This window comes from Lewinella cohaerens DSM 23179 (assembly GCF_000379805.1).
GTDB classification, from domain to species: domain Bacteria; phylum Bacteroidota; class Bacteroidia; order Chitinophagales; family Saprospiraceae; genus Lewinella; species Lewinella cohaerens.
In genome coordinates, this window is sequence record NZ_KB903531.1 from 230686 (window position 1) to 288356 (window position 57671).

General features: G+C 44.9%; 37 protein-coding genes (2 of these 37 only partly in view). 16 read left to right on the plus strand and 21 right to left on the minus strand.

Annotated elements, in window-relative coordinates; genetic code table 11:
• The 3 genes in view from A3EU_RS0100855 to truB are tightly spaced (at most 14 nt apart) and all read left to right on the plus strand, a layout consistent with a single transcriptional unit that may run on beyond the window.
• Window positions 1-258, plus strand: the 3' portion of a protein-coding gene (locus A3EU_RS0100855; protein ID WP_020534222.1) for a DUF3098 domain-containing protein. 69 nt of this gene lie to the left of the window's left edge; only the last 258 of its 327 coding nucleotides appear in the window; its start codon lies beyond the left edge, outside the window; it ends in the stop codon at window positions 256-258.
• 6 nt (window positions 259-264) lie between these two features.
• Window positions 265-1053, plus strand: coding sequence for an undecaprenyl-diphosphate phosphatase (locus tag A3EU_RS0100860; RefSeq protein ID WP_020534223.1), 789 nt, complete (start codon window positions 265-267; stop codon window positions 1051-1053).
• Window positions 1054-1067: 14 nt separating this feature from the next.
• On the plus strand, window positions 1068-1805 hold the full coding sequence (gene truB / locus A3EU_RS0100865; protein WP_020534224.1) for a tRNA pseudouridine(55) synthase TruB: 738 nt from the start codon (window positions 1068-1070) through the stop codon (window positions 1803-1805).
• Window positions 1806-2385: 580 nt separating this feature from the next.
• Here truB and A3EU_RS0100870 read toward each other — a convergent pair.
• From A3EU_RS0100870 to nspC, 4 genes are all read right to left on the minus strand, one after another.
• Window positions 2386-4035: a tetratricopeptide repeat protein gene (locus A3EU_RS0100870; RefSeq protein WP_020534225.1), complete on the minus strand. Its 1650-nt coding sequence runs from the start codon at window positions 4033-4035 to the stop codon at window positions 2386-2388.
• 47 nt (window positions 4036-4082) lie between these two features.
• Complete coding sequence (locus A3EU_RS0100875; RefSeq protein ID WP_020534226.1) at window positions 4083-4487, minus strand: hypothetical protein; 405 nt, start codon at window positions 4485-4487, stop codon at window positions 4083-4085.
• 116 nt (window positions 4488-4603) lie between these two features.
• Window positions 4604-5455, minus strand: coding sequence for a peptide chain release factor N(5)-glutamine methyltransferase (prmC, locus tag A3EU_RS0100880; RefSeq protein WP_020534227.1), 852 nt, complete (start codon window positions 5453-5455; stop codon window positions 4604-4606).
• Complete coding sequence (gene nspC, locus A3EU_RS0100885; RefSeq protein ID WP_020534228.1) at window positions 5452-6582, minus strand: carboxynorspermidine decarboxylase; 1131 nt, start codon at window positions 6580-6582, stop codon at window positions 5452-5454. Before nspC ends, prmC begins: the two co-directional genes overlap by 4 nt.
• Before the next feature lie 408 nt (window positions 6583-6990).
• Here nspC and A3EU_RS35185 point away from each other — a divergent pair, with 408 nt between their 5' ends.
• Both A3EU_RS35185 and A3EU_RS0100900 read left to right on the plus strand, forming a co-directional pair.
• A complete protein-coding gene (locus tag A3EU_RS35185; RefSeq protein ID WP_020534230.1) occupies window positions 6991-12330 on the plus strand; it encodes a PKD domain-containing protein in 5340 nt (1779 codons plus the stop codon).
• Between the two features lie 81 nt (window positions 12331-12411).
• The gene (locus A3EU_RS0100900) at window positions 12412-17676 is read left to right on the plus strand and encodes a PKD domain-containing protein (RefSeq protein ID WP_020534231.1); all 5265 of its coding nucleotides are present in this window, start codon (window positions 12412-12414) and stop codon (window positions 17674-17676) included.
• Window positions 17677-17708: 32 nt separating this feature from the next.
• On the opposite strand, the gene A3EU_RS0100905 is transcribed toward A3EU_RS0100900, so the two are convergent.
• From A3EU_RS0100905 to A3EU_RS0100920, 4 genes are all read right to left on the minus strand, one after another.
• Complete coding sequence (locus A3EU_RS0100905) at window positions 17709-19049, minus strand: transposase (protein ID WP_020534232.1); 1341 nt, start codon at window positions 19047-19049, stop codon at window positions 17709-17711.
• Window positions 19050-19173: 124 nt separating this feature from the next.
• A complete protein-coding gene (locus A3EU_RS0100910) occupies window positions 19174-20379 on the minus strand; it encodes a saccharopine dehydrogenase family protein (protein ID WP_020534233.1) in 1206 nt (401 codons plus the stop codon).
• Window positions 20380-20811: 432 nt separating this feature from the next.
• Window positions 20812-22125, minus strand: a complete 1314-nt coding sequence (locus A3EU_RS0100915) for a hypothetical protein (protein ID WP_020534234.1) — start codon at window positions 22123-22125, stop codon at window positions 20812-20814.
• A 5-nt stretch (window positions 22126-22130) separates the two neighbouring features.
• Complete coding sequence (locus tag A3EU_RS0100920) at window positions 22131-23465, minus strand: saccharopine dehydrogenase C-terminal domain-containing protein (protein WP_020534235.1); 1335 nt, start codon at window positions 23463-23465, stop codon at window positions 22131-22133.
• Between the two features lie 165 nt (window positions 23466-23630).
• On the opposite strand from A3EU_RS0100920, the gene cdd reads away from it, so the two are divergent.
• Complete coding sequence (cdd, locus tag A3EU_RS0100925) at window positions 23631-24119, plus strand: cytidine deaminase (RefSeq protein WP_020534236.1); 489 nt, start codon at window positions 23631-23633, stop codon at window positions 24117-24119.
• Here cdd and A3EU_RS28950 read toward each other — a convergent pair.
• Both A3EU_RS28950 and A3EU_RS0100935 read right to left on the minus strand, forming a co-directional pair.
• Complete coding sequence (locus A3EU_RS28950) at window positions 24092-24646, minus strand: zinc ribbon domain-containing protein (protein ID WP_044085357.1); 555 nt, start codon at window positions 24644-24646, stop codon at window positions 24092-24094. The two genes, cdd and A3EU_RS28950, sit on opposite strands and share 28 nt — an antisense overlap.
• A gap of 20 nt (window positions 24647-24666) precedes the next feature.
• Window positions 24667-25278 (minus strand): hypothetical protein, encoded by a 612-nt coding sequence (locus tag A3EU_RS0100935; protein ID WP_020534238.1) that lies wholly within the window; start codon window positions 25276-25278, stop codon window positions 24667-24669.
• Window positions 25279-25369: 91 nt separating this feature from the next.
• Between A3EU_RS0100935 and A3EU_RS0100940 the strand changes: the two genes are divergently transcribed.
• Together A3EU_RS0100940 and A3EU_RS0100945 are read left to right on the plus strand one after the other, a co-directional pair.
• Entirely contained in the window at window positions 25370-26371 is a 1002-nt protein-coding gene (locus A3EU_RS0100940) for an OmpA/MotB family protein (protein WP_020534239.1), read from the plus strand.
• 212 nt (window positions 26372-26583) lie between these two features.
• The gene (locus A3EU_RS0100945; RefSeq protein ID WP_020534240.1) at window positions 26584-28083 is read left to right on the plus strand and encodes a hypothetical protein; all 1500 of its coding nucleotides are present in this window, start codon (window positions 26584-26586) and stop codon (window positions 28081-28083) included.
• 21 nt (window positions 28084-28104) lie between these two features.
• Here A3EU_RS0100945 and A3EU_RS0100950 read toward each other — a convergent pair whose 3' ends face one another.
• Both A3EU_RS0100950 and A3EU_RS0100955 read right to left on the minus strand, forming a co-directional pair.
• Complete coding sequence (locus tag A3EU_RS0100950) at window positions 28105-28758, minus strand: hypothetical protein (RefSeq protein ID WP_020534241.1); 654 nt, start codon at window positions 28756-28758, stop codon at window positions 28105-28107.
• 116 nt (window positions 28759-28874) lie between these two features.
• The gene (locus A3EU_RS0100955) at window positions 28875-29729 is read right to left on the minus strand and encodes a hydroxymethylglutaryl-CoA lyase (protein WP_020534242.1); all 855 of its coding nucleotides are present in this window, start codon (window positions 29727-29729) and stop codon (window positions 28875-28877) included.
• A gap of 494 nt (window positions 29730-30223) precedes the next feature.
• Here A3EU_RS0100955 and A3EU_RS0100965 point away from each other — a divergent pair, with 494 nt between their 5' ends.
• Complete coding sequence (locus A3EU_RS0100965; protein ID WP_020534244.1) at window positions 30224-30718, plus strand: GNAT family N-acetyltransferase; 495 nt, start codon at window positions 30224-30226, stop codon at window positions 30716-30718.
• On the opposite strand, the gene A3EU_RS0100970 is transcribed toward A3EU_RS0100965, so the two are convergent.
• Window positions 30719-31654, minus strand: a complete 936-nt coding sequence (locus A3EU_RS0100970) for an aspartyl protease family protein (RefSeq protein WP_083937201.1) — start codon at window positions 31652-31654, stop codon at window positions 30719-30721.
• 645 nt (window positions 31655-32299) lie between these two features.
• Window positions 32300-33667 (minus strand): phosphoglucosamine mutase, encoded by a 1368-nt coding sequence (gene glmM, locus A3EU_RS0100980; protein ID WP_020534246.1) that lies wholly within the window; start codon window positions 33665-33667, stop codon window positions 32300-32302.
• A gap of 119 nt (window positions 33668-33786) precedes the next feature.
• Here glmM and A3EU_RS0100985 point away from each other — a divergent pair, with 119 nt between their 5' ends.
• The 7 genes from A3EU_RS0100985 (at window position 33787) to A3EU_RS0101015 (ending at window position 42512) form a co-directional block, all read left to right on the plus strand.
• A complete protein-coding gene (locus A3EU_RS0100985; protein ID WP_020534247.1) occupies window positions 33787-34383 on the plus strand; it encodes a phosphatase PAP2 family protein in 597 nt (198 codons plus the stop codon).
• Between the two features lie 256 nt (window positions 34384-34639).
• On the plus strand, window positions 34640-37456 hold the full coding sequence (locus A3EU_RS0100990) for a TonB-dependent receptor (protein WP_020534248.1): 2817 nt from the start codon (window positions 34640-34642) through the stop codon (window positions 37454-37456).
• A 30-nt stretch (window positions 37457-37486) separates the two neighbouring features.
• Window positions 37487-39094 carry a T9SS type A sorting domain-containing protein gene (locus A3EU_RS0100995; RefSeq protein WP_020534249.1) on the plus strand — a complete coding sequence of 536 codons (1608 nt, stop codon included), beginning with the start codon at window positions 37487-37489 and terminating at the stop codon, window positions 39092-39094.
• A 140-nt stretch (window positions 39095-39234) separates the two neighbouring features.
• Window positions 39235-40689, plus strand: a complete 1455-nt coding sequence (locus tag A3EU_RS32310; RefSeq protein ID WP_020534250.1) for a DUF389 domain-containing protein — start codon at window positions 39235-39237, stop codon at window positions 40687-40689.
• A 57-nt stretch (window positions 40690-40746) separates the two neighbouring features.
• Window positions 40747-41382: a bifunctional nicotinamidase/pyrazinamidase gene (pncA, locus tag A3EU_RS0101005; protein WP_020534251.1), complete on the plus strand. Its 636-nt coding sequence runs from the start codon at window positions 40747-40749 to the stop codon at window positions 41380-41382.
• Between the two features lie 5 nt (window positions 41383-41387).
• A complete protein-coding gene (rlmH, locus tag A3EU_RS0101010) occupies window positions 41388-41861 on the plus strand; it encodes a 23S rRNA (pseudouridine(1915)-N(3))-methyltransferase RlmH (protein ID WP_020534252.1) in 474 nt (157 codons plus the stop codon).
• A gap of 6 nt (window positions 41862-41867) precedes the next feature.
• On the plus strand, window positions 41868-42512 hold the full coding sequence (locus A3EU_RS0101015; protein WP_020534253.1) for a rhomboid family intramembrane serine protease: 645 nt from the start codon (window positions 41868-41870) through the stop codon (window positions 42510-42512).
• Window positions 42513-42561: 49 nt separating this feature from the next.
• On the opposite strand, the gene A3EU_RS0101020 is transcribed toward A3EU_RS0101015, so the two are convergent.
• From A3EU_RS0101020 to A3EU_RS0101060, 7 genes are all read right to left on the minus strand, one after another.
• A complete protein-coding gene (locus tag A3EU_RS0101020; protein WP_020534254.1) occupies window positions 42562-44016 on the minus strand; it encodes a lipase family protein in 1455 nt (484 codons plus the stop codon).
• Window positions 44017-44263: 247 nt separating this feature from the next.
• Window positions 44264-45982, minus strand: a complete 1719-nt coding sequence (locus A3EU_RS0101025; protein ID WP_020534255.1) for a TonB-dependent receptor — start codon at window positions 45980-45982, stop codon at window positions 44264-44266.
• Between the two features lie 84 nt (window positions 45983-46066).
• On the minus strand, window positions 46067-49180 hold the full coding sequence (locus A3EU_RS0101030) for a tetratricopeptide repeat protein (RefSeq protein ID WP_020534256.1): 3114 nt from the start codon (window positions 49178-49180) through the stop codon (window positions 46067-46069).
• A gap of 209 nt (window positions 49181-49389) precedes the next feature.
• Window positions 49390-50676, minus strand: coding sequence for an ornithine--oxo-acid transaminase (gene rocD, locus A3EU_RS0101035; RefSeq protein WP_020534257.1), 1287 nt, complete (start codon window positions 50674-50676; stop codon window positions 49390-49392).
• Window positions 50677-52372: 1696 nt separating this feature from the next.
• Window positions 52373-54760 carry a choice-of-anchor B family protein gene (locus A3EU_RS0101045; RefSeq protein WP_020534259.1) on the minus strand — a complete coding sequence of 796 codons (2388 nt, stop codon included), beginning with the start codon at window positions 54758-54760 and terminating at the stop codon, window positions 52373-52375.
• Window positions 54761-55078: 318 nt separating this feature from the next.
• Window positions 55079-55510, minus strand: coding sequence for a hotdog fold thioesterase (locus A3EU_RS0101050; RefSeq protein WP_245569321.1), 432 nt, complete (start codon window positions 55508-55510; stop codon window positions 55079-55081).
• A 1814-nt stretch (window positions 55511-57324) separates the two neighbouring features.
• Window positions 57325-57671: the 3' portion of an ArnT family glycosyltransferase gene (locus A3EU_RS0101060; RefSeq protein WP_020534262.1), read on the minus strand. Its footprint extends 1504 nt past the window's final position; only the last 347 of its 1851 coding nucleotides appear in the window; the start codon falls outside the window, past its right edge; its stop codon occupies window positions 57325-57327.

Here is a 57671-nt window from a genome sequence, read left to right on the forward strand (position 1 = left end):
CCTGCCACTGCCCGCACCCGCGGTAGTAGTACCGCCTCTACCCAACGTGAACTTACCTTTAATCGCGACACCTATATTTGGATGGGCGTAGGTTTTGCATTGGTATTAATAGGGATGATGCTCATGAGTGGCGGCCACATGCCCAACGCTGATGTTTGGGAGGAAGATATTATCTATAGCTTCCGCCGAACCGTTTTGGCTCCTATCGTAATTCTCGCCGGTCTGGTTGTAGAAGTATATGCAATTTTCAAAAAATAATTCTTCTTGGAATTTTTACAAGCTGCCCTGCTTGGTATCATTCAGGGATTAACCGAGTTTCTGCCGGTGAGTAGTAGCGGGCATCTAGAGCTCGCGAAATTCTTTCTTGGAGACACCAGTGCCGCCGAAGAAAGTTTGCTGATGACCATTGTCCTTCATTCTGCTACGGCCTTGAGTACTATTGTCATCTTCCGAAAAGACATTGTGGAAATCTTCCGAGGACTCTTTGCTTTCGAAAACAACGAAGCAAGTCGTTTTAGTGGGAAGATTATCTTATCCATGATTCCAGCTGCACTGGTCGGACTTTTGTTTGAGGATGCCATTGAGCAATTGTTTGCCCAACAAATCCCACTCGTAGCAGGTATGCTGGTCGTTACTGGCCTCTTGCTATTTATGGCAGATCGGGCTAAAATAACGGATAAAGAAGTTGGTTGGTCACATGCCTTACTCATAGGTGTCGCTCAAGCCATCGCCATTATTCCTGGCATCTCGCGTTCCGGGGCTACTATTAGTACCTCTGTATTACTTGGTATTGATAGAGAAAAAGCAGCACGCTTTTCCTTTTTGATGGTCGTTCCACTGATCCTGGGCAAGATCGCTAAAGATGTCTTGGATGGTGATTTTGTGGAAACACCTAACCTCCTTCCGCTGATGATTGGCTTTGCAGCAGCTTTCATTACGGGCTTATTTGCCTGTCAATGGATGATTAAACTTGTGAAAAACAGTCAATTAACCTATTTTGCCATCTATTGCTTTATCATAGCTGCTATCGCCATGCTAGCTTGGGCGCTTTAACCAGATAAATTAGGATGAACGAAACTGAACCTCCTTCCATAAAGTCGATGGATTTTCAAGCGGGTACGACCCTCTTGGTGGATAAGCCGCAAGGCTGGACCTCTTTTGATGTTGTGAATAAAATCCGGCATCGACTAAAGCGGATTACCGGCATTAAACGTATCAAAGTAGGCCATGCAGGTACGCTTGACCCACTAGCTACTGGCTTGCTCATCATCTGCACAGGTAAGTTCACCAAAAAGCTTACCGACTTTCAGGGATTAGGCAAAGAATACACAGGTACGTTCCACCTTGGTGGTACCACCCCTTCCTACGATTCTGAAACAGAAGTAGATCGCGAATTCCCCTACGAGCATATCACACCAGAAAGTCTGGAGGCTGCTCGCCAGCAATTCCTGGGCACCATCCAGCAAGTACCTCCCATGTTTTCGGCCATCAAAGTAGATGGACAGCCGCTCTACAAGCGCGCACGCAAAGGAGAGGTCATTGAAATCAAGGCACGTACCGTCCACATCCAGGAATTTGAACTTACTAATATCGAGCTACCAGATGTTAGCTTCCGCCTACAATGTTCGAAAGGCACTTATGTCCGATCGCTAGCTCACGACATGGGGCAAGTACTCGACAGTGGTGCCTATCTAACCGAACTTCGCCGCACCCAGGTAGGAGACTTCCGCATCGAAGATGCCTGGAATCTAGAGGAGCTAATTGAGCAACTGGAAGAACGGATTATGGGAATGGATGTGGTTTAGTATTGGTTGGTTGGTTTGATAGTTGGTTGGTTTGATAGTAACAACCTGAGGTCGTAAATACTTCGACTTTATAGTGCCAGGTACGAGTAATTCCCTGCATTCGGCAACCTAACCCTTACACCATTCCAACACTTACACCTTTACACCAGAACTGACTTCCCACTTTGAGTGCCGGGTGTTTTGCGTGCGAGGTGCGGGGTGCGAACTTTTACACCTTTACACTTTTCCAACATTTACACCTTTCCAACTATGACAAGGGCGCTCCCCCTCCCGCTGGTCGGGGCCACTCGTTATTCACTCGGCCCTTCCGTTGGTCGGGCTCCCCGCGTCGCGGGGCTGGCTACTACCCCTAGCGCGGGGGACTGATTGGTCCTACAACTTCCTCCAAAGAACTCCCACAAGGCCAAATTAATATATCACCACCATAGTAACCAGTAGTATTGTTGCTACTAGCCCCATCAAAATGTGTCCCTTTGGAGGGACCGATCCACAGGATCGAGGGAGGGCTGAAAGAACAACTCTGATCACCGAAGATCCCTATACCCTTTACTAAGTACCTCCGACCTCATACTCTAAGACTTCACCGCTCTTGCTTATCCATCTCGCTTTTCAATATTTCCAAATTTCTAATCACTTGCTGCGTGTTCGGGTGTTGATCTCCCAAAGATTGCTGTAGGATTCCGATGGATTTTTCGTAAAAGGCCAAGGCCTCCGCGTAGCGCCCCTGGGCCTGATACAGCNNTGCAATATTGTTGTAGGAAGTCGCCAAATCTGGATGCTCTGGGTCGAGCACCGCTTCCCTAATCTCAATCGCTTTTTGGTAATAACTCAAAGCCTCGTCGTAGCGCCCCTGGGCCTGATACAGCAGGCCAATATTGTTGTAGGAAGTCGCCAAATCTGGATGCTCTGGGTCGAGCACCGCTTCCCTAATCTCAATCGCTTTTTGCAAATAACTCAAAGCCTGGTCGTAGCGCCCCTGGGCCTGATACAGCAGGCCAATATTGTTGTATAGCCTTCCTATATTTTGGGAAGACTGATGGCCGATAATGCTTAGTAGCTGCTTTCCATAGGGGATTAGCGGAAATTGCTCCACTGGGTTTTGGCCAGCATGATAATCCGTCGCGCTGATGAGTTGTGCCACTAATGGAGCCACGTCCTCTTCTTGGATATCCAGCTGGGTGAGTACTACGTCTAAGACAATGCGGTGCATTTTGTAGGCATCGACCGCTTCATCGGTCAGTAGCCACCCTTTTTCTTGTAGCCGCCGCAGGGAATCCTCTAATTGTTCGATTGTTTCCTCCGTGTTTATTTGTAATAAGTCCTGCAACTCATTAAAAGTATGGAAGGTAGGTGGGAGGCATACCAGCTGTTTAAATAAGCTTATTTCTTCTTCGGATAAGTTTTGTAACTCAAAGATGGAGCAGAGGTAGGGAAATATCTTTTCGATATTTTCATTTCTGCTGTGGACTACACTGGTGATATTGATGGTCTTACCCAACGCTAGTCCTCGCTCCTGGATATTTTTCCATAGCTTAGCAAGGGGTAACGTTCTCCTCTTGCGGGTGGCGGTTTTAGCCAGTAGCTCAATGGTGAGGGTATGGCGTTCTACTGCTTTAATGATCTCCAGTACTAAAGCATCATCCTGTGTGTGATTACAATGTGCGTAGAATAATTCAAGCGCACTTGCCTCGTCGAGAAAAGCGAGGTTAAAAGTGGCAGAAAAACTCAATTCTTGCCGGGAAGTAATCAGTACACGCCAATCGCCTGGCAAATGGCCACGGTATGGCTGTAAACGTTCATCCGCATTATCAATAACCAGCAGGCAGCGGCCGCCGATATTACTTAATTGATTTAAGATGCGGTAGGCATCCTTATCAGGCTCGCCAGATACAGAGATCACGCCCAGGTTTTCGAGCAATAATTCGTCGGTAAGGATGGCTTCAGGAAAGTCTCCCAGTTGTTCTAACCAAACGATATGATCGTATTGGTCTTTGTATTGATCCAGGTAGGCAATGGCCAAGGTCGTTTTGCCAATGCCTCCCATTCCATTGACCAGTACCACATTCTTGCTGGTCTCGATCATCTCAGCGAGCTGCTGCAGGTCCTTCGCTCTACCAATCAGTTTTTCGTCAAAGCGGGGGTAATTCGTTAGCCACTTTGGCAGCTCCTTTTGCGGCTGGTTGATGATGGTGGCTGGGCCATACACCACGTTTCCGGCATCGCCTTGCACATTAACGCCCTGGTTCGTCCCCGAGAAGTTGCGAGGTTCAGCTTTCGTCAGCGCTTTTTTTTATCCATCCCCGTGCCGATGTTTACCGGGCCTTGGGGTTTGTTGACCACAACCCCTGCATCTCCACCTACATTGACCTCACTGTTTTTAGCGCTTTGAGATGGTTCCCCTTTATCTCGCAAGATGAGCACCGCAGCCGCACAGAATATCCCGAAGGCCACAAAGGCCATTAACTCAAAATGGGCAGGTTTATCCAGGCCCAATAATTCAAATAGTGCGTCAGCAAACACAGTCGTAATACCAACCAGGATGGTAAAAGCCGACAGCAGGTAGAAAACGCCCATACGTTTTCCATACCCAGGGGCAGCGGCTACTTTAGCGCGGGTGTCTAGCCATTTCCAGCCGAGCACTACCACTCCCACAATAATCAGGATTATTAACACGGTGTTCATGGGAGGAAGATACGGATAATCGGGATAATTAGAGGAAAGTGTTTAGTGAGTGGTTCTTTTTGCCTCCTGCTGAACAGACGGTGAAAGACATCGAAAAGGCAAGGAACGCTATAGCGCTAATCCAGCCCCACCTCCCCTCGCCACATCCGCCATTTCCCCTGCAAATCCTTGCGCAACTCCCCATTGTTAAAACCAAGGGCAGTAGCTAGATCAGCCACCTCTTCCGCATTAAATTCATTGCACTCGAAGAAGAGTATACTTCCGGGTTGTGCTTGCTGAATGGCCAATTCCATGATCGTTCGATAGAAGATCAGTGCATCATCGTCTTCAACAAACAACGCTAAGTTTGGCTCGTAAATTTTCACCCCATCTGGCATTAATACCGCCTCTTTATGCGGAATGTAAGGAGGGTTACTGATAATGATATCAAATTGAGGCAGGTCAGACCAAGTGGCTGTATCCAAAACATCCGCTTGCGTCCAGTGGATGTCCAGCCCTTGATGGATACCATTCTTGTGGGCAATGGCCAAGGCTTCTTCACTCACATCTATCGCCCACACTTCAGCAGCGGGCCAGTTTTTCTTGATCGCTAGCGGAATGCAACCGCTGCCGGTGCCAATGTCAAGTATTTTCGGGCTTTGAGCCGTTTGTTTTTCTTCTAACACCCACTCCACCAGCTCTTCCGTTTCTGGGCGCGGAATGAGTACACCTGGGCCAACCTTTAGGCGTAAGCCGTAGAAATCAGCTTGTTGGGTAATGTATTGAACGGGCTCTCCGGCCAGCAACCTCGCTTTACTGCTCGCTAACAATTGTGCTTCCTCAAGCGAAAGTTCTCGATCCCGGCGGCCACGGTGCCAGCCAAATAAGTCTTCAAAAAACAGGCGGGCGATAGATTGAGCCTCCCCCTCTCCCACTGTTGCCGACAAGTCGGTTACCAAGCTACGATATGCGGTCAACATACTGCTCATCCCAGGCGGTTTTTGAAATCTTCATAATTGAACGTACGCAGCACTTCAAGCTGCCCAGAAGGACGCAGCACTGTGATATCAGGATGTTTAACGCCGTTGAACATAGACGTTTTCACCATCGTATAATGGATCATATCCTCCAGAATCAACCGATCACCGATCTTCAGGGGCTGATCGAAACTGTACTCCGTCATATAATCTCCGGCCAGGCAACTTACTCCGCCGAGGCGGTAGGTAGGCTTGCCTTCTACAGGGTCTGTAGCATTGCGTACAGCAGGCCGGTAAGGCATCTCCAATGTATCCGGCATGTGGGCCGTAAAGGAGACATCCAGAATAGCCGTTTTGGTGCCATTATTCTCAATAATGTCCAATACTCGTGAGAGTAAAAACCCCGTCTGCCAAGCAATCGCACTCCCCGGTTCCATGATAACCTGTAGGTGAGGGTAACGACTTTTGAAGCCTTTCAATACCTTAACGAGGTGTTCGCGATCATAATCAGCACGCGTCATGAGGTGACCGCCGCCAAAATTCACCCACTTCAGGTAGGGAAAGAAGGTGCTAAATTTTTCTTCGAAAGCAGCTAACGTCCGCTCAAAAGTAAAACTGGAAGATTCGCAAAGCGTATGAAAGTGTAAACCTTCAATATGATCCGGTAAAATGTCCGGAAGGTTAGGCCGGGTTTCTCCCAACCGCCCAACCGGTGAAGCCGGGTTGTACAAGTCTGTTTCTACCTCTGAATATTCAGGATTTACACGTAGGCCAAAGGATACATCACTCGTCTTGATCAGCTCTTCATATTGAAGGTACTGACTGATGGAGTTAAAAGTAAGGTGGCTACTGTACGTTAATAATTCCGAAAATTCTTCCGGTAAATACGCCGGAGAATAAGTGTGTGCCTTCACGCCCATTTCTTCAAAAATAAGACGTGCCTCACCTAATGAAGAAGCCGTAGCGCCACTAAGGTATTTACCTACCAGAGGAAACATTGGCCACATAGAAAAAGCCTTGAGTGCCAGAATGATATGAATATCCGCAGCGGCTTGCACTGCCGCTATTTTTTCCAGGTTGGCAACTAATTTCTCTTCTTCGAGAACAAAAGCGGGAGAGGAAAATTGACTTACATCCATTGCTTATTCGCAGGTTTTTTAAGATTTACCATAAAGGTAATAATATCCCTATAGCTCGCATTTTTATTTGAAGCAAAGCAGCGATTTTACACCTGGCAGGGTCTTACTGGTACCCGTCCCCAAAAAACCAAAATTAAATTAATCTTTGTTTTTGTTACGACAAAAGTAACAATAGGTCGCTCGTGTAATATTGACTCGTGAGTGGTTCAAACCTTAAGTCTCTGACCATTAAGTCGCCGGAATTTTGGCTTCTAATAAAGCTTGAAAACGCAGTCATAGCCAAAGCTATGGCGAGTATTTCAGGCGAAATTAGAGGCCAAAAGAACAAGACTTGGGTGGTCAAGGACTTAGGAGCTGGACCACTAGCTCTTCTCTGACTATTTTTCTACGTCAATAAACAACACTACTATGTTTTGGAATCAACTGACAGGTCGCCTGTCTTCAGGTTACGCTCATGCTTATCGGTATTGTTTGCTGGTCATTTTACTCACGCTATTGGGTGGGAATGATTTGTTTGCGCAGCCTAGCAATGATAGCTGTGCGGTGGCGCGGGAGATTGCTATTCCTTCTGTATTTGGACAATCTTCTACTTACCAGGGAAGCAATCTAGGAGCTAACCCCGAGCTTCCTCTTTATTATCAGGATTGCTCTCCGGGAGGCGGCTTGTTCAGTGGTTTTGGGGCTGATGTATGGTATACCTTTACCGCTCCTAGCAGTATGTGTATCTCGATTGAAATTATTGGACTCTCAGAGCCTGAGTTCAACCTCATAGAAGGTAGTGTTTGTGGGCAGGGATTAGAACTGCTTTGTGCAAGTGGTAATAACCCAGGCTATGTTTACGAAACAGCTGAAGTAGATGCTCAGAGAAATTATCTATTAAGAGTCAGTGGTGGTACTTTTTTGGATGAAGGCAATTTCTCCTTGAGAATAACGAAAATAAATTGTGCAGACAATGAAGACCCGAACAACCCTACCTGTTTAGTAAGTGGTAGTTTTACACTTACCCCACCACCGAATCAACCAGGCAATACCTATGAGCCTGGTCAACGGGTAAATATTTGCTACACGATTGAGCAATGGGATCCTATCGGCGACAACTGGATACATTCGGTAGAAGTCTCTCATGGGTCAGGTTGGGATTATTGGAGCCTATTATCTGGTTTTCCATCTCCTAGTTGTAATGACATCGGATACTGGGAATGGTATGACTCTTGGTATCATTGTGCCAGCGGCACCTACCAGGGTCCCGGATTTGCTTACGAAAGCCCTATGGGGCAAGAATACGCCAACTCATATTCTGAGTGTACAGATGTTTACGGTAATTATGACCCCGACCACCCCTACAACTACTGGGATGATTGGAACCCCGGCAATAACTGGGGGGATGGTCAGGGTCAGTGCACCAGTGTACCACCTATCCCGCGCAGATTCTGCTGGTCAATTCGTGTCGATGATTGCCCTCCAAACCCTTCGTCCTCTTCTTTAGATTTAAGTATCGAAATCAGGGTAAACGGTGATGGAGATACAGGTTCGTGGATTTATGACTTTTGCGATGACGACCCCGACGAGTACATTTCCTTACAGGTAGAAAACACCGAATGTAACGAAGAAGACTGCAACTTCTGGATTGCCGCTATTGACGAAGAGAACATCTCCTGCCCAGGGGAGACGGATGGTTTCCTGGTTGTAAATAGTCCATCTTCTGAGATAGGCCCATTTAATGTTTCAGTATACACCCTTAATGATGAATTACTTTACTACTATCCTGATGTGACCATGCCCTTTGTTTCACCCGCAGAATTAGACACGGGTTATTACGGCATCCTCGTAGAAGCCCTCAATGCTTCTTCCTTTAACTTTTGTAATACCGGCGTCATAGATATTGTCCATGTAGACTATCCTTTCGAGGTGCTGCCTCGGGTGCTCGAAGGCTGTAGCCAGGACAGCATCCAATTACGCGGAGCGACGTGGCCCGTTTTGGAAGCCGCTACCTTCCGCTGGAATGGGCCCAATGATTTCAACAGTACCCTACAAGATCCTTTTGTCTACGAAGAAGGAACCTACTTCCTTACTGTCAGAGATAATGGCTGTAGGATCAGTGACTCCATCATCGTTTCCTTCCGAGATTCACTACCGCTCGAAATCGACTACTTTATCGGGCCACCTTGCGCGGACAACCGTTTACAACTCACCGCGACTGGTGCAGCGCCTGGCAGTAGTAATTACCAATGGTTAGATGCCAATACCGGCCAAGTACTGACCCCTTCCTATTTTCCAAGCCAAAGCCTATGGGACTTTGGACAGATCGACGATGACTTGGCACTGCGGCTCGTAGGCTACAACCCACAAGGGTGTAGCGATACACTGGATTTTACAGCCAATTACCTTGAGGCACCACCATTCGTTTATGAGTTCACCGTGGATGATTGCTCCTCAACGGTTGGGCAAGTAAGTTTTCCGGATAACAATGGAGAAACCATCGTCTTATGGGCTGACCTCCAAGCACCAGAAAATCCAAGAACATTTGACAACCTCACCCCCGGAGAAGAAAATACCATTTCTGTGCTTGTCACCTACAATGACTTGAGCTGTACGTACGAAGACAGCGTCACCGTCATTGGGCCTGGGTTGGCATTGACTTCCCTAGACACCATTGTTTGTCCTGGTGATTCGGCGCTGCTTGTGGCCAGTCAGGCGGATAATTACCAATGGAGTACGGGAGAAACAACCTCGAGTATTTACGTACCTTCCATACCTGGATCAAGCTCCATATACAGTGTTACCGCTACTGATTTTTATGGTTGTGAAAGAGTAGAAGAGATCAGCATTCTTTCGACGAACCTTGCTATTGCTCAATTCACCTACACCAACAACGGACTAACGTACCAGTTCCAGCCTACAGCACCAGAACATGCGGACACCGAATACTTTTGGGACTTTGGCGATGGTAATACCTCTACAGCATACGCGCCAGAACACACCTTCTCGCTAGGCAATAACTTTGAGGTAGAATTAACGGTGACTACTCGCTGCGGGCTTGACGTCTTTACCGAATCCATAAACCTCCAACAGCCGCCACAAGCAAATTTCACCACCGATATTTCCCAAGGTTGTGCGCCGCTGACCGTCACTTTTATTAACCAAAGCCTGAATGCCGATTCCTATCTATGGAGTTTTCCTGGTGGAAGTCCTAGTTCATCAACAGAAGAAAATCCGGTAATCACCTACAATATTACGGGAAATTATCAGGTTCAACTGATGGCTACCAATGAAGTAACCAGTGTCGTATTGACCACATTCAGCGCAGTACAGGTAGCTGGCTATCAACCGGTGGGCAGTATTTCCTTCAACACCAATCAGCTACAAGTACAATTTACCGGCAATCAAAATTACGCCACCAGCTACCTCTGGAACTTTGGTGATGGTACGACCAGCAGTAGTCTGAGTCCACAATACACCTACGCTACCAGTGGCACCTACGACGTGAGCTTGACACTTACCAATGCCTGTGGAAGTGTAGTCATTACCGAACAAGTCACGGTTCAAAGACCCGCTCCCGAAGTTGTCTTTACGGCGATAGACGCAACGCAAGGCTGTGCACCACTGACCGTCACTTTTCTCAACCAAAGTATCAACGCAGTTAATTATCAATGGACATTCGCAGGTGCTACCCCCAACACCTCTACTGATGAAACCCCAACAGTGACCTATGACTTACCAGGTAGTTACGCCGTACAACTTATCGCCAGTAATGAAAGCGGAATTACAACCAGCAGTCAAGAAAATTACATAGAGATCTTTGCAGGGCCCAGTGGCAATTTCTCAACGACTACAGGTGAACTTACTGCTCAATTCACCAGTACCACTAGCAACGTAGACACTTACCTGTGGGATTTCGGCGATGGTACGACCAACTCCTCTGCTCATCCATCGCACACCTACACGGCCAACGGCACTTACACCGTGAGTTTGACTATCAGCAATGAATGCGGTACAGCGGTGATTACGCAAGAGGTCACCGTTCAGCAGGCCGCACCAGAAGCAGGCTTCTCCACCATAGAATCTGCAAGCGGCTGTGCACCACTGACCGTCACCTACCTCAACCAAAGCCTGAATGCCGACACCTATGGGTGGACTTTCCCTGGCGGCGTACCTGAAACTTCTACCCTACCCAACCCCACCGTCACTTACCTTGAGGCGGGCGTGTATGATGTGACTTTAGTGGCCACAAATCAAACAGGCAGCAGTACCTCGGAGACGCAGAGTTTTGTGGAAGTATTTCCTTCCCCTGCGGGGAGTTTCAGCTACACTAGCGACTTTCTGACTGCTCAGTTTTCAAGTTCCGTCACGGATACGGATAGCTATTTATGGGACTTCGGTGATGGTACTACGAGCACCGCCCCGAACCCTAGTCACACCTACAATATTAGTGGAACTTACGTTGTGAGCCTTTCCATCACTAATAATTGTGGAACAGTAGTGATCACACAAGAAGTCGGCGTAATGCGGCCAATCCCGCAAGTGAGTTTCACCACCGAAGACCCACAACAAGGCTGCTCGCCATTGACGGTTAACTTCATCAATCAAAGCGCTAACGCCAACTCCTATTTGTGGGTGTTCCCAGGAGGTGAACCGGGGAATTCTACGGAAACCAATCCTACGATCACCTACCACACACCAGGCATTTACGACGTACAACTCAACGCAACCAACGAAACAGGTACCAATACCTTAGTCGCTCAGTTTTTTGTAGAGGTTTATCCTGAACCCAACGGCACCTTCACACACGTAAGCGACTTTCTCTCAGTGCAATTCACCAGCATGGTCAATAACACAGATAGCTACTTGTGGGACTTTGGCGATGGAAATACGAGCACAGCAGCCAACCCTTCGCATCTATACTCCGGCAGCGGAACCTACGAAGTAAGCCTGAGCATTACCAACGAATGTGGCACAGTAGTCATTACGGAAGACGTCAGCGTTATGCGGCCATTACCGCAGGTCGCCTTCACTACAGAGGAAGCCCCTCAGGGTTGTGTACCACTCAGCGTCAATTTTATCAATGAAAGTATTGATGCTGATAGCTACCAATGGCTTTTTCCTGGTGGTGACCCCAGCAGTTCTATAGAAGAAAACCCTACTGTTATCTACAACGAAGCAGGCAGTTACCCTGTGCAACTCACTGCGGGTAACGAAAGTGGAGAACTTCTCTTGGAGCAACTGAATTATATTGAGGTTTTTCCACTACCTTCTGCAAGTTTCACCTTCGTCAACGATATGCTAATGATTTCTTTCACCAGTTCAGCGATGAATACAGACAGCTATTTATGGGATTTTGGTGATGGAAATACCAGTACAGAAGTCAGCCCGATACATACTTACGCTCAGGCAGGAGAGTACCAGGTAAACCTCATGGTCGAAAACGAATGTGGTTCCCTCAGTATAAGCAACACTATCATGGTTATTGCTACAGCTGTTGTAGACATCAACGAGCATACCAGCTGGTTGATTTACCCTAACCCCAGCAGTGGTTTGCTTTGGTTAGAAGTAACAAATTGGCCCAAACAAACGGATAATCAGGTAACTATTTTCAATGCTTTGGGGGAACAAATGGGACAAAAGACTATAAAGTTAGCTCCTGGCAATTCCCGAACACCTTTAATATTAGATTTACCTTCGGGTGTCTATTGGTTACGGCTAGATCAGGTCGCATTTCCAGGAGCCGTGCAAAAAATAATTTTACAATAGCCGCTAGTGTCCTGTCAAACCTAAAGATTCTGGTTGACAAACCACTAGCAAATGCTATTAAATATTTAAAACAACTACACTATGCTCGTGAATCTACTGACAGGCCTTCTGTCACAAGATCGTCCTTATGTCCATCGGTCTCTTTTGCTTATAATTTTACTGACATTATTAGGAGGAAATAATTTATTCGCACAGCCTACCAATGACAGCTGTGCTGTAGCACGCGAGATTTTTTTTTCTTCCCAACCTGGGCTAACCTACTCCTTCGATGGTAATAATATTGGTGCAACGCCGGAATTACCGATATACTACATGGACTGCTCTCCGGGAGGACTATTCAGTGGGTTTGGCGCTGATGTATGGTACAAATTTACACCTATTGAAAATACTTGTATCTCTATCAGTGTCACAGGATTGAATGCCCCCGAATTCAATGTGATTGAAAATGCAAGTTGCGGTCAAGGCATAGAGCTCATTTGCGTCAGCAGCAGTGATGGCAATGCCCAGGGAGATGTTGAATTGAACGCTGGCGTCACTTATTTCTTGCGAATTAGCGGCGGTAGCAACAGCGATCAAAACAACTTCAACTTCACCATTACAACCCTCTATTGTAGTGAGATAAACAATTCTACTGATCCCAGTTGCTTGGTAAATGATCGTATTTCATTTTCGCCCCTTCCCAGCCAACCAGGCAATACCTACCAACCCGGGCAGGAGGTTAATATTTGCTATACTATTGAACAATGGTATCCTGTTTCCGACAACTGGATACATTCGGTAGAAATCTTCCACGGTGGTGGTTGGGACCTCTCCTCCCTATACTATGAAATACCTCAAAGTTGCAACTTTCAAGGAGGTTGGGAGTGGTATGATTTCTGGGTAAGCTGCGCTACCGGTGAGGCTTTTGGACCTGGATTTGCTTATGACGGTACTCAAGGGCTGGAATGTGGAGGCTTCCCCTTCGATGGCGACCCCGGCAACAACTGGGGTGATGGTCAAGGCCAATGTACCGCTGTCCCTCCCATTCCTCGTGAATTCTGCTGGACCATCACCGTCGCAGATTGTCCACCAAACCCTACAGCCTTTGACCTCGATTTAAGTATTGAAATTCGAGTAAACGGTGATGGTAATTCTGGTTCATGGACTTTCAATACTTGTGATGACGAACCAGATGAGTTCCTATCCTTGAATGTCGACAACAGCCTTTGCAACTTAGAAGAATGTGCCTTTTGGTTCGCCATCATTGACGAACAGCCCATCTCCTGCCCTGGAGAAATGGACGGCTTCCTGGTGGTAAACAGCCCATTTACAGACCTGGGTAGTTTCGATGTATCCGTATTTAGCCTCGATGATGAATTGCTTTACTCCTACCCCGGAGTGACGATGCCCTTTGTTTCTCCTGCCGAATTAGATACTGGTTATTATGGCATACTCGTAGAAGCGCCCAGTGCGCCTTCTTTAGGCTACTGTAATACCGGCGTTATAGATATTGTTCACGTTGACGATCCTTTCGAGGTATTGCCCCGAGTGATAGCAGGCTGTAGCCTGGACAGTATCCAATTGCGCGGAGCAGTGTGGCCCGTTTTGGAAAACGCTACCTTCCGCTGGGATGGGCCCAATGATTTCACAAGCTCAGAGCAAGATCCTTTCGTCTATGAGGATGGCACCTATTTCCTTACGATCAGAAAAAATGGCTGCCGAATTAGTGATTCCATAATGGTCTCTTTCCGAGATTCACTACCGCTGGAAGTCGATTATTTCATCGGAGCGCCCTGTGCCGACAACCGCTTACAACTGACTGCAACAGGCGGCAGCAGTTATCAATGGTTGGAGGCCAATACCGGCCAAGTGCTTAGTCCTTCCTACTTCCCCAGTCAAAACTTGTGGGATTTCGGACCAATCGACGATGACCTTGAATTGCGTCTGGTCGGGTACGATCCCCAAGGATGTAGCGATACGCTCGACTTTACAGCTAATTACCTTGAGGCACCTCCATTCGTTTATGAGTTCACCGTGAATGATTGTTCCTCATCGGTTGGACAGGTGAGTTTCCCGGATAATAATGGAGAAACCATCATCTTATGGTCGGACCTCCAAGCTCCAGAAAACCCAAGAACCTTTGATAACCTTAACCCAGGAGAAGAAAATGTCATTCCTGTTATTGTCACCTATAATGACCTGAGTTGTACTTACGAAGACAGCGTCACAGTCGTTGGGCCTGGATTGGCGTTAACTTCCCTAGACACTATTGTTTGTCCTGGTGATTCGGCCCTGCTTGTGGCCAGCCCGGCGGATAATTACCAATGGAGTACCGGCGCCACTACCGCAAGTATCTACGTACCTGCTATGCCAGGGTCAACCAATATCTACAGCGTTACTGCTACTGATTTTTATGGCTGTGAAAGATCGGAAGAGATCAGCATCCTTTCGACCAACCTAGCTATTGCTGAATTTACCTACACCAACAACGGATTAACTTACCAGTTCCAGCCTACAAACCCACAATATGCGGATACCGAATACTTTTGGGAATTTGGTGACGGCACTACCTCTACGGAATATGCACCAACACACACCTTCCCCGTAGGCAATAATTTTGATGTTGAATTAACGGTGACTACTCGTTGCGGGCTCGACATCTTTATCGAAACCATTGGCCTACAACCACCACCACAAGCAAATTTCACAACCGATATTTCACAAGGTTGCGCCCCGTTAACGGTAACCTTTATTAACCAAAGTATAAACGCCGACACCTACCTATGGAATTTCCCCGGCGGAAACCCCAACTCATCAACAGACGTAAACCCGGTAGTTACCTATAATTCACCAGGCGATTACCAAGTACAACTGACCGCTACCAACGAGATAAGCAGTGTAATGTTGACTACTTTCAGCGTGGTTCAAGTAGCAGATTTTGAACCTACAGGTAGTATTTCCTTTGATGCAAATCAACTCGACGTCCAATTTACCGGAACTGAAAATTATGCTGACAGTTACCTTTGGGACTTTGGAGATGGTACATCTACTAGTAGCAGTTTAAGCCCACAACACACTTACGGCACCAGCGGTACTTACAATGTAAGTTTGACACTTACCAATGGCTGTGGCACCGTGGTCATTACCGAACAGGTTACGGTCCAAAGACCCGCTCCTGAAGTGGTATTTACGACTTTGGATCCCACTCAAGGCTGTACACCACTGACCGTCACGTTCCTCAATCAAAGTATAAACGGGGTTAATTATCAATGGACATTCGCAGGTGGTACGCCCAGTACATCCAACGACGAAAACCCGACAGTTACCTACGATTCACCCGGCACCTATGCGGTACAACTCATCGCTAGCAATGAGAGTGGAATCGCAACCGACAGTCAAGAAAACTACATAGAAGTACTGGCAGGGCCCAGTGGCAATTTCTCAACGACTACAGATGAACTTACGGCTCAATTCACTAGCACTACCAGCAATGTAGACACTTACTTGTGGGAATTCGGGGATGGCATGACCAGCTCCTCTCCTAATCCATCACACACCTACACGGCCAATGGCACTTACACCGTAAGTTTAACCATCAGCAATGAATGTGGCACAGAAGTTATTACGCAAGAAGTCACCCTTCAGCAACCAGCACCACAAGCCGCCTTCACCTCCGTAGCGTCGACAATCGGCTGTGCGCCACTGACGGTTACTTACGTCAACCAAAGTGTCAATGCGGAATCCTATGAATGGACTTTCCCTGGCGGCGTCCCTGAAACCTCTACCCTACCCAACCCCACCGTAACTTACCTTGATGCGGGCGTGTACGATGTGACCTTAGTGGCCACCAACCAAACAGGCAGCAGCACATCTGAGATGCAGAGTTTGGTAGAGGTATTCCCCTCGGCGGCAGGAAGTTTCAGTTACACCAGCGACTTGTTGACCGCACAGTTTTCAAGTACAACCACGAATACAGATAGCTATTTATGGGAATTCGGTGATGGCGAAACCAGTACCGATCCAAACCCTAGCCATACTTACAATGTGGGTGGAACGTACTCCGTGAGCCTTTCCATCACCAATGATTGTGGAACGGTCGTGATAACACAGGAAATCGGTGTAAACCGGCCAATTCCTCAAGTGAGTTTCACAACAGAAGACTCGCAACAAGGCTGTGCACCACTGACCGTTAACTTCATCAATCAAAGCACTGACGCCAACTCTTACATGTGGGTATTCCCTGGTGGCGAACCGGGCAACTCTACCTTAGAAGCCCCTACGGTTACTTACTCAACACCAGGCATTTACGACGTACAGCTTAATGCAACCAATGAATCTGGCACTAATACACTGGTTGCTCAGTTTTATATTGAAGTTTACGCTCAACCAAGTGGTGAATTCTCTTACACAAATAACCTTTTAGAGGTTCAATTCATGAGTGATGCTGAAAATACCAGCAGTTATTCATGGGACTTCGGCGATGGGAATACCAGCATCATTGCCAACCCTGTTCACACCTATGAAACAGGAGGTACTTACACGGTTACTTTGGAGTTGACCAACGAATGTGGTACGACTACCCTCACGCAAGAAGTAGGCGTTATGCGCCCCATTCCTTCGGTAGCATTTACCACTGAAGGGCCTCCAGAGGGTTGTGCGCCCTTCAGCGTTACTTTCCTCAATGAGACCACCGATGGTGTGAGTTACCAATGGTTATTCTCCGGTGCTGATCCGGCAACATCTGAGGAAGAAAATCCAACCGTCGTTTACAATGCCCCCGGCATCTATTCCGTAGAATTGACTGCCACCAACGAATCGGGGAACAGTGTCCTTACACAAACAGATTACATCGAGGTAGGCGCTCCTCCGTCAGGTGATTTCACTGCTGAAAATGATCTTTTAACAGTAGCGTTCACTAGCACCATTAGTAATGCTGATACTTACAGTTGGCTATTCGGCGATGGCAATAGCAGCCTGGAAGAAAACCCCGTACACATCTACCTCGAAGCTGGAGAATACGAAGTAATCCTGACAGTAGGAAATGAATGTGGAACGGTGGACATCACCGATACCATCAACGTAATGACGACCAACCTGGTGGAACTAGGCCTCCAATCCGCTTGGCGTCTCTACCCCAACCCTACACGAGATAGGGTCTGGCTAGAGGTGATCGACTGGCCCGCTATCACCGATGGTAAAGTTACCATCTTCAACGCGCTGGGAGAACAAATGACACAACAAAACATTAGTTTACCAGGCGGAAATTACCGTACTCCGCTAGCGCTAAACCTACCGGCTGGCGTCTACTGGCTCCGCTTAGACACCGACTCCTTTGGAGGAGGAATGAAGAAGATAGTGGTGCAGTAATTTTCAACTAGCACTACAAAAACAAACATGAGTCATCCCGAATTTTGATAAAATAGGGCAGCCAGACAATGATGAATGGCAAGACGTAACCTGTAGAGCGGTATCGAAGCATTTCGGTATCGCTCTCCTGTTCTATGACACCACCGCCGAAAGAATAGATTTATCCAACTTCCCCAATTTCTGAGAATGCTCAGTAAAAAGTCGTAGACTAACATTACAATAGCCATTAACTTCATTCGATTATCCCAAAACCACAATCGAGGAGATTGCATAGCTAGTTCCGATTTGCAGAATCGAAAGCCTTGTTCTGCTTCCCATCGGTGGATATAACTAAACATGACTTCCCATGCTTGAGCAGCTGTTTCAATGGGTAAGGAGGTAAGCAAATACATAGGGCCATTATAATTGTGCTTATCCCTTACAATGATTAAATATAGCTGATTTTCAGGGTATTCGAGGTGATTTACAGCAGCCCATGCGATAGAGACTTTTTTGAGTTTCTTGCGGTTTTTGTCCTGCACTATTTTACTGCGTACTCCTTTGAAAGATCGCGCTAATAAATGGGTTTTCTTAGCCCCCTTGACAGCGTGATTTAGTAGGTGATTTTTCTTCCATCGAATAACAAAATGTTGCTCAAATTTNAAGAGGTATCTAAGCATTTTTTCGTTAGCATATCCCCGGTCAAAGACATGAAGTACGGCGTTTCCTACTTGTTGATTTATCTTTCGGAGCAAGCAGAAAATAATATTGTCAGGATCTTCCTTGTGCTTACCTCGTGTCGTCCACCAAGTCATTTGACATACACTAGGAACACCACCTAAGTGAGATAGGAAAACACCCGTCCAGTTAAATCCAGGAACACAAATACGTTTAGAAGGAGGATCATAATAGCCCGGTCTTATTCTCGTTAGCCTTTTCGCTTTACTGCTAAATACACTACAAAGACCTTCGGAAAACCAACTTTCGTGTTTTTCAATACAGCTATCGTCCCATAACATCAGTGGGCGTTTACCATCAAGACACAAGGATTTTATCCGACTGGCGCTACGATTAAATAAGAAATCATCAATCAAATCCGATGACCACTTTTTACTACGCAGGAGATTGCTAATTCGTTTAGTACCAGCGGGAGCGTGATCCATTCCACATATATACCCACCTAACTCACTGAGCAACAATCCCATTGCGCGATCTCTAAACAACAGAATAGTCACGAATAAATCAAAAAAGGTTCGTACTAAACGTTTATCAATCTGTTCGTCTAATTGATGACGAAAATCAAAAGTGTAGCGATCTATTTGATTTAATAAAAAGGAACTCGCGTTTTGAACACTGCTAGACTTTGACTTACTTTGTAGTATCTCTAAAAACATAGGCCTTTTGAGTTGTTCTTGAAGTGTGGTTACTCCTCGAATTTACTCAAAAGGCCTTTTTTGTCAAAACCGACTAAAATTCGGGATGACTCATGTTTCTATTTAAAACAATAAACCAAAAGCTTTACAGCTCCAAGTCCACATCATGTTCCTCGTGCCATTCCAGGCCGTGCTTGCCCAGTACCTCCAGGAATGGATCTGGATTGAACTCTTCAACGTTCTTCACGCCGACACCGCCCCACTTACCAGTCACCACCATCATAGCGCCCGTCATCGCAGGTACGCCCGTGGTATAACTCACGCCTTGGGCACCGGTTTCCTTGTAAGCCGCTTCGTGGCTACAGTTGTTCCAGATGTAGTAAGTCTTTTCTTTACCGTCTTTGACACCACGGATACGACAGCCAATGCTCGTCTGGCCTGTATAGTTTTCGCCCAGATCACCGGGGTCAGGCAATACCGACTTCAAGAATTCCAACGGAATAATTTCCACGCCTTTGTGCATCACTGGCTCAATACCAGCCATACCTATGTTCTGAATAACGCGCAGGTGGGTCAGATACTCATCACCAAAGGTCATCCAGAAGCGGGCCCGCTTGAGGGTAGGGAAATTTTTCACTAATGATTCCAGTTCCTCATGGTAGATGAGGTAAGAATTCTTGGGGCCTACATCCGGGTAGTTGAGCACCTTCATAATTTCGTGGGGCTCCGTCTCTACCCACTGGCCATTTTCCCAGTAGCGGCCTTTTTGCGTCACCTCACGAATATTAATCTCGGGGTTAAAGTTGGTCGCAAAAGCCTTGCCGTGATCACCAGCATTTGCATCAACAATGTCCAGATAATGGATTTCGTCAAAGAAATGCTTGGCCGCTCGTGCAGTAAAAATACTGGTAGCACCAGGGTCAAAGCCACAACCCAAAACGGCGAGTAAACCTGCCTCTTTGAAGCGCTCCTGATAGGCCCACTGCCAGCTATACTCAAATTTGGCTTCGTCTTTAGGTTCGTAGTTGGCCGTATCCAGATAGTGTACACCTGCCTCCAGACAAGCATCCATGATCGTCAAATCCTGATAAGGAAGTGCTACATGAACCACCAATTTGGGCTGGTACGAACGAATGAGCGCTACCAATTCCGGCACATTTTCGGCATCCACCGCAGCTGTTTCTATATTGGTATAACCTAACTGCTGCCGAATATCTTCTGCAATAACGTCGCATTTAGATTTGGTACGGCTAGCCAGCATAATTCCCGAGAAGACGTCCGGATGTTGAGCACATTTGATAGTCGTCACCCGACCTACTCCCCCGGCACCGATAATGAGTACTTTAGACATGTAAATTATTCTGTTTGATGGTTGTTGATTAGACCTACAAAACTACACATTTTCCTCCGGCTTACCCACTTCTCAAAAATTAGGATCAATAGATTTTGTTCTGATTATTTGGGGCCATGCCGGTATTCGCATTGCTGCGCAAACGCTCCTACGGCACCGGGCTGTCCACCGCTCTATCGAGGAGGTTACCATCCCTTGTCCTTGGTCCCTACCGGGCCCCGCGCTCCGGCCTCACGGCCTGCGCACTAAATTAGGTTTATACAGCGGCTGAATTCGTAAATACGCCCTGAGATCGTACATTAAAAACCAAAAGACCAGTTAACCAATCTTTTGGTTTACTGCCCTTCTTAAGTGCCCTTATAATCTCTCGTATGGTTCAAACCCCGAAGTAGTTAGAAAACTACCTTAAGTGCCTTTGGTGGTAAAAAACCCCTATAAAACCAAAAAATAAGCACCTAGCAGCACTACGCTATAAAATAGCCACCACTGCCAAGGCGTATAAACCCGCCACGAAAGGGCATATTTCTTTTGTACATAAAAGATCAGTAGTGCCTTCTCTGCACTAAAGGCGAACACAGCTGCCAGAGCAACACCATTTAACCCTAGCAAAGGCACCAACAGGAAGCCCAACAACAACTGCAAGCAAAAGCTCGCCACTGCAAAGAAAGGAATCAAACGCGTATCCTGCTTGGCCACCAAGACCGTGCGCGCAAAAAGCAGGTGAGCAGAGGTCAGTAACAAGAAGGTGCGAAACAAAGGGACACTATCCTGGTAATCCGCCGAAAACACTAGCGGAAACCACCAATGCGCCGTAAGAAGCAGTAAGATCGTGAGCGGAAATAGTAAATGATAAAGTTTTACAGACTCTTCTCGAAGGTCTTTTAGCCCATTTTCAAGATGATGGGCAATCGCTGGAATCAATGCACTCCCCAATGCACCAGCTAATGCCGAAAGCAAGGGAAGTTCACGGGCTCCATAGCGGTAAAGCGCAAAAGCCTCCGTATCACCTGCAAAGAAATAACCCACTAACCAAGGCCCTAAAGATTGATTCAACCCCGCCACCAGCGCATAAAGCCCCAGCGGCCAAGAAATTAGCCACCAACTATTGAGTATTGCACCAGACCAACGCCAACGGCCATGCTGAATGACAAAAAAAAGCAACCAGCACCACTTGAGTATTCCAACTACCGCCAGCGACCAAAAACTATAAGCAAAATCATAACCAAGAAAGAGCGGTAAAGCCACCGCTAACATCTGGGCACCCGCACTGAATGCACCATACAAAACCAAGGTCAGTTTGCGGTTGGTAAGCAAGTAAAAATGCTCCTGCAAGCTCGCCGTCAGATTGGTAACCAGAAAGACGATAAAAATACCTAAATAAGGAAGGGAGCTACGTTGCACCAACAAAGGCAACAAAAAACTATCTGCCGAGAGCAGTAATAGCGCTAAGCCTAAACCTACGCCCGTAAACACAACAAAAGACTGAAAGAAAAGCTGTTGCTGTTGGGGAGGTGGTAGCGTCGGGTACTGGCTCAATAAACCTTGCATGAAGCCAGATACCCAGAAAAAGGTAAGCAAGTAGCCCAGATAGGTAAGCATTTCATAGTTACCTACCTGGGCTACGGACAATGGAGCTTTGGCCAAAGCCACCGCAATAACAATAAGCCCGCCCTGGCGCATCAGCTGAAACAACTGGAATGCACGAGCGTTGGTCAAGCTATTCTCAATGGTAGCAAATCGGCCCAATAATTTTATTTAAGTATTTCTTCCTGTTCTGTAAATTCTACCCCATAGTGCTTGAGCTCTTCAAGAACGGGTTCGTAAACCTCTTTCATAACAGGGATCTGTACACCCGTAGACTTGATCTTGCCTTCTGCAATAAGGCCTACAAAGATTCCCATCGGCAACCCGACCAACCGAGCCATAGCTGTATCATCTTCACCATCTCCCTTCATCACCATGGAGGAAATCAGCTTATGCTTCTTGCCATTCAGCGAGTAGATAAACTCGTGCTGCATAATGATCATGTCCTTATCTGTAGGCTCTAGTTTCCATTTTTCCAGCAGAAGATTTTCCAAAATCAGGGCTGGCGTGGCATTTGGAATCTTAATCTTGCGTTTGCTAAACAAACCAAGCCATTCCAGTTTCTTCATTACCTCTGAATTGGGCTTCTCCTTGATCATGCCAGCAATACGGTCTTTCACAGAGCTATTCCCTTCGGGCGCAAAAGCTTCCATGAGGGAATGGTAAGTTAGTTTATCACTATTGAGAATAGGAAAATCTGCATCTGTTAAACCAATCTTGACAAGTGCATTCCAGGCCGCAGAATAACCAGGGTATCGGATAGTACCTCGCAAAATTGTAGGAATATTCTTAAGGCCATATTGTTCGCGATACAAGAGACTGTCACGATTAGCGTAAACTTCAAAAGGCCCCATCCCTGGCACCTCTATATTCCACGTCTTACGAAACAAGCGATTGTACGGGATAAACTTGTACTTCTTCTTACGTAAATACTGGGCGGTGCCTTGGCCTGCGAGTACGACGTTGCGTGGATTCCAGGTAAACTTGTAATGCCAGGGGTTGTCGTCGCTTTCAGGGGCTACTAGGCCGCCAGTGTATGAACGGAACGAAAGCAACTTCCCTCCTTTTTCTTTGATTTCATCGATCTTTTGCATCGCCGACATGTGATCAATTCCCGGGTCGAGGCCCATTTCCCCCATAAAAATGAGTTCACGATCACGAACTTCATCTCCCAGGCTGTACATTTCTTTGGAAACATAAGAAGCCGTGATGAGATGCTTATTGAGCTTGATACAATCCTGAGCAACTTCTACGTGTAAATGGGCTGGCAATAACGAGACGACTACATCAGCTCTGCTAATGAGTTCTTTACGGTCGTTGACTTTAAGTACATCTAGCCAAGCGGGGCGGCCATTAGGATGGCCATTTACTTTTGCATCAGCCAAAGCAGGATCAGCATCTGCTACAGTGACAAACCACCCTTTTTGCTGGGCCTTTTCGAGTACGTAATTGATTAATGCGCCGGAAGAGCGGCCTGCACCTATGATGAGGATGCTATTCATATCTGAACAGTATTTTTTTTGAGGATATCAGGCGTAAGATACTACCTTTAGGAATAATATGGTTGACTTAGTTTCGTTTTTACGCTAAGTCTACCATAATTAATACTGGTTTAATACAGTCTCTAAGAGCGCTTTATTTTATGCAGCCCACTATATAAGAATCTTATGCCCGACCACAACCACAGTCTTCAAGTTAACTGGCAATCTGTTAATGCAGAAGCACTACCTCAAGCAGATCAAATACTGTTAGCCGCAGCAGCGGAAGCATTGGACAAAGCATACGCTCCCTATTCAAATTTCCATGTTGGGGCCGCAGTTTTGCTCGACAACGGCGAAATCCTTTCAGGCGCCAACTTCGAGAATGCGGCTTATCCGATGTGCCTGTGTGCCGAACGCAGCACCTTGGCAACTGTCATTTCCACTTATCCGGAGGCTAAAATTTTGCAAATGGCCATTAGGGTTAGAAACCCTCAAAAGCCTGTTTCACAACCAGCTGCTCCGTGTGGGGCCTGCCGCCAAGTGATGGTCGAAGCAGAACATCGGCAAAGTGGTGACATCAAAATACTGCTGCAAGGTGAAAGCGGGCCAGTATATGTATTGGCCTCCGCCAAAGTTCTCCTCCCCTTCTATTTCGACGGATCTTTTTTAGGGTGATGATAAACGCCAAGATGGGTATTGTGCCGCCCCTCCTCTCTGTCAGCAAAAAACTTTTTGAGGGTAAACACCGAGGAGGTAAAGGCAATCTCTTCCCAGGGAATTTCCGCTTCGCTAAACAATTGAGTTTCTGAACTTTCAGGGCCTATTCCGTACTTGCCATCAGTGAGTTCAGCCAGAAAATGAATATAAATCTGGTTAATCTGAGGCAAGCTATACAAGCTGTGTACTCCACGAATCGTTACGCGAGCTTCTGCCTCTTCCCATACCTCTCTTATTGCTCCTTCTTCAACAGTTTCTCCGTTTTCGAGATAACCACTAGGGACATTCCAGTACCCTTCCTGAGGGGCAATAGCCCGGCGGCAAAGCAATACTTTATCTTCCCATATCGGCAGGCACCCCGCTACAATATTAGGATTGGAATAATGGATCGTATCACACGATTTACAGACAAATCGTGGGCGATTATCACCTTTAGGGATTTCTAAGACCGGGCCTGGGGCTCCACAATGGCTACAGTAATTCATTGGTTCCATGGTTCCAGTACTTACTCCACCACAGTTATTTGTCCATTCTCACCAGAGAACTGGAGTAACTCTTCCTTTACATTAATCACCTCAAAAGCAACCGGGCGGGCTTCAAAGCGAACATCTACTTTGGAGCCTGCTTTTACCTTTGGTGTAAAACAAATATCAAACAAGTGAGCATCAGCAGGAAGTGTGACCCCTCGCAACGACTGATGTATCCAACTAAGGGCTACCACCCCTAACTCGGAATGCGTATCGCCGAAATTCTGTGGCCCAAGGTCTGTCAGTTCCAGCTTATCGACTTTAACATATTCCAGCTCTTCGGGCTCCCAACGGATAGAAAACTGCAAGCCGATTAAATCCGCAAAACCAGTAGCCGTAATCGGCAGACAGGTTTCCTCGCCTGCTTTGACCTCGCCTTTGCCCATTACCAAGGTAAGCGTTTCATTGATGATAGGATTCCTTGGCGAAGAAGGAGCCTGTTGGTCGCCAGAAGCAGGTGCAGCTGTGCCAGAAGTTGTTTTAGCCATCTGCTCGACCTCTGCTTTTGCTTGTTCGCGAACGGCATTGTCTCCTCCACATTGAAAGAAAAACATGGACATAATCAGGAAAGAAAGCAATTTCATAAACATATATACACAGGATTTTATGCCTCAAAAGTAAGAGGAATTTGCTACATAATGCTAATTTCGCTATACTGTAAACTGAAATAGAGCATTACCTATGAAAATTTTCACCATACTCGCTGTCTTAAGCACCCTATTGGCTTTCTCTTGTGTTCCCCAGCAGCAATACGCGGAGCTGGAACAAACTTTGGAATACTACAAAGGAGAAGCACTGGCCACCGATAGTATCCGTGCCGTCAATCAGGCCATAGAGTCTGACAACAACCAAACGCAGGCTGAATACCAAACCATGACCCGCAAGTTGGAACAATTAACGGCTACCAACATTAGCCTGAATCGCAACTATCAAGATGTTGTTCAGCGTTACAACAACCTGGTAGGTGATAATCAAAAGGTATTGGCCACCACCAGCTATGAAACTCAAACCCTGGAAGCAGAATTGGCACTCCGCCAGGAAGAACTAGACCGTAAAGAGCGCTCACTGACAACGATGGAAAGCCAGCTACGAAGCAGAAATGCAGAACTCCAGCAAATGGAAGCTCGTGGAGCTTATAATTCGCCCACTGGTTATGATGCAGTCCCCGACGCTCGCTACAATCAATTAAGCGCAGAAAAAGCAAGCATCGATCAACAGCGGGCAGCACTCGTAAATTATTTCCAGCGCGTATTGGTAGGTTTCCCTAATGACGAAGTTAATATTGAAACGAGCCTAGAAGGCGTGGTACTCACGCTAAACCAAGCCTTGCTTTTCCCGCAAGGAGAATCAAACGCCGTACACTGGAAGGGCCGCCAAGCTTTGCAGCAAATTGCCGTTGTACTTCGTGACAACCCAGAGCTACCTATCCTGGTTATCGGGCACGTAAACCCAAGTAGCAATATCGACTACGATTGGGAAGTGAGCGTAGACCGCGCACTAACAGTCGCTCGTGATCTGGCAACCTTTGGTGTTGATGCAGGGAGGCTTACGCCTTCCGGAAAGGGCAGTAACCAGCCCATCGTACCCGCTACCAATGCCCGCGCACAAATGGTCAATGGCCGTACGGTTATTGAAATTCCATTGGCGTATTTGCAGTTGCTGAATAGTTTAGGAGGAAATTAGAAGGTGTTTGGTACTGGGTACAATGTACTAGGTATTAAGTATGATACTCCGAGACCAGAGGGTGCAGATTCAGACGTGCCTTTTCACCTATATGGTATCAGGATCTCCATGGCACCTCTCCGAGGTCTTTACAGCACCTCGGAGAGGTGCCCCATTGGTAGCTATAGTCCTTTCATTAACCTATTCGACCTCGGAGAAGGTCGCACAATATTATGCGCAGTAAAGACCACCTCTTTCACCTGATCAAATCTTTGTCCAAGTCGGAGAAGCGGTACTTTACCCTGGATGCCAAAAAGAGTGGCCGCAAACAAAGCCGTTACCTGACACTCTTCAAAACCATCAACGATCAGGAAGAATTCAGTGAAAAGCCGCTCAAAAAGCTGTTTGGCTCCAAACTAGGCGATGATAAAGCACGACTTTACGAAGCGATCCTCCGTTCCATGCGGGACTATCAGAGCAAAAAATCCTATAAAACCCGCATTAAAGAATTATTGACGGATGCCAAAATCCTGTTCGAACGCAAGCTCTACGAGCAGGCCGAAAACCGATTGGCAGAAGCAAAGGACTTGGCTTTGGAATTGGAGGATCATCTGGCGGTGCTGGAAATTAATCTAAGGCAGCGGCAACTGATGCGTGGTTCACTAGACCGTGATTATCAGGAGCAAGTAAAAGAGCTTACCAGAGAAAAAGATTATCACATTGAAATATTGACCAAAGAATTCTGGCTACATGATAATTATGATAAGCTCTCCATCGATTTTCTTCGTTACCCACAGCGGCTAGCAAATGAAGAAATTTCAGTGCTTGCTGAAAACTATCGAGAAATCCTTAGTCTTGAGTCTAGTCAACTCCAATCCTTTCACGCCAAATGGAGACTTCATCAATTTCTAGCGCTTTTTTACCGTCTAAAAGGAGACAGTGAGCAAGTGTTCAACCAATACCTACAAACGGTAGAAACCTGGAGAAACCACGACAAATTGATTTCGGAAAATTTTGTCCTCTATGTTGGTGACTTTTCTAATCTCTTGTCTGCTACCTCTAGAAATCCTGACATCTTTGATTCTCTTCCTCGCTTGCTGACTGAACTAAAAAGCCACGAGGCACCCAATTATCAAGGTAAAACCTTACTCTTTGAAAGAATTGCTATTTATGACTTGATATATTTGCTAAACAAGCCAACAGAAGATATCAATGAGAGTTTACGGGATCTCACCAAGGGAATCAAACAATACGACCTTACTCCAAGCTCGCATCTTAGTATTCATTTCAATACGATCTTACTACTTTTTCTCAATGATAGATTTGAAGAGTGTATGGAATGGTTGGAGAGTTTGAAACCGCTATTACGCAAAAACCTTGATTTAAGGAGAGATATCCATGAAGGCAGCCAAATCATCTATCTTTTGGCTATACATAGTCTTGGAGACTTTGATAAAACAGAAAACACACTTCGATCAGTAAACCGCTATTTTAGTAAGCTACAGAAATCAAATCTATTTTCTTTCTACAAATTAATAGCGAACAGTATCCAAAAACTACAAAAGAGTAGTTCAAGAAAGGAAGAGAAAGAAGTGTTAATTCAGCTAAAGGAACAAATATCAAGCTTACCAAGACCAGTGCTAGCTGGTCTTGACGAGATTTCACTTCTATGGATTGAAAGTCAGGTTTTGGATAAGAGTATAAAATCTTTAAGGCTGCAAAAACGCAGTTAGCAACTCTTGCTTAAAAGAAAGTTATACCAAATTGGTTAAAACCAGTTCATCTTCTGCCCAATTTATCCTTACTACTTTTTTGTTATCTAAATCAAACATTTGCTCAGAACAAGTGCCATCATCAGGAGCTTCTAAGTGAATAACCACATCATCAACGCCAATAATACCCAGCGCTTTATGTTTGGAATTATAGCTAAGGTTATACTGGCTATTCTCCCCAGCCTTAAACGTATACTTTTTGTCTACCGGGCGAGTACGTGCTACTTCGCCACCTTCAACAGCACCTGCTACACCAAGGTCGGGAGCATCCTGTGGAACAGGTAGCGTACTACCTGTAGCGACTACCAGTTGGTCACCAAGCAAGCCCACCAACACCCCTTGCGGCACGGTAAGATCAAAAGAAATCGCCCGACCATTGTCGATCAGGTAAAGGGTTTTCATATCCGAACTGAGGGAGATAGAATTGAGCATAAATGTAGTGTGTTTGTCCTTGTTGCTGAAAAGCACGTGAAAAGTATCAATGGGTGCATCACCAGGTGAAGGTAGGCCATCATCAGGATGATCTAACTTGGGAGCCATCGCAGGTTGTGGAGGCTTACTCGGGGTGTTTTTTGTAACGATGGGTGGCTTTTCACCACCTGCAAACCAACGTTTAATACGATCCCAAAAACTCATAGGGGTAGCGTGCTATTAAAAAAATCATGGCCTTCTCTGGCCCGGGAACAATAATTCAGCCAAAGGTAAAAAAAATGACCGCATAATTTTTTCATTTTTTCTTAGCGCGGCTTGGCCTAATGTGACGGAAAAACATTGGCAGCCTCCAGATATGCCTGACCAAACAATTCGACATTTACCCCCGTGGATTGCTGCTGCTCTTCAAAAAAGTAGACCAGGTGTTCCATTGGCATATTTCCCGTAAGGTCATCTTTGGCCATTGGGCAGCCACCGTAACCACGAATCGCACCGTCAAAACGTATACATCCCGCATCAACAGCAGCGGTCACCTTCTCCTTCCAAGCATTGGGTGTAGTATGAAAATGCGCACCGATCTCAAGTTCAGGATAAGCAGGGATCAACTCATTAAAAAGATAGGAAATACTAGGCGGCTTGGCCACCCCTATCGTATCACTAAGCTGAAAAATTTTGATATCTAATTGTGATAATTGTTCCACCCAGTGCATGATGGTCTCTGCGTTCCAGGGGTCGCCATAAGGGTTACCAAAACCCATCGAGAGGTAAAGCACCATCTCTTTATCGTGCTGTTTGCAAAGCGCCTGGATTCTTTTCACCCTTTCCAGGGATTCCGCTATCGTAGCATTGGTGTTCCGTAATTGGAAGGTCTCTGATACCGAAAAAGGATATCCCAGATAACTAATTTCGGGAAAAGCCACAGCAGCTTCCGCTCCACGTTGATTGGCAACAATCGCCAGCAACTTGGTTTTTGTACTGGACAAATCAAGCAAAGAAAGCACCTCCGCCGTATCTTTCATCTGCGGAATGGCTTTAGGGCTTACAAAGCTGCCAAAATCAAGGGTATGAAAGCCGACTTGTAAGAGTAAATTCAGATATTTGGCCTTGGTTTCCGTGGGGATGAAAGTTTTCAAACCTTGCATTGCATCACGGGGGCATTCGATCAATTTGATCATAAATGGGTTATACTTGTTAGGTTTTCTAAAAGTTATCAGAAATACTAAAGTCTTATGACTAAAAATAAAACGTTTTTAACCATAATCGGGTTTCTTTTTGTTGTAATTGGTTTTTTAGCAATTTTTCTAAACTTCGTTGGAGTCGACTTTGCCTTTCTTTATTGGCTGAGGTCCTTTGGCGGCCTAGGGGCCTTTATGACCAAAATCTTGATAGTCCTTACCGGGTTCGTTCTCGTTTATTTTGGCCAAGTTGATTTAGATAAGGAAGAGATATAGGGAAATCGGAATTGGGAGGTGGGAAGTCGGAATTAATAGAACACGCGTACAAAATGAGAAATGTTTCCAACAATTTATTAGTGCGCATTAGCTTGGTTCTTCTCTGTCCTTAAGAACCAACAATATTTCCGACTTCCCACCTCCGATTTCCGACTTCAAAGCATACACCTCTTGTAAGGTTAGTTCGCTGTGCTAATNCTCCATCAAATAATAGAACCATGTCTAATCCTATCATTCGCCCTATCCAGGTTACTGATAACAAACGGGTAGCCCAAATTATTCGTCAGGTAATGACCGAATTTAGTTGTGTAGGGCCAGGTTTTTCTATCGAAGATCCTGAAGTAGATCAAATGTACGAGGCTTACCAAAGTAAGCAAGCTGCCTTTTTTGTTGTTGAACACTTCGGGGAGGTACAAGGTTGTGGAGGCTTCGGGCCACTCTCAGGTGGAGATGGTGTTACTTGTGAATTGAAGAAAATGTATTTCCTTTCTGAGTTACGCGGCTACGGAATGGGGAAACAATTGCTCAATCATTGTATTGATACAGCTACCCAGCAGGGCTACCAAAGAATGTACCTCGAAACGGTGAATCGTATGATTTCCGCCAACGCACTTTATCAACAAAGAGGATTTCAGCCACTAGCAGCGGCTGAAGGAGCCACAGGCCACAGTAGCTGTGATACTTATTATGCCTTAACATTGCGCAAAAAGTAATCACCTAAGTGCTTGCTCCGCCAACGGCCAAAGTAATATTTCCTGATTAGGATAATCTATTGCTACTCGGTAGTTGGATAAAAACTGGTAACCTAATAGCCCATCAAGAGAGGATTCTTCATCCATATTAAGGTGAGACAGGTCCAAAAAGAGAAACTTACTGGAGAATTCAAAACTTCCTGCTTTTACTCCTTCCAGATAGGCGGCCTCTACCTTTTGAATGCCTTGATCTAAACCCTGAATTTCTTCGGTAGGTCTTTGCTGTAATGTGCTAGCCAAATGAATGGCACAAGCTCTGTCTAGCAAATTAGTGGCGGCTCCTGTATCTATTCCTAAACGGAAGGATTTACCTGCGATTACCACCTCAATAACCGGAAGGTGATCGTACAACTCAAATGGAATACGTGCGGAAGGTGCTGCTAAAGCAACATTCATCCTGTTTTTTAATAACAAGAGTTGATTCCGCTGGTAATCAATAAAGAGGGTATTATTTTTTAAGAGTTCGTAGCCAATCATTCCTTCAACATCAGCATCATGCAATTTATCCAGGTGGCTAAGATCAAGTGTGATAGCTTCTATGTTACGAATAGTGCGGTTTGCCCAAGAAAATTTCTTCACCGGCTTTACACCAACAACTACGCCCTGCGAACAGGACTGCGCTTGATAATCATCGGTAATATCTTTTGGAATCTCGTTTATCACTAAACCAGGCGCCCCCGTATCGAGAATAAAATCTCCGGATTGGCCATCAATTACACCTTCCAGGTAAATCATTCCCCGTTCGAGCTTAAAGGAAAGTGTAATAAGGTTATCGGTGATCACCATTTCCTCATTGATGGGGCGAACAGGACTGTTCAGATAAGCGATACTACGCTGGCTATGCAGCATGCTACTCCCTAAAAGGATAAAAAATACTATTTGCCATAACTGTCTCATATTCCTGTTCTTCTTGAAAAAAATCGGTAAACATCGCTTTGAACAGTGTTTCGTTTACACAAAGATAACTAAATATACACTTTAATTTTACTATTAGTTAACAATGAATTAACATAATTAGTTTCAATACAGTAACTTTTAGATAATAATGGCGCTTCCCCCAACGCTAGGCCGGCAATTTCTTCTCATGCGTTCTAAGCTCCCCCAAAGCAAGAAATTTGCTTGATTTTCTGGTCTTTTTCACCCCAAAGAAGGACATTTAAGAAGGGAGGATACTGATCCGATAGATGGGAATAAACACGAGGGGGGTATGACGGAGGAAAACCTACGCTACACCGAAGGAGCTAAACCAAAAGATTAGTTAACTGGTCTTTATGTTTTTAATACCTGATCTCGGATAGGTCAAGTTTAACCACTGCCATATAAACTTAGCGCGCAGGCCTTTAGGCCGAAGCGCGGTGCCGGGACGGCGCAAGGACAAAGGATGGGCAGGAGCGGTAGCGACCGACAGCCTGGTGCCGTAGCGGTGGTTGCGCAGCAACACCGCTACCGGCATGGCCTATAGAAATTACAATGCATTCGCCATTATAGCCACTACTATTCGCATAAATACATTCATGCATTTACACAACACTAACAGCGTCTCTAAAAGTCAGCTTTTACCCGAGCTACCAGCGCATTTACAGCTTCTACGCTATTGGCTTCACCATAAATGCGTACGATAGGTTCGGTATTTGAACGGCGCAAATGAATCCAGCCTTCAGGAAAATCCAACTTTAGGCCATCGATGGTATTGATAGCGGCCTCGTGTTGGTATTTCTGCTGGATATGCTCCAACTTTTTCTCTACATCCAAGCTTGGTGAAAGAGCGACTTTGTCTTTAACCATGAAGTAATCGGTATAAGTTGCGCGCAACTCATTGATAGACTTGTCTGCCCACACCATATTACTGAGCACCAGGGCGGTGCCAATCAGTGCATCACGGCCAAGGTGTAACTGGGGGTCGATGATGCCACCATTTCCTTCGCCGCCAATGACCGCCTGCACTTCTTTCATCTTGTTGACAACGTTCACTTCTCCTACTGCTGCTGCATAATAGGTTTGCCCATGCTTGTTGGTGATATCGCGTAATGCACGACTGGAAGACAGGTTGGATACCGTAGGTCCAGCCTGGTGTTGCAAAACATAATCGGCTACCGCTACCAGAGTGTACTCCTCTCCTATCCATGTTCCACCGGGGCCCACAAGTGCGAGACGATCAACATCGGGGTCAACAGCGATGCCCAGGTCGGCCTTGCTTGATTTGACCTTTTCGCAAAGTTCCGTTAAATGCTGGGGCAAAGGCTCGGGGTTGTGCGCAAACTGACCGTTCATCTCAGCATTCAACACTTCTACCTCACAGCCCAGGGCCTTGAGTAGAGCGGGAATGGCCAAAGCACCGCTGGAATTAACAGCGTCTACAACGACCCTAAAGCCTTTTTCTCTGATTTCGGCAGCTTTCACCAAAGGATGAGCAAGGACTTTTTCGATGTGATAATCCAACAAGTCATCATTTTGTACGTAAGTGCCCAAGTCATCTACGGCAGCATAATTTACCGCCCCCTGATCTAATAGTCCCAGGAGGGTCTTGCCATCCTCCGCAGAAATAAATTCTCCGGTTGCATTGAGTAATTTCAGCGCGTTCCACTCTTTGGGGTTATGGCTAGCAGTAAGGATGACCCCCCCCCCTGCATGGAGGTGAGGTACTGCCATTTCTACGGTAGGAGTCGTAGAAAGGCCCAAATCGACAACGGAAATCCCCAATGATTGCAAGGTTGCGGTTACCAGTTGGGTCACCATCGCTCCCGAGGGGCGGGCATCTCTGCCTATAACGACTTTAGGAGCAGCTCCGGTTTGTAGCAACCAACTCCCATAAGCAGCTGTACATTCTACAATATCCTGAGGAGTCAAATTTTCTCCTGCTTTTCCACCGATGGTTCCCCGAAAACCGGAGATAGACTTTATAAAGGCCACGTATTTCTTTTTTGTTAGGAACAGCACAAAACAAGTTGAGTCTTTGTTTTTGCGCAATACTTAGGTCGGCAAAGATACCCGGACTGTATTTATTAGCCAACAATTTTTATGTTTGCATTATGGAGCAACTTATTCAACTCGACTATTCCCTATTTGAATGGATTCATCACGGCTGGCAACATCCCTGGCTAGATGCCATAATGCCCTATTGGCGGGAAAAAACCACCTGGATTCCGCTTTATCTACTGCTCGCAGCCGGGTTGATTTATAAATACAAGTTGCCAGGTCTGTACTATTTACTCGCGCTGGGAGTAGCCGTAGGCATAGCTGATTTTAGCAGTAGCCAATTGATAAAAAAATCCGTAAAACGCCCACGCCCATGCAGAGAAACTGCATTGAGCCAACCTACTCGAGACGTTGGGGTGCATTGTGGAGGTGGTTATAGTTTCACCTCCTCTCATGCGACCAATCATTTTGCGGTTGCTATTTTTCTTTTCCTGGGATGGGGGCGTCGTTGGAAAAAATGGAGATGGTTGCTTATCTTCTGGGCAGCCAGTATTGCACTTGGGCAGGTTTATGTAGGGGTACATTACCCGCTTGATATCACCTGTGGGGCGCTGCTAGGCAGTTTCATTGGCTGGGCTGTATACAGAATATATGAGCGGCAAAGGTGGCGAATACCAGATTTTTGCGACAGTTCTGTGCCAAAAGCATAAATATTAATCACATTTTTAAGTACAACTCGTTAAGTTAATTGTATATTGAGTAGTCTATACTCAAACGGCAAGCTAACTGATCAAGATTGTTTTTTACTGGCCTCTTTTACCGCACCACTACCCTATCTCATTGAACAACAGCGCTCTGGGTTTATATCTTAGTATTATTTTTAAAATATAAAACCATCGTTAGCGAAAATTCACTAATTTGCCGTCGTAAGCCGAATTATTGACTTATTACGTACCTTATCAAAGCATGAAATTTCTACTACACTCACGTTTATTGTATTTTATTCTCTTTTTGGGGATAGGTGTTTTTGCCTCAGCGCAGACCGTTGTCCGCGGAGAAATTATTGATGGTGTTACCCGTGAACCCTTGATTGGAGCCAATGCCATCATTAAAGGGACCTCTGAAGGTACCGTCACTGATCTCGATGGAGCCTTCTCTTTTCCTACTACAGCCACTCCTCCCTTTACGATGGTTTTCTCGTACATCGGCTTTGCAGACGCAGAAGTGTTGGTAGAATCATTGGTGGAACCTCTCAAGATAGAATTATCAGAAGGCTCGGTTACGATAGCAACCGTAGAAGTCAAAGGGCGCCGTATTGGTGAACGCCAGCGACAGTCGGCCTTGACGGTAGAAACGCTCGATAATATTGCCATAAAAGAAACACCAGCCGCTAGTTTTTATGACGGCCTGGGGGCATTGAAGGATGTAGACCTTACAGCAGCCAGCCTTGGCTTTAAGATTATCAACACCCGTGGATTTAACAGTACCAGCCCGGTTCGTTCTTTACAGCTGATTGACGGGGTAGACAACCAATCTCCTGGTTTGAACTTCTCGCTCGGCAACTTCCTGGGTTCTTCTGAATTGGATGTCAATCGGGTAAACCTGATTGTGGGTGCGAGTTCTGCATTTTATGGGCCCAATGCCTTCAATGGCGTGATCAGTATGGAAACCAAAGACCCATTTTTCCATAAGGGACTTTCGGCTATGGCCAAAGGTGGCGACCGTTCTTTGTTTGAAGGTGCGCTCCGGTATGCGGATGTTTTTGGTAAAAACAAAGGCATTGGCTACAAGATTAACTTCTCCTACTTTCAGGCAGATGACTGGGTAGCAGATAATTATGACCCAGTTGATGATACGGATACAGGCGTAGACAATCCTGGCGGTTTTGACGCTGTTAACATTTATGGTGACGAATTTACCAGTGGCAGTGATTTCACTAATATCCTCCAGCTTCCTGGTCTTGGTATTATTCACCGCAAAGGCTACCGCGAGATTGATGTTGTTGATTATGATTCAGACAACCTAAAGCTTGGTGCAGCTGTACATTTCAGGCTCAAGCCAAGTATGGACTTAGGCTCCCCTACCCTTATTGCGGCCTCTAATTATAGTACAGGAACTACCGTTTATCAAGGAGACAATCGCTACAGTCTGAGGGGCATTCAGTTCTTCCAGCATCGCCTGGAATTAAAAAAACACGATACTTACTTCCTGCGCTTTTACGTCACCCACGAAGATGCAGGAGATTCTTACGACCCTTACTTTACCTCTCTACTACTCCAAACCAATGCCAAGGAGAATCGTTTTTGGCGAAATGCTTACAGTGCTTATTGGAATAACCAAGTGATGCCCCAAATGCGGGCGATAGAAGGTTTTCCTAGTATTTCTCAATTCCCTGGTGATCCGGTTGGTTATCGCGCAGCTTTAGCAGAATTCCTCGGGCAGCCAGATGTTGAAGCATCCCTTTTCGAGTGGCACAGTTTAGCTCAGGAAGCGGCACTAGTTGCAGATCCTATTGCTAACAATGCTGTAGAATTTTACGAGCCAGGTACTGCCCGTTTTGACGAAGAATTTGATCGAATTACTAGTCGCAACCTCAACAGTGGTGGAACCCGTTTCTTCGACAAATCAGCACTCATACACGGCCAAGGAGAGTACAAATTCAATGACCTCGTTGCTCGCGGCAATATTACTGACCTCGATTTACTAGCTGGTGCCAGTTTCCGTCGTTACACACCAAATTCCGATGGTTCTATTTTGTTGGATACCATGGGAAGAGATATTGATACCCAGGAATTTGGCATCTACGGTGGAGGTACCCTAGAGCTAAAGAGCAAGCTGAAAGTTAGTGCGTCCTTACGCTTGGACAAGAACCAAAACTTCGACTATCTCTTTTCACCAGCGGGTTCGTTGGTTTATAGCCCAACCGAAGTGACAACTGTACGTGCATCTTTTTCCGCTGCTGTTCGTAATCCTACCCTGGCAGATCAGTACTTGAACTACAATGTAGGCCGAGCCATCCTTTTGGGCAATCTAAACGGCTTTGATAGCCTCGTGACCGTAGAGTCACTATCCAACGCCCTTAACGCCAATGATCAAAACCAGCTGGATTACTTCAACGTAGCTCCAATTCGGCCAGAAAAAGTAAAGACCGTAGAAGCTGGTTTCCGTACAACCCTCTTTCAGCGGCTTTATTTGGATGCGACCTACTACTACAGTTTCTATACCGACTTTATCGGTTTCAATATCGGAGTAGATACCCGTTTTGACAATACCTTTGGTACACTGGTATCCGCTCAGGCTTATCGAGTTGCAGCCAATGCCACAGAAGAGGTCACTACCCAAGGCTTCTCTATTGGTTCTAACTACTACTTTGCCAACTATTTTGTGTTCAACGCTAATTACTCGTGGAACAAATTGAATACCATTACGGACGATCCAATTATTCCGGCCTTTAATACGCCAGAACACAAGTACAATGTTGGTATTTCCGGAAGAAATGTTCCACTGAATCTGGGGCTCTTCCGTGTCCCTAATTTTGGCTTCAGTGTCAATTACAAATGGATTGAAGGCTTCATTTTTGAAGGATCACCACAGTTTACCGGAGAGATTCCTTCCTACGACCTTTTGGACGCCCAGATCAATTGGCAGGTAGCCAAATTGAACAGTACCTTCAAGCTAGGTGCTTCAAATATTCTCAACAACGAAACTTTTCAGACGTACGGTGGGCCCCGCATTGGGCGCCTGGCTTACTTCTCTGTTTTATACGAATTCAAGAAAAAATAATTTATCAATTTAACTGCATTAATCTTAATTATGAAGCAATTTAACATTCTACTTATCTTATTCGTCTGCGGTGTTTTCACCAGCCTTCAGGCTCAAGACACCCGTTATGTAGACGAAATTTTTACAGACGTTACGGTAACCTCTAATGTGGTCTATGCGAATAACTATACCGTGCTCACTGGAACTCCAGCTTTGTCTCCCATTACAATGGATGTTTACACGCCAGATGGAGACGACAATACCGAGCGGCCTACTGTACTTTACATCCACACCGGTAGTTTTCTTCCTCAGTATTTCAATGGACAGGTTACTGGTGGCAAACTAGATTCTACCGTCGTTGAAATGTGTACCCGTTTGGCCAAGCGTGGCTATACCGCCATTGCGCCTACTTATCGTCTGGGTTGGGCACCTACCGCTCCTGATCAGAATATCCGTACATCTACCCTACTTCAGGCTTCGTATCGCGGTATTCAGGACATGCGTGCTTGTGTACGCTACTTGCGTAAAACTGCTGCGGAAGATGGTAACCCTTACGGTGTTGATTCCGATAAGATTGTAGCCTGGGGTCAAGGTACTGGTGGTTACTTATCATTGGGTATGGCAACACTGGATGATTATGCTGAAATTTCAGATTTAGACAAATTTATCGATACCGAAACTTTCCAGCCTTACGTGGTAGAAAGTGTACACGGAGATATCTATGGCTTGGTAGAAGCGCAGCTTAACAGCCCTAATACACCTGGCTATTCTTCAGATATTCAATTTGCCGTAAATATGGGTGGTGCCTTGGGTGATACCTCTTGGATTGATGGCGATACGCCTGAGTTCAACGAGCCTCCTATCATTGGTTACCACGTAGTTAGTGATCCTTTCGCTCCTTTTGGAGACGGCCCGGTAATTGTGCCTACTACTCAGGAATTTGTTGTTCAGGTAGCAGGTACTCGCCTATCTGTACAGGTTGCTAACGAAAAAGGAACCAACGACCCCCTAAATGCTGTAAACGGACAAATGACAGGGCTAGCTGCTGGCTTGGAGGCATTCACCAATGCTGCTGCGGGGGTTCCTGTTGATCTTTCAGCCTTAGGGCAATCACCTACGACACTGACTACTCCTCACATGTATCCGTTTGTTGTAGACGGACTGGGATCTGGTCCATGGGACTGGTGGAGCAAGCCATTGCTAGATGTAATCATCCCTCAGGTAAATGGTGTATTCGGTACTGATTTCAATTCTGACACCCTGCACTTGAACGGTTTGATTACCAACCCAGATATGTCGGCTGCGAAAGCACGTGCATACCTTGATACCGTTATGGCTCACTACATTCCACGTGCGTGTCAGGTATTACAGTTGGAAGAATGTGCCATCGTTTCTTCTGAAGAGATTGCTGACGATAGCCTTATTGGTCTAAGTGTAGCTCCTAACCCAGCTACCGAGCGTGTATTCATCCGCACCAATGCTACCTACCCAATGGAAGCTATCCAGGTATTTGACATTAACGGACGCTTTATCCGCGCCCAGAACGGCATTGATAATCATCAATACGAACTTGAGCGAGGGAATTTACCGGCAGGCACTTATCTTGTCAAAGTCAAATTTGCCGAAGGAGTTAGCGTGAGGAAGATAATCTTCCGCTAAAGCTTAAAGCTAAATTTTAGCGAATTTAGAAATAAGAGACGCCCGGGAGTAGAAATACTCTCGGGCGTTTTTTTTGTAAAATCACAAAATTTCAACACTAATAGTTAATACAATCTCTAGATTCTGCTACTTTTACTCTCATGGAGAAACCAAATCAATCTTTTAACCCACAGGAAGAACGCCCCGGGATTGCGACTTCTTTTAGGCTATTAGTGCAAGATATTCGAGAATGGATCATCGATTTCATAGACCTCAAGGAGGGCATGGATCGAGAAGGAACCGTTATTGCTATCAAGTCGGGAAAACTCATGCGAGGAGCGAATGCATGGATGCTTATTTGCTCCATCATGATTGCTTCCCTCGGTCTTGACCTCAACTCTGAAGCCGTAATCATTGGAGCCATGTTGATTTCACCCTTGATGTCTCCTATCTTGGGAGTTGGCTTGGGGGTCAGTATCAATGACCGGGAAATGCTGCTACTTGCTATTAAGCATTTCCTCATTTCCATTTTTATAGCACTCCTTACAAGCACACTGTACTTCTGGCTCACGCCACTGGGTACTTTTACCGATATGATCGAGGCAAGGACAGCTCCTACTTTTCTCGATGGGCTTGTTGCTATTTTTGGAGGCCTGGCTGGTATTATTTCCATTACCCGTAAGGATAAATCGAACGCTATTCCGGGCGTAGCCATCGCTACTGCCTTGATGCCTCCGCTCTGTGTGACAGGATACGGCATTGCCAATGGCAATATGGAGATTGCACTCAACTCCTTCTATCTGTTCTTTCTCAACTCCTTTTTTATTGCATTAACCTCTTACCTGATTATCCGTTTCTTACAATTCCCCTACAAGGAACACCCTAATCAAAAAGAATCTTTAAGGGCGAGGATTGCTGTCGTAGTCTTTAGTTTAGTAATTATTATACCCGGCACTTCTATCCTCCGTGAGGTTATTCAGGATTTGCAGTACAAGCAAAATGTCAAAGCTTTCGTTAAGGATCAATTTGACAATGATTGTATTGATTACAATGTTTTCAATATCACTCCTGACTCCAATATACTGGTCGTACAACTCATCAACCGAGACGTTCCTGACAGTATGACTAATAACTACAATACCATGTTGGCGGGTAAATACAAGTTACCAAACACCTATTTTCAGGTGATTCCCGACTATCGGATTAAGTTAGGTGATATTGAAAAAAACGCGATAGGCTCAGGGCAGCTTACCCAAGTCAAAAGTCAGTTGGAAGAACTGCGTAATTACCAGCGGGAGGAAGCAGTAAGAGATAGTATTACCCGCTTACAAGAACAATTGAAACCCAAACTTGATTCTTTACAATTTGTTCGACTTTCTTCCACGCTACATCAAGCAGAACAGTTCAAAGTTCTTGATACACTTGCCTACGGACAAACTCAGATTATTGATTTTACACAACCAGCGCAAACCATCCCTATGTTTATCGCTCACTGGTCTAACCGGCCGGGGCCACGAACTCGGCAGCGCCAGGAAGTCGCTTTAACAACGTTTATCAGCAACTATATCAAGACTTATGACCTTCAAATAGATACGTTCGTTGTACATTCTTACTAATATAGCGTGGTGTTAAACAACGATAAGTATTGCGCAAACAAAACAAATTGAATCTACATGAATCTTACTCCCCATAGTGCACTTCTTCTGATTGATTTACAAAATGACTTTTGCCCGTTAGGAGCACTACCTGTTGAAGAAGGTAATCTAGTTATCCCCATTGCGAATGCCCTTATCCCACATTTTGACACCATCGTTGCTACCCAAGACTGGCATCCTGCTAATCACGGCAGTTTTGCGGCTAACCATCCCTGGCGCAAGCCAGGGCAAGTGATTGATTTACATGGGCTTCCTCAGGTACTCTGGCCGATCCACTGCGTGCAGGATAGCTTTGGAGCAGAATTTGTACAAGAACTAGATCAGGAAAAAATCACCAAAGTCTTCACTAAAGGCACTGACCCTACCATCGACAGTTACAGTGGTTTTTTTGACAACGGCCATCGAAAAGCGACGGGCATGGGCGACTGGCTTAAAGAGCAAGGTATTGACACTGTTTACGTCATGGGCTTGGCTACCGATTATTGTGTTAAGTTTACAGCCCTTGATGCCCTTGAGCTAGGTTTTACAACTTACCTCATTGAAGATGCTTCACGTGGTGTAAATTTATCTACAGGCGATGTAGATAATGCCGTTGCGGAAATGTCTGAAAAAGGCGTAAAAGTGATTCATTCAACCCAAATCCTCAAAGCTTAATTATTGTGAAGGTAGAATGCTGGTTTATAGGAAAAACGGCTGACCGCTATCTGCGAGAAGGCATTGATAAGTACGCACAGCGTCTACCTCATTACCTTCCTTTTGAAAAAGTGATCCTCCCCGATATTAAAAATGCGGGCAAACTCAGTTCTATACAGCTCAAGCAAAAGGAGGCAGAGTTGGTCCTTTCCCGGCTCAAACCCCAAGATGCCCTCTTTATCCTTGACGAAAAAGGGAAACAATTAACGTCTGAGGATCTTTCGCAATGGGTTGATCAACAACTCCAAGGTTTTCATCGGCGCTTAATTTTCCTGGTCGGTGGTGCTTTTGGTTTCGATGATGCCATTTATCAACGGGCTAACGGGAAACTTTCGCTGTCCAAAATGACCTTTTCCCACCAGATGGTTCGGCTCTTTTGGTTAGAGCAATTGTACCGTGCTATGACCATATTAAAAAACGAACCTTACCACAATCCTTAAATTACTATGTCTATATCGTTAACGCTGGTCTTAATTATTCTGACCTGCCTCATTTCTTACCAGGCTTTCAACAACCCTGAGATGAAGGCCAAATTGCTTTTCCGCCCGGTTGATATCCGTAATGGAGAATATTATCGCTTCTTCACCAGTGGCTTGATTCATGGAGATTTTTCCCACTTGCTTTTTAACATGTGGGCACTCTATATTTTTGGCGAACTCGTAGAGAATATTTTCACCACCTATCTATTTGGGCCTATCATTGGCCCAGTAGCTTTTTTACTCTTCTACTTTAGTGCGGTAGCAGTAGCCAGCCTCCCCTCCTACTTTCGTCATCAGGATAATTACGCTTACAGTGCACTAGGGGCTTCTGGAGCTACGTCAGCTTTATCTATGATCTTCATCATGTTTCTTCCTTGGGAATGGTTCGTTTTCCCTCCCCTGCCAGGTATCTTACTTGCGGTAGGCTTCCTATGGTACTCTTCTTATATGGACAAGCAAGGTAGAGACAATATCGGCCACAATGCCCACCTTTCAGGAGCTATCTATGGTATCGGTTTTATTATCGTAGCTAGCCTTTTATTGAAACCAGAATTGCTAACCTATATGCTCCAGCAATTGCTCGCTGGCCCACAGCCTTTTCCTGGGTTTTAGATAGGTGCTCTCGAACAACTGTCAGTTGTTCGAGAGCACTAAATTTATTTTAACTGCCACATTTACAAGTGGGGTTCTTTGACTTCATGGTTTCATGTACATTCGTCAAAAAAGCATTTAATATATCTACACCTTCTTCCGCATTACCTCTAACCTTTGTATCGTCAGTAGGAGCTGCAGTATATTCAGCAACAATAGACTTCAATGAACTATATTCCCCCTGAAAGAAATAATCGATATACGCAGTAGTATGTTCTTCTGCCATTTTTGCTAAAAACATGAGCAAGCGGAGGTTCACGTCTTGTGCATTAGAGGAACCCACCTTACAAAGTGAATTCAATTTTGTCAAATTAGGAATAAGAGTGTAAGGGACGGAATAGCCATCTACTTTCGATATTTCCAACATACTCGCAGTGAAAAAATCTGCACAGTCATCTAATGAAGCAGGCGTGAGCGACTTGGTAAATACATGGTTTTGTCCAATAGGAATAGTGTAATTACCATTTACAGAAATGGTTTTAAGGTACTCTCCAACTAAGCTGACTAAAGGATTCTCCTCGATTCCAAACTTGCAATAAGACTCTTCCTCATAAATACTGCAAATTTTATTCAAGCTATCTATCTGCCATACGTGAGGAACAACATCTAGTGCATTGTTATAAGCATGGTAATTCTCTGCCTTTAAATTCTGAACAAGATTTTGTGCAAATGTAGAATCACCAGCTGTTGGCCCAGCATAGACCCATGCTTCTACGTTTACATTAGCTCCTAGTTTATTGTTAAGATAACCTGCATATACTTGGGTTAGTGCTCCTCCTAAACTGTGCCCAGCCACTGATATAACCGCAGTAGAGTCTTCACTTATTTTTTCCTGCAAAAAGGATAGTAAAGTTATGCCTTGAACTGAATCTTTTAATGCAGTTAGTTGCTCTAATCCCAAGAGTGAACCTTTAGATATTTTGCCACCAGTAGTAGGGTTATTGACAGTACCCTCATTAACATCCTCATGTAACCAATCATATTCTGAAATCGCATTTGTTCCTGCTATCCCAACATAATAATGACTCACTCCACCAACTTTTGCATAAGTGCAATAAATTAAATTCTCTATTATATAAAAATACCCGTCATCTGTGTCGTCTTCATAAGTAATATTAATGGCTGGACCCCAAACACGTGTTGATTCTCCGATAGCAGTTGCATCCTTGATTGCATTATCAATTCGCGTTTCAGCTAAGCCCCTAAGGTATTTAAAGGCATCTTCTCTAGCCTTAAAATCACTCGAATAATATTGGTCATTAGCACAATCAGCCATCCAGGCATAAAAAAACTGCCGAACGGCCTCTTCACTAGGCGGCGGGGTAGCAGGCCCCAATTCTGTAATCTCCTCTCCTTCCTGTGGGTCCGTAATGGTAGTCGCAGGGTCACAAGCGGTGAAAAAGATAATGCCAAATAGTAAAAAAAAGAATGTTTTGTTAAAAACAAAGGGTGTTGGATTTTTCATTGTTGTTGAATTATATGGGTTGATAAACTAGTGCTATACCTCTTTGGTACAGCAGGTTTATCTATTCATGTCCAATGAAAGCTAAAAGGTAAGTCTAACGAATAATTACCTGCAAATTCGTTGAACTCAAAAAACAACTACTCGCGTCCTAAGACGCAAAATCCCAAATCCTGTCACGACAAGATTTGGGATTTCAAAGGACAAACAACTGAGTTCTTTCAATCAGGCTAAGTGGTAAAGGTCTTTTCTAAAACCGCGCACTCACTCCCACCATCGCATTCAAGCCCAGCGTAGGATAACGGAACCAGCGCTGACGATTATTACCAGCCAGGTTATTCAACTGTACCCAGGCCCCAATGTTTTTGGTGATATAGTATTCGCCCATAATACTCAGATCAAATAAGGCATTGAGGTTGTCTACCTCTCCGGCAGTATTCCGGTAAGGCACGCCATTTTCAAGGAAGAAGTCTGCCTTGAGAGAAAATTTACGCTCTGGTGTTGTATAACGTGCTCCGGCATTAACCGTAAAGGAAGGAAGGTGCCACGGCTTCTCTTCCCGCTCCAATGAAAAGAAGTTCTGGCTTACAGAACCCGTCACCTCTAGCCCTGTGAACAAGGGCATCATAACAGTACCCTTAATCGTAACAATCGTAGCGGTATCGTACTGTACATCGAAACGGGGGATGCTTTCCAGCGGGTCGTTCAGCTGAAACAAAGCCAAGTCATCGATCGCCTTGTAACCAATTTGCCCTTGATAGGTAATCCCTGCAATTGTTCCTTTTACACCACCGTAGTATTCCGTCCATTTAGAGTTACGAATTTCCATACGAGAACGTAGAAAAGGGTTATACTCAATCAGGTTACGAAAATTGTTCTTAGTAAGTGAACCATTCGCTCCTACGTAAGCAGTAAGTGCTCCTTGAACAATGTTTGCACTGGCTTCCAGATTTGGAAAAAGCGAAAAATTATCCTCAAAAGAAGTGATATTCGCACCAATTTTTACCTGAAAAGCATCACCATGATAAGTATAACTAGGCTCCAGGTAGAAATTATTGAGGGTCTGCTTCATCGTATCGCGGAAGGTTGAAAAATCCGTTTTAAGCACAATACTCAATGGGTGTTTTTCATCAAACCACTTGGTCCCTTCCAATGTCAGCAACATCCCATTTTCACGGGCTGCGTAGTTATCGTCCATTAAATAAATATCGATCCCAGCACGGTAATTGAAATCCGCCTGGGTACGCTCACCGTTAAAGATATCAAGACCGAAATCAAAAATACTGAATCGCTGACGTACCTCTTCATCGGTAAATGAATACAGCATGGTATCCAATTCTTCATTGATATCATTATAACCATAGTAATAAACACCATTATTCTCGTAGCCAATCTCTCCATTTACGGCAAAGCCCTGGTCAAAATAAAAGGTGCCATCCAATCCTAAACTATTGTTACTATACCGTTGGTTTTCAACCTTCTTCTTGTTGTTTGCAGTATGTCGCATCAATTCTATACCGAAGTCAAAATCCTCATTCTGGGTAATATCGTAGGATAGCTCTCCGTAAAAAGCATTAGGATACCCTCCTCCCAAACGGGCATAACCATCATAAATTTCTGGTGGCTTCTCCGTACGAAAAGCCAAAGGCCGGATACGAGGCGCAAGATATTCAACAGCCACATCTTTGGACACTACATTGTAATTTAGTCGCCGCGTAGTAGAATCTAATGGTGGTAATTCCGGGCGGACACTAATGCGGTTTGCTTCGGCTAAACGCGCTTCAAAATTCTTAACGACATCTACTTGGCCCGAAGGCAGATCGCCCTGAGCCGCAAGGCTAAAGCAGAACAACATTAAGCAGATACTTCCTATATATTTCATGCTAATTAATTCTAATAAATGAAAAAGAAAATTCCGTTCCTGAGGCTTAGGAACAGCACGAAAATAAAATGAGATTCTGTTTTTCATAATAGTTGAATAAACGATTCATTTAAAGAGTTTTAACTATTTGAAAAACCTGAAAAGAATCGCATTTTATTTTCTGCGCAATACTTAATTACCCCCTCCTTCAAATTGAAGTTGATTAGGATCAGAATTATCAAGGCGACTTCCTTGGTCAATCATGGTATTAACCCGATTAAGCTTCTGGCGTGCTTCTGCAACCAGGGTTTGATCTTCATTGTAATTCTCCAACAAAGCTTCCAAGGCTGCTCTACCATTGTAGAGGTCGCCTTGTTCCACAAAAATATCGGACAGCAAGATCACACTCTTTGCCACCCAGAAAGGATAACCTGAACTCTCACGGTTGGCCGCCAGCGTCAGCTCTTTAGCCTTGTTCAAATCTCTGCGCTGGTAATAAATAGAAGCTCTCAGGTAGCGGGCCTCGGCAGTCTGTTCATTATCGCTTAGACGGATTGTCTCATTAAGCGCTGCCAATGACGCAGTGTAATCACTTCGATCATAAGCAATTTTACCAATGTAGAAATTCGCTGTCGCTCGTTGCAATTCAGTAGCACTCGGGTTACTCGACACTTTATTTGCAAGTGCGTAAACCGCCTGGGAATTACCAATCCGGTAAGCAGAACGCATGCCTCCCAATTGGGCCTCAAAACGCAACTCTTCGGTATCCGCAACCTGCTCCAAACGCGTATACAAATCGTAGGATTTATTGAAATCCTGGGCGTGGTTATAAGCGATAATTGCTGCCTTCTCCAAACCACGCAGGTAATATCTGCTTGGTCCTTTGGAAACTACCCAATCATAGTGGACCAATGCTTGGTCGTACTGGCGAAGCACAGCATGGCTCTCTCCTTTGTGATAATGGGCAGTAAGCACATTGATACCATTAGGAAATTGATTGAGATAATTCTGGTAGCTCTCTACAGCACGCTGATAGTTTCCGTTCTCATATTGTGTCTCTGCTGAGCGGAAAAATAAACTATCACGCGAAAAGTCATTAAAGTTGTAGTCGGGAATCGTTCGCAAAAATGCTTCCAGCAAATCTGGCCGCCCCATATCCGAAACATAAATCTCGTCCAGTGCTGCTAATGCAACATTAATCTCTTCAGGACTAGGGTTGTTGGCAAAAACCTGCTTGTAGTAATTAATGGCAGCCTCCTGATTTCCCAGGTTATAGTTAATTAAACCTAGTCGCAAATAAGATGGCACCACCAAATCAGAGCTATTGCGGTATTGACTAACCAGGCGTCGTAATGGTTCAATGGCCCTGCTTGTTTGCCCAATTTCTTGATAGGTAAGCCCCAACTGGAAAAGAGCATCGTCTGCATATTCAGAATTAGGATAATCGGAAACAATTTGCTCGAGCGCTAAAATCTTCTGAGCATTACGGTTGCGCAGCCCCTCCAACAAGGCTTTTTGATATAATGCATAGATAAAACCACTGTACTGATTGTTTACCGCTTCGTCATAATACTGAATCGCCTGATTGTACTGGTTACGCTTAAAGTAAGCATCTCCAGTACGCAGAACGGCATCACCAAGCATTTCGTCACGTACCGCCGGGTTGGCGATAAAAGAACGGTTGCGTTTGATTCCTTCTACCGTAGCACGGAAATAATCCAGCGCAGCAGGGAAATTATCCTGCTTCAAGTAGTTGTAACCCTGCAAATAATTACCTGTGAATAACGACGATTCATCTGGCAATCCTGTTTGGCTTTTAGCCAAGGTAAGAAACTGACTGTTCAATCGAATACTTTCATTGAAGTTACCATCACGATGAGCGATATCTGCTAACCAATAAAGGGCTAGTGCCTGGCTTCTAGTATCAATAGGAAACTGTAACGAACGATTAAATAGGGTCTTCGCTTCTGCTGGATTATTTTCCTGCAAAAGCTGAATACCACGCAAAACGAGTACTTTCTGATGACTCTCTTGTAATTGTGGTGGCTTATTGGGCATCGCGTCCAAAATGGTCAACGCTTGTTCGTAATTGCGGTACGACAAGAATATCTCCCCCATCAAGGTCTGAGCTTCAACGTAATAAGGACTGGTTGGCGTAATCTTCTGGAAAGCATCAATGGCCTCCTGCGGGTCTTTCATCTCGTAGGCTAGCTTGCCATAGTTGAAATTAGCCTCTTCTGCCAACGCAAGGTCATAATTCATCCGCTTGGCATTACCAAACGAAGCACGTGCCAATGAGCGGTCTCCTGTGCGGAGGTAAGCTTCTCCGAGGTAGTAATTAGCAGCCTGGCCCATTTCGTTATCTTGTCCACTTACTTCCTGCAAATTGCGGATAGCCTTAGCGTAATCTCCTGTTTTATACTGAGTATATCCCAACTGATAAAACTCCTCCGCCCGCAAGCGACCAGAACGATCAGCATAGTACTCTAAATAGCTCAGTGCTTTGGTATAGTCTCCTTTCTCAAAATAAGCTTGACCTACCAGTTGATAAATTTCTTTCTGATTTTTCAGGTTCGGCTCTGACAAACGTGGTTCTGCATACGCGATTAACTCATCAAAACGGCGTTGAGCGAAATAAATCTGAGCCGTGTAATACGGAATATAATCATCATACTTACTCGAACGCTCAACCAAACGGAACTGCCGAACAGCATTATCATAGTCACCTTCGTAGAAATAGCAAAGTCCCAAGTAGTAATTTGCAGGGTAATAAAACTCCGTTTCCAGGTCTTTGATTTCCCTGAAATTAGTCTTGGCTTCCCCAAAATTTTTCTTTACAAACTGAGCATAACCCAGCTTAAAACGAACCCCGGCCCGCTCTTCTCTTGACAGTCCTGAAGTAGGCACTTTACTGAGATATGAGATAGCCTTATCATAATCCCTGTTATCAAAATAGTAATTGGCTATTTCAATCAGTGCTTGATTAGCAATGGGGTCAGGAGAATAGTTTCTAATAAATTCCAAGATGAGCTTCTCTCCGTCTGATTGCCCTAAGCGGACTGCGGATTGAGCATAGCCTAATTCGGCTTTGGTTTTTATTAATGGGGAATCAGCTTCGTTGACTTGACGAAACTCGTCTATGGCATCGCGAAATTCGTTCTGGGCCTTGGCGTAAAGTCCATCATCAAAGAAAAGCTCCCCACGCTTATAGGCCTGGTAAGCTTCGGTATAGACGGTGGTCTCTTGTGCGGCTATCCAGCCTGCGAAAAACACGGCCACCAAAAAGGGCAACAATCGTTTCAGCATTGGTGGTGTAAGTTGGTTGATAGTAGTTGATTTTGTAAAGCGTACAAGGTACAAATTACAATTAATCTTATGAAGTTGCTTAATGTTTTGCACGCAAGTAAGCGAGTAATCATCAGACTGCCTTATAAACGCAACAAAGGGGGCAGAATGTTGTATTCTGCCCCCTTAAGAGGAATGGTGCATTAATAAATTGCGTTTCTATGCGTAAGTTATTTGGCGAATTTACCCATTACCGTGGCTATGATATCGCAACACTCCTCTAATTGCTCCTCCGTCATGACCAATGGTGGCGCAAAACGGATGATATTTCCATGGGTAGGTTTTGCTAACAAACCATGTTCTGCCAGACTTACGCAAATATTCCAAGCGGTTTTACTCTCCGGGCTATCATTGATGACCACCGCGTTAAGTAAACCTTTACCTCTTACAAGGTTTAACAAGCCAGGGTATTGCTCTACAAGGTTTTGCATCCTTTCACGAAAACGTTTTCCTAGTGCCCGGGCATTTTGCGTTAGTTTTTCATCACGAATAACTTCCAGTGCTTCCATCGCTACTGCACATCCTAGTGGATTGCCACCAAAGGTACTTCCGTGCTGTCCGGGCTGGATTACCTCCATAACACGATCATCAGCCAATACGGCAGCTACTGGATATACACCACCAGAAATAGCTTTTCCTAAAATCAAGATATCTGGACGGGTGTAAGTAGCCTGTTGCTCACAGTGGCTCTGGCAATTACAATCGCCACACACCCGCAAAAGTGCTCCTGTCCGACCAATACCCGTCTGGATTTCATCAGCAATAAATAGGATATTGCGCTCACGGCATAGCTCCGCAGCAGCGGCCATAAAGCCTTCATCTGGCACAAACACACCGGCTTCGCCCTGGATAGGTTCTACCAAAAAGGCAGCAATCTTATCAGGCTCGTTGTCCAATGCTACCTTTAAAGCAGCAAGATCATTATAAGGTACCGCTTGGAATCCAGGGGTGTAAGGCCCAAAATTTCCTTTAGCATCAGGGTCGCTAGAGAAAGAAATAATGGTCGTCGTCCGTCCGTGGAAGTTTTGCCCACAAACGATAATTTTAGCCGCTCCATTAGGAATACCTTTCTTTTCGTATCCCCATTTACGAGCGATTTTAATGGCGGTCTCCACCCCCTCTGCCCCGGTATTCATCGGTAATACCTTATCGAAGCCAAAATACTCCGTGAGGTACTTTTCATAAGGGCCCAACTTATCATTGTAAAAAGCGCGGGAGGTTAGTGTCAATTCACGTGCCTGCTCAACGAGTGCATTCACTATCCGAGGATGGCAATGTCCTTGATTAACAGCAGAATAGGCGGAAAGAAAATCGTAATACCGCTTGCCCTCCGCATCCCATACGAATACGCCTCGGCCTTTAGATAAAACAACCGGAAGAGGATGGTAATTATGTGCTCCGTAACGGTCTTCGAGTTGCATCAATTCCGACGAAGAAAGTGTGGTGGTTGGCGTCATTTTTATGCTCTATTTTTTTTGATGTAAAACATCTCTAAACAATAGCGCTAAGGTAGAATTTATTTTCCGTAGGGAAAATGAGCATCATACCTAAATAAATAACCGATAACAAAGGAAAAAAATGGCGCAGGTAGGAAAAAAAAGTGAGCCCTGAAAATAAGATAGGCAGGGCTCCTTTAAAAACGCGCTCTCTCTGATTCTTGTTGTATTAACAACTATTGCAAATTTAGCATAATATTTAGCATACTTCCAAATATTCTTGGATGATTTTAGATATCGCGAAAAAAAAATATTACATCATCCACCATTTTAACACTTTGATGCATCGCTTTCGACTGATTTTCATCACTTTTAAAAACATCTTTTTATTAAACTTAAAACTCCTCTCCCTATGTCCCCCTTCTCTTTAACTCAAAACATGATAAAGTATTCTGTTTAGCCTCTTCCTGAAGCTGTAAAAATCCTATTATCCCAGTTCAAAGACTCCAAACATTTGCCATATGCACCAATTATCCCTCCTTTTTCTCTTCGCAATCCTCACGGTAACTGGTTGCCGTAAAGGAGACACACCTAACAAGGGCGACATTAGCATCAAAGCGATTAATATTCAGAAAAAGGCAATTAACTGGCTTTTGACAAAACAAGCTGAAGATGGAGGCTGGCACAGTGAAACTCACGGTATTTTACGAGGAGGTGCCGCTTATACGCCTTATATTCTGGATGCGCTTCAGGAATCGAATGCTATTGATTCTCAAGACACTTGCTCCTCAAATGGTTACGCGTTCCTACTTCAGCAGCTCGATAGTACTGGAGCTATTGGACAAAAAGGGGCTTACGTTGTTGAATATCCTGTTTATGCCACCTCTTATTTATTGAAAACATGGGCCAATAGTCCCCTCATATTTGATACACTCTTCCAACTTCATTTTGAAAAGTATCTCCTTAGTCAACAATTCACAGAACAAAGAGGAATTACGCCTGATCACCCGGCTTATGGTGCCTGGGGTTTTGGGGAGCAACATCTCCCAATAGGTGAAGTGGGGCATATAGACCTATCCCACACCCGTCGGGTACTAGAGGCTTTCCAACACGCAAACCTCTCTCCCACTCCCCCCTGCTGGCCTAAGGCTGGTATTTTCCTGGAACGATTACAGAATAAAGATGGTGGATTCTGTAGTTCCACGTATACCCTTGGTTCTAATAAAGCAGATGACCAAACCCATAAATGCGTTTCCTATGCCACCGCTACCGCCGATGGGTTACTAGCACTATTAAGCTTCCCTGAGAAAAATTCGCGAAAAATAGAATTAGCAGCCCGCTGGTTACTCGTCAACGAAAACTGGGAACAAGTAAGCGGTATTACACCAGGACGGCCAGGGAACTGGGAAAAAGTGCTCTTCTTTTATCACATAGCCGTCAGGGCGCAGGCCTACTCAAGAATGAACGACCTAAACTTACTACCCGCAGACAATGATTGGCAGCAACAGGTTGTTACGCTATTGGCAGAAAAGCAATTATCGGATGGCTCTTTTACCAATCCCTGGGGAGGNCCCAATAAAGAAGATGACCCGCTCTTGGCCACTGCACTTGCTATACGGGCACTGAATGCGGTAATCGAGGCAGGGCTTTAAGCAAAAGCGGGAAGCCCGTTTGACCGAACTTCCCACTTCTATTTCTCACTACAAGCTATAAGAACTTACTGCTTAACCACTCGCTGGATCGCTGTTCCCTGACCAGGAACTTCCATCTTAATGGTATAAACACCACGCGGCCAATTAGCCCCTAGTGTGACTGACGCTTGCTGCGCGCTCAAGCTTTGAGTAGCTACTGTTTGCCCTAAAGCATTTACGACCGTCAACTGGCCATTACCGTTCCATACCGGCAACTGGTAATTGAGTACCACCTCTGACTTGAATGGATTGGGAGCTACTGACCAATCTACATTTAAAACCAAGTCGTCTGTATTCACCAGCAACTCGCCAGTAACAGCAAAAGCATCTACGGCAGCTTCAACCAAATGACCATTAGGGTCAAAATCACTGGTAACAAAACGAATCTGCATTTCATCCGTAACCGTGATAAATTCACTTAATGTAATCTGGGAGCGCTCCCGCCAAAAACTTTCCGAGGTAGACAACGTTTCGATAACTGCTTCTTCCGTACCATTTGAAACAATAACCTCTAATTGATCATCGGGGTTACCATCACCTCCGGCATTGAAGAACCATAGGTTATATGCTACCACTGGATCAACATAAGTACTGGCAAGCGCCATTATTGGAGAAGTGAGGGTTACACTTGCACCGTCAACATCATCTGTAGCGGCATTGCCACCGCCATTGCCAGTAACATAACATTGGTCGCCGATATCGCCTTCTATATCAAATTCAGGATTAGAGGTTGAGCCTCCACTGTAAGTACCGTTGGGCTCTCCAAGTTCCCAGTATCCCGCACGGGTTTCATTGTCTTCCGTAGTGGCCCAGCCCAGATCAATGGCAAAATCATCTTCGTAACCACGACCAAGCTCGATGACCAGGTCATCATTGTTCACGATCGGAAGATCACTGATTAATTTCTGCTCGTAGCCCCAGGCACCAACAAAGACATCGTAATTGTCTTCATAAACACCTTCGATAAGAAATACGCCATTCCCATCTGCTGTGAATTCAAAAACAGAAAAATCATTTTGAAGAATAATCTTTGCTCCAGGAACAGGAATAATTACTTCTTCTTCAACGACTAAGCCGTTTTTATTATAAGTTGGTAATGGCTGTAAAGGAACATCAAGAATAGTGAGTACACCATTATCAATGCTAACTTCTGCCGTAAAAGGCAAATATCCCGGCTTTGATACCTCCACAGTATAAGTTCCCGCAGTGGCAATTCCAGTGCCGTAGGTTCCGTCAAGACGAGAATAATTAACATTAGCCTCTTCTGCTACAAGTACAATTTCAGCACCACTAATTTGGGCACCAGAAACAGCATCCGTGACAGTACCTTCAAGGTAACAAGCACGTACATAATTGACATCCATAACATATAGGCCATTCCCAATATCTGTTAAAAGAACAACCCCAGATGGCAAAAAGGGATAAGCTCCCCATACCCCTTGGAAGCCTGCGCCGCCGCCAAAGAAGGTGTCAAAATTGGCTACCTCCACGAGGTTATTTGGCCGAGCAGCATCAACAACGATACCTCCATCAGAATAATAACTAATGATCAACCAATCTTGCCAAACGTGTACATTATGAGGAATAACGCCATCACCTAGCGTAATCGTTGGACGGTATTGATCCAGCTCCTGAATATCTGTCGGGTCACTTACATCGTAAGCAGCCACAGGTGCATTTGGTTGTTCATCTGTTGTAAACGCAATATTGCTATCATCTGACAACCATATATTGTGCGTAAATTCGAAAGGTGTAGTTTGTACACCTTCCAGAATGACCTCGTCTTTGTCTAATACATCATAAATGGCCATACGACCACGAGTAAGTTCCGAGGAATACATCTTGTTATCCCTAACATACACATCGTGCGCATAACGGTTAGGTGCAGCACCTGCGAAAATTGGCGTCCCCGGGGTACTAAAGACATCAATAAATAGCATCCCACCGTCATTGATATTACAACCGGCCAGGTAGGCGTAACCAAATTCGTCAATGTAAATATTATGGCAACGGTTAAGTGTACCCAGCCCAGGAAGATCTGGTGTCCAGTGGAAAAAATTGACTGATTCCGGTAAATTTTGTAGATCAATGACCGTTACTCCTTCTGTTGAACCACTCTGGTCAGTAACCACATAGGCGTATTCCCCCCATGTTTTAAGATCTCGCCAAGTAGAATTCTGCCCAGGAATAAATGCTACCTCTTCGGCATTATCTGGATCAGAAACATTGACAATAGAAACACCGTTTCTGGCTCCAACCAAGGCATACTCGCTCCCGTCAGGAGCTACATAGCCCCAAATATCGTTTAGATCGGTATTGTACTCAATGTTCGAGCGCAGTGTCATATTTAACTGGCTCCATCCCATCGTACTCAACAATAGGAAAAAGCTAAGTGTAAGTAGCTGTTTTTGCATACTAGTCGTTATTATTATTATTTGGTTCGAAATAGAAGGGCTTAGATGATGTTTCTTGAACGCTACCACAGCAGCGAAGTGTTCTCGAAATAATCCCATGGGGACAGCACGAAAACAAAACACGATTTTGGCTTTCACAATAGTCGGCCAAGCGGTTCATTTTAAGCGGGTTAACTATTTGGAAGTCTTGTAAAAAATCGTGTTTTATTTTCTGCGCAATACATGGAATCGACAACACTTAAAGGTATACCGTGTGGCGCAGATATTTTTAAGAAACTCTGCTCGCGAAGATAGCCTTAATTTCAGAAGGCAAGGCCCTTAACGGCGCTCCACTACTGCAATTGTTATTCGGCTGACACAAACTATTTTTTCATCAGAACGATGAATCTTGATTTCCCATACATGAATTCGGCGGCCTACCTTGATCGGGCGCACCGTACCTGTCACCACCTCCCCTTCTGTGGCAGAATTGAGATGATTGGCATTTATTTCCACACCGACTACCGATTGTCTTGTCAAGTCTGTAAGGCAAAACATAGATGCAACACTCCCAAGCGTTTCCGCAAAAGCAACAGAAGCTCCGCCATGTAACAATCGCATAGGCTGAACGGTCCGATGATCAACAGGCATAGTGGCTCTCATGTAATCATCCCCGACTTCGGTAAATTCTATTCCGAGGTGTTCTGTCAGGCTATTACTTCCAGTAGCTTCAATTTTTTCTAAAGTCGGTGGAGTTTTCCAAATCATCATTTCTTTTTTTTACTGATTACTTCCCTTCATATAAATTACGAATAGGCCCCTTTTCCTCTGGAACGATGAAATACTGATCATTCAACGAATTGAATGGATGAAAACCTATTGGTGACGGAATTCCTCCTTCCAAATTAATCACTGCCTCCACCTGTTCTTCTGATGGAATAATGTAGATAGACCTTGTATTAGACGGGGCTTTCAGACTTGAAATAAGCATTGTTTCATAAGGCACTGCCCAATCAAGGTTGCTATGGNAAGCAGGAGCATCTGATTTTAACAAGTAAGATCTTCGGTGCGGATTTTTCTCAGCTAAAGTGACTTGCTCCTTCATCCAGCTTAAGCGTTCACTATATCTGTCGTTTATTTCAATGATTTGTCCTATTCTAAAACAGGAAACCACTGCTATAAAAGTGACCCATATCCATGTTTGGCCAACCCCAATAACCTTATCAACCAATGGTAGTCCTATAAAAATGCCCAAAGGTAGATAGTAACTCTCCAGATACATTTGATCCGATGAGTAATGATAGGTAGTCAATATCAAAACCAACCAGGCAAAAGTACCCGACAACATCAAGGCGATATTCCACCAGGATTTATGCTTGAAAAGAAAAACCAAATTTATCGTAAGCACGATGGGCAACAGGTAATAAGTAGACAACAATCTTTTGAAAAAGAATACCGTACTTGGCAAGGAAAACAAATTTGTCAATCTCCCCCTAAACCCAGCGAACATTCCTACCGCATTGGCGTCATAGGCTCCCAACTCCGCTATTGCATACTTATACAGCAATATAAGCATCATGGTGCCGAAGAGACTGTAATACCTCCAATCAATATCTCTCCTTTTTTCATAGGCAAACCAAGCCCACAGAAAGAGAAACAAAGTGACCGATAGCGGATGGGAATAAATAACGAGTATGGTTAATAATTGCCAGAGGAGTAGTAGCCACCAATTTGGCTTTGGTTGCTTAATAACGACAGCAATTGCTAAAATGGAATACATGCATCCTTGAATCAATTCTGACTGTATCCAAAAAAAAGTATGAACTTGTGTCAAACCAAAAAACAATACCACCAGCAATGCTAGGCGACTTGAATTCAACCATTTCCAGATAAATACGGCCAACAAAAGTGGATATACGGTAAAAGACAAGGAATACACCTTGAGAATGAGGTCAAGAGGAGCATTCGACTTAACAAATAACAAAGCAGGAACCTGTACAATAGCTGCTCCAAATCTTTGAACTTGGATGGCTAATTTCTGACCATCTATGACACTAAATATTTGGAAAGCAGCATCAGCATAAAACACACGTTCTTCCCAATAAATGATAGACAAAACCACTAAAAATGCAAGTAACCCCAAGCCAATCAACAAGGTTTTTTCTATTTTCTCCTCCCTTGCATCTTTTCCACCTTGAGTATTCATACTGGCTTATTTTGTTAGAATAGCTAACGGCTATGGTTTTTTCAATACTTAGAGCTTGTTGGGAAATTTGCGAACTGATTTTAGCTTCGCTGATCGTCGTTCCTCCTCGGAGTTCAACGATTTACGGTTCTGTCTAAGAAGTCAAAATCGAGCTTAGCGAGCTAAGTGAGATTTTTAGTTCGACGGCAGGTTCGAAACCACGAAGTCGCCGCGAAGCGAATCCTTGAAAACCAGGAAGCACCAACCTATTTCCGTCGAATACTTTAACTATTCCCTTTTTACCAAATTAAATTTCCCAACAAGCTCTTAATCTCAAGTCAAAATAAAAACAAGATATAGAAAAAGGATATTGGTATTACTTATTCCTAAAATATCTTTTTTACTTCCATAGTACTACTGAAACCTCATCTGCATATACAACCTGCTGCTCTACCATAAAATAGACTTTTAGCACTGTTTCAGGAGTCACATCCCTTGGCGCCTCCACCCAAAGGCGGACATAGCCCCAGGTAGCTGGTTCGCCGCCCCAAAGGCTAAACCCTGGATTACCAAGTTTGCTATCAATCCTCACCTGACGGTACTTCTTCATCCCTTTATCATCACTAAACTCCACAACAATAGACGGTGCTGTATACCAAGGGTATTCCTTTTTCTCTTTGTAACAATAAGCCGATACTTGCAACCAGTTTCCACTTGAAATACCATCAACACCTAGAAGGCCTTCGT

Coding starts and splice junctions, on each gene's coding strand:
- A3EU_RS0100990 (WP_020534248.1), top strand. CDS start 34,640: ATGAAATTTCTACTACACTCACGTTTATTGTATTTTATTCTCTTTTTG.
- A3EU_RS0101025 (WP_020534255.1), bottom strand. CDS start 45,982: ATGAAAAACAGAATCTCATTTTATTTTCGTGCTGTTCCTAAGCCTCAG.
- A3EU_RS0101045 (WP_020534259.1), bottom strand. CDS start 54,760: ATGCAAAAACAGCTACTTACACTTAGCTTTTTCCTATTGTTGAGTACG.
- A3EU_RS0100920 (WP_020534235.1), bottom strand. CDS start 23,465: ATGAATAGCATCCTCATCATAGGTGCAGGCCGCTCTTCCGGCGCATTA.
- rocD (WP_020534257.1), bottom strand. CDS start 50,676: ATGACGCCAACCACCACACTTTCTTCGTCGGAATTGATGCAACTCGAA.
- A3EU_RS0100945 (WP_020534240.1), top strand. CDS start 26,584: ATGCGCAGTAAAGACCACCTCTTTCACCTGATCAAATCTTTGTCCAAG.
- A3EU_RS0101015 (WP_020534253.1), top strand. CDS start 41,868: ATGTCTATATCGTTAACGCTGGTCTTAATTATTCTGACCTGCCTCATT.
- A3EU_RS0101050 (WP_245569321.1), bottom strand. CDS start 55,510: ATGATGATTTGGAAAACTCCACCGACTTTAGAAAAAATTGAAGCTACT.
- cdd (WP_020534236.1), top strand. CDS start 23,631: ATGCCCGACCACAACCACAGTCTTCAAGTTAACTGGCAATCTGTTAAT.
- A3EU_RS0101020 (WP_020534254.1), bottom strand. CDS start 44,016: ATGAAAAATCCAACACCCTTTGTTTTTAACAAAACATTCTTTTTTTTA.
- prmC (WP_020534227.1), bottom strand. CDS start 5,455: ATGAGCAGTATGTTGACCGCATATCGTAGCTTGGTAACCGACTTGTCG.
- truB (WP_020534224.1), top strand. CDS start 1,068: ATGAACGAAACTGAACCTCCTTCCATAAAGTCGATGGATTTTCAAGCG.
- A3EU_RS0100940 (WP_020534239.1), top strand. CDS start 25,370: ATGAAAATTTTCACCATACTCGCTGTCTTAAGCACCCTATTGGCTTTC.
- A3EU_RS0100985 (WP_020534247.1), top strand. CDS start 33,787: ATGGAGCAACTTATTCAACTCGACTATTCCCTATTTGAATGGATTCAT.
- A3EU_RS28950 (WP_044085357.1), bottom strand. CDS start 24,646: ATGAATTACTGTAGCCATTGTGGAGCCCCAGGCCCGGTCTTAGAAATC.
- A3EU_RS32310 (WP_020534250.1), top strand. CDS start 39,235: ATGGAGAAACCAAATCAATCTTTTAACCCACAGGAAGAACGCCCCGGG.
- pncA (WP_020534251.1), top strand. CDS start 40,747: ATGAATCTTACTCCCCATAGTGCACTTCTTCTGATTGATTTACAAAAT.
- nspC (WP_020534228.1), bottom strand. CDS start 6,582: ATGGATGTAAGTCAATTTTCCTCTCCCGCTTTTGTTCTCGAAGAAGAG.
- A3EU_RS0100875 (WP_020534226.1), bottom strand. CDS start 4,487: ATGAACACCGTGTTAATAATCCTGATTATTGTGGGAGTGGTAGTGCTC.
- A3EU_RS35185 (WP_020534230.1), top strand. CDS start 6,991: ATGTTTTGGAATCAACTGACAGGTCGCCTGTCTTCAGGTTACGCTCAT.
- A3EU_RS0100950 (WP_020534241.1), bottom strand. CDS start 28,758: ATGAGTTTTTGGGATCGTATTAAACGTTGGTTTGCAGGTGGTGAAAAG.
- A3EU_RS0101030 (WP_020534256.1), bottom strand. CDS start 49,180: ATGCTGAAACGATTGTTGCCCTTTTTGGTGGCCGTGTTTTTCGCAGGC.
- A3EU_RS0100970 (WP_083937201.1), bottom strand. CDS start 31,654: ATGAGACAGTTATGGCAAATAGTATTTTTTATCCTTTTAGGGAGTAGC.
- A3EU_RS0100965 (WP_020534244.1), top strand. CDS start 30,224: ATGTCTAATCCTATCATTCGCCCTATCCAGGTTACTGATAACAAACGG.
- A3EU_RS0100995 (WP_020534249.1), top strand. CDS start 37,487: ATGAAGCAATTTAACATTCTACTTATCTTATTCGTCTGCGGTGTTTTC.
- A3EU_RS0100935 (WP_020534238.1), bottom strand. CDS start 25,278: ATGTTTATGAAATTGCTTTCTTTCCTGATTATGTCCATGTTTTTCTTT.
- A3EU_RS0100900 (WP_020534231.1), top strand. CDS start 12,412: ATGCTCGTGAATCTACTGACAGGCCTTCTGTCACAAGATCGTCCTTAT.
- A3EU_RS0100910 (WP_020534233.1), bottom strand. CDS start 20,379: ATGTCTAAAGTACTCATTATCGGTGCCGGGGGAGTAGGTCGGGTGACG.
- A3EU_RS0100955 (WP_020534242.1), bottom strand. CDS start 29,729: ATGATCAAATTGATCGAATGCCCCCGTGATGCAATGCAAGGTTTGAAA.